This is a genomic window from Sulfitobacter sp. W027 (assembly GCF_025143985.1).
Classification (GTDB): domain Bacteria; phylum Pseudomonadota; class Alphaproteobacteria; order Rhodobacterales; family Rhodobacteraceae; genus Sulfitobacter.
The window spans coordinates 775,117-831,404 of sequence record NZ_CP083564.1 but is presented as its reverse complement, the minus strand read 5'-3'; the positions used below and the strand labels follow the sequence as shown (position 1 = coordinate 831,404).

Genomic DNA, 56,288 nt, shown 5'->3' with positions numbered 1-56,288 from the left:
CTCCGCCCCAAAAAGCCCGCTGCGGCGCGAAATCGCCAAGCTGGCAAGCTCCATCCACGATCTCAAGGGCGAGCAGGCCAAAGCGGCCTGAGCCCCCTAGCGAAAGAGCGTATCGATGTTTTCCAAGTATAAGAAACCAACCTCCGCGACCCCAAAAGCGGCTCCTGCCCCGACGGCCCGTCAGGCCAAGCCTGCCCCGGTCGTCGAGGCCGCTCCTGTAGTCGCCGCGCCTGCTGAGGCCGCCAAACCGGTTTCAATGCGCCGCGCCCTTAAGCCTGCCGCTGCCGCACCGGAAGACCGCGAGGTCAAACGCAAGCAGCGGATGAGCGAGATCAAGCTTGAGCTGCACCGCGCTCTGCTGGACAACCTCAACCTTGCCGCGCTGGAACATGCCTCTGAGGCCGAACTGCGCCAAGAGATCAACGATATCGCCGTCGAAGTCCTCTCGGAAAAGAGCATCGTGCTTAACCGCGAAGACCGCATGACCCTGAACTCAGAGCTTTATGACGAGGTAACCGGCCTTGGCCCGCTGGAGACGCTGCTGAAAGACGATACTGTCAACGATATTCTGGTGAACGGCCCGCAGCAGATCTTTGTGGAACGCGACGGCAAGCTGCAACTGACCGACGTCACCTTTAAGGACGAAAAGCACCTGTTGCGCATCATCGACAAGATCGTTTCGGCAGTGGGGCGTCGCGTGGATGAAAGCAATCCATACGTCGATGCGCGCTTGAAAGACGGTTCGCGTTTCAACGCCATGGTGCCGCCAGTGGCCGTGGATGGCTCGCTGGTTTCCATCCGTAAGTTCAAGAAAGACAAACTTGGCATCGATGATCTGGTGGCCTTTGGCGCCTTCAACGAAGAGATGGCCGCCTATTTGCAAGCCGCCGTGGCGACCCGTCTGAACATCATCGTCTCCGGCGGTACGGGTTCGGGTAAAACGACCACGCTGAACGCGCTGTCGTCGTTCATCGCCAATGACGAACGCATCCTGACCATCGAAGACACCGCCGAACTTCAGCTTCAGCAGACCCACGTAGGCCGGATGGAAAGCCGCCCGCCCAACGTCGAAGGCAAGGGCGAGGTGTCCCCCCGCGACTGTCTGAAAAACGCCCTGCGGATGCGCCCGGACCGGATCATCGTGGGTGAGACCCGCGGCGAGGAGGTCATCGACATGCTGCAGGCGATGAACACCGGCCACGACGGCTCCATGACCACGATCCACGCGAACTCTGCCCGCGATGGTGTGTCGCGTCTGGAGAACATGATCGCCATGGCCGGGATCGAAATGCCGCTCAAAGCCGTGCGCAGCCAGATTTCTTCAGCGGTGAACCTGATCGTGCAGGCCTCGCGTCTGCAAGATGGCTCACGCCGTATGACCTCCATCACTGAGATCACCGGCATGGAAGGTGAGGTAATCTCGATGCAAGAGATCTTCCGCTATCAGCGCGTGGGGCTGACGCCCGAGAACAAGATCATCGGCCATTTCACCGCGACCGGTGTGCGCAGCCACTTCTCTGAGCGGTTCCGCATGTGGGGCTATGACCTGCCCGCCTCCATCTACGAACCCGTGGCGGCTCAGTAAGGATTGATGCAATGAGTGCCGAACCAATCATCTATGGTCTGATCTTCATCGGCGTCTTGGTGCTGGTCGAAGGGCTGTACCTTGTCGCTTTCGGCAAATCGATCAGCCTCAATAGCCGGGTGAACCGCCGTCTTGAGATGCTGGAAAAAGGCGCCCGCCGCGAGGAAGTCTTGGACAAGCTGCGCAAGGAAATGCAGCAGCATATGAACGCCAAGTCGATCCCGCTTTATTCCCTGCTGTCAGAACGTGCGCAGAAGGCCGCGATTGCCTTCACGCCGCAGCAACTTTTAATGATTATGGCCGGTTTGGCCGTCTTGGCCTTTTTGGGGCTGACCATCGGCACTGATACATCGGTATCGGTACGTGCAATGATGTCCGTCGCCATGGGGGTTGGTGCCGTCTTCTTTTGGGTGTCGCACAAAGCGGGCAAACGCATGGCGATGATCGAAGAACAGCTTCCCGATGCTGTTGAACTGATGGTTCGCAGCCTGCGGGTCGGGCACCCCTTCTCCAACGCGATCTCAATCGTATCGAAGGAGATTCAAGACCCGCTCGCCTCGGAATTCGGGGTTATCGCGGATGAGGCCGCCTATGGCCGTGATCTGGGTGAAGCGCTGAAAGACATGGCCGAACGGCTCGACATGCAGGATCTGCGCTTTCTGGCCGTGGCCGTCACCATCCAGCAGCAATCGGGCGGCAACCTTGCCGAGATCCTTGCCGGTCTGGCGAAGGTGATCCGCGCGCGCTTCCGCTTGTTCCGCCGCGTCAAAGCGATCACCGCCGAGGCGAAATGGTCGGGCAAGTTTCTGTCAGGCTTCCCATTGGCCGCGCTGGTGGTGATCAACCTTGGCGATCCGCATTACTACGACGAGGTGCGCGATCACCCCTACTTTATCCCCGCCTGTTTCATCGTGGGCATCTTCCTTGTGCTGAACCTGTTTGTGATGCGCATCCTTACCAATATCAAAGTCTGAGAGGCCGATGGTGGAACTTTTCAATCAACTTAACGACCAGATCAGCGAACTTTTGGGGCCAATGGGCCTGATCATCATCATCGGCACTTTGGGTGTTACGCTGGTGGCAATCACCTTGGTGCTGATGCTGCGTCAGCCCGAAGACCCGTTGGCCAAGCTCAAACGCACCAGCTCTGCCCCTTCGGGGGATGGGTCGCGCGAGAAGTTGCGCCAGTCTGACCAGAATGCACAGTTGCAGAAATTCGCCAAGTTTCTTGAGCCGGAGGACGTGGCCGAACTTAGCGCAAAACAACTGATGCTGCGCCAAGCGGGCTACCGTTCGCGCGATGCGGTCCGGCTCTATTACTTCGCTCAGTTTGCCCTTGGGATGCTCGGGCTGATAGGCGGACTGGTCTATACCAACATCTTGGGCGGCGGCGAGGGGCTGACCACCCAGCAGACCATGATGTGGGCCATCGGCCCCGGCGCCATTGGGTATTACCTGCCCAAATACTGGGTCAAACGCCGGGTCGATTCGCGCAAAGAAGAGATCACCCGCGGCTTTCCCGACGCGCTTGATATGATGCTTGTCTGCGTCGAGGCCGGGCAATCGCTGGACCAATGTATCGTCCGGGTCGCCCGCGAATTGCGCGCCTCCTACCGCGCCCTTGCCGAAGAGTTCGAGATGGTCGCTTATGAGATGAAAGCCGGTAAAGACAAGATCAGCGTGCTAAACGACATGGGGGAGCGCTGCGGCGTTCAGGATGTCTCTTCCTTTGTGACCGTGCTGATTCAATCGGCGGCTTTTGGTACCTCCATCGCCGATGCGCTGCGTGTCTATGCCGGAGAGATGCGCGACAAGCGCGTGATGCGCGCCGAGGAAGCGGCAAACAAGTTGCCAACCAAGATGACCCTTGCCACTATGGGCCTTACCGTACCGCCGCTGTTGATCATTCTGATCGGCCCCTCGGCACATGGCATCTCGCAATTGGGTCAGGTAGGGAATTAATGACGGGCAAAAATCGGCGCAGCCTTCTCCGCGTCGTTTTCATCGGGCCGCTCTTGGGCCTTGCTCTGGCCGCCTGTTCAACAGGCGGCTTTTCCGCGTTGCGCGGGGATCGCCCCCCCGAGAGTGTCTATGCCCCCGGCGTAAATCAGCGGGCAGAGGCTGTCGACGGGATCGAAGTGGGCCACAGGCTCATCGCGGCGGGGCAGTATGAACTGGCCATCAAATCCTTCAACCGTGCCGCCCTCGATCACGGGCTGACAGGCGAAATCCTCTCGGCCTTGGGCAGTGCCAACCTTGGGTTGGGCCGGTTGGGCCAAGCCGAGACTCTGCTGCGCCGCGCGGTCGAAAAGGACGCCGCGGAGCCGGAAGTCTGGAACAACCTTGGCGTTGTACTGATGGAAAGCGGTCAAACCGCCGAGGCCGAGCAAATTTTCCGTAAAGCTTATGCGCTGGATAATGGCGAAAGTGACGCAATCCGGGACAATCTTCGCTTGGCGCTCGCAAAAACGGAAAAATCTGTTATAACAGAAGTCAATGAGGATAATTACAAATTGGTGCGGCGCGGCAGCGGGGATTACCTGATCCGTCCGACACCATGACCCGGCAGAGCAGTAAAAGGACGCAAAATGCGCCATCCAATCATTCTGGCCGTCTGCATGGCAGGCATCACCGCGGTTGCTGGCTGCGGTGAAAAAGATGCGAACGCCACCGTTGAACGGGCTTTCAAGGACGTCAATGTGGTGGATGAAACCAACCTGTCTGACGTGATGTTGACCGTGGCCGATCCCAATGAGGCGGTGAGTTACTTCGCGCGTTCGGTGAAAGAAAGCCCCGACCGCGTCGATCACCAGCGCGGTCTCGCCGCGTCACTCGTGCGCGCCAAACGCACCACCGAAGCTGTGGGCGCATGGGATAAAGTCATCAAGATGGAGGGCGCCACGCCCGAGGATAGCGTGCAATTGGCCGATGCGCTGATCCGCTCGGGCAACTGGGCGCGGGCCGAAACGGTCCTGAACGGCATCCCCCCCACCCATGAGACATTCGCCCGCTACCGGCTTGAGGCGATGGTCGCCGACAGCAAGGAACAGTGGAGCCGCGCCGACAGCTTTTATGAAATCGCCGTTGGCCTAACCACGACACCTGCGGCAGTAATGAACAACTGGGGCTATTCCAAGCTGACCCGGGGCGACTACGCCGAAGCCGAACGTCTGTTTGGCGAGGCGATCCGCCAAGACAACACGCTTTTCACCGCCAAGAACAACCTCATCATGGCCCGCGCCGCCCAGCGCGACTACACCCTGCCCGTGATGCCGATGGAGCAATCCGAGCGCGCGCAGCTTTTGCACACGATGGCGCTTTCTGCGATTAAACGCGGCGATGTGGAGACCGGCAAAAGCCTGCTGCGCGAAGCAATCGACACCCACCCCCAGCATTTCGAAGCCGCCGTCCGTTCCTTGCGCGCATTGGAAAACGGCTAACCCATGGCGATCTCTGCCACGGCGGCCCTGTGGTTCCTGCCCTTCGTTTTGCCGATCTGTCTTTATGTCGCCTTTACGGACATGAAGCAGATGCGCATCACCAATCAAGCGGTCTTGCTGCTTACTGCGACTTTCGTGGTGTTGGGCCTGTTCCTGCTACCCTTTGAAACCTATCTCTGGCGCTTGCTGAGCCTTGTCCTCGTCTTGGGTGTCGGCATCGTGCTAAACGCCGCCGGTGTCATGGGGGCCGGAGACGCCAAATTCGCTGCCGCTGCAGCGCCATTTATCGCGATGGGCGATCTGCGCCTGCTGATGATGCTCTTCATGGCAACCCTTCTTGCCGCCGCCGCCACCCATCGCGGCGTAAAATACACCCCCCTGCGCCGCCTCGCTCCCGATTGGCAAAGCTGGCAGGAAACCAAGAAATTCCCCATGGGCCTCGCCCTTGGTGCCACGCTGGGGCTTTATCTCATTCTGGGGGCGATTTACGGCGTCTGAGGTTGTTTCCTACCCGGCACAAACTTTGACGTGGCAATTAAATTGTCCACATTCACGCCATATTCAACATTTACCCTGCAGTCTGACCGACAAGCCGCACCGCCGTATGACTTTCCAAGGAAGCCATTGATGAACGCCCCGACCAGTACTGTGCTTGCCCCGCCGCCCCCCAAGCGGTTGGAGGAAATGAAGCTGCCCATCGTGATGATGCGCGACATCCTTCTGAAAACGATCTTCCGCAAGAACATCGAAATGGTCAGCGACCTGGCGCAGGCGCTGTGCTTGCCGATCCAAGTAACGCAGGAAATGGTCGACCAAGCCCGCGGCCAGCGCCTGCTCGAAGCAACAGGCACGCTCAGCGCCACCAGCGGCAATGAAATGGGTTATCAACTCACCGATGCTGGCAAGGCCCGGGCGCTGGACGCGCTTGCGCAGTCCGAATATTTCGGCGCCATGCCCGTCCCGCTTGAGGTCTACCGCGAGCAGGTCAAACGGCAATCCGTGCGCAACCTGCAAATCACCCGCGATCAACTGACCGGGGCCATGGGCCACCTGGTCCTACCCGACAGCTTGCTTGACCACCTTGGCCCCGCCGTTTCTGCCGGACGGTCGATCCTGATGTACGGCCCGCCGGGCAACGGAAAATCAAGCATTTCTAACGGCATACGCGACGCTTTGGGCGACAAAGTCTATGTGCCTCGCGCCATCGAATATGCAGGCCAAGTCATCACCGTCTATGACCCGATCGTGCATGCCGCCGCCGAGGCTGAGGTTCAAGATCCCACCTCCCTGCGCCGCGTCACCCGCTATGATGCCCGCTATGTCTGTTGCGAGCGCCCGACGGTTATCACCGGCGGTGAGTTGACGCTCGACATGCTCGATCTGGTTTACAACCCCACGGCACGGACCTATCAGGCCCCGCTGCAGCTCAAGGCCACAGGCGGCATTTTCATCGTCGACGACCTTGGCCGCCAGAAGGAACCACCGCAAAGCATCATCAACCGCTGGATCGTGCCGTTAGAAGAAAGCAAAGACATCCTCGCCCTGCAGTCGGGAGAGAAATTCGAGGTGCCCTTCGACACGCTGGTGATCTTCTCCACCAACTTCCACCCGAACGAGATTTTCGACCAAGCCGCCCTGCGGCGCATCTTCTTCAAAATCAAGATCGACGGACCGGACCAAGAGAACTTCCTCAAGATCTTTGCCATGGTTGCCCGCAAACGCGGCATGCCGCTGGACGAGGCGACGTTGATCCATCTGCTCAAGGTGAAATACCCAACGATCGACAACGTCTATGCGAATTATCAGCCAAACTTCCTTATCGACCAGATGATCGCCATCTGCGATTTCGAAGGCATCCCCTACCAGATGAACCCTGATCTAGTGGACCGCGCTTGGGCAAACATGTTCGTCCGCGATGAGGTGATCGTTAAATAGCCCCAGCCGCTGGCCCCACGGCCTGCCGATACTACATTGGGTGCATGCGCGCCCTACCCCCCAAATTCGCCGATTGGTTCGCCCAGAACGGCTGGTCCCTTCACCCGCACCAGCAAGAGATGCTGGACCGTGCCGATGCCCCCGCCCTGCTGCTTATCGCGCCGACAGGCGGCGGTAAAACACTGGCGGGCTTTCTGCCAACCCTTGTTGATCTGACCGAAGAGCCGCACGAAGGGATGCACACGCTTTATATCTCACCGCTCAAAGCGCTGGCGGCGGATATCAAACGCAACCTGACCCGCCCGGTTGAGGAAATGGGCCTGCCCATCCGCATCGAAGACCGCACCGGCGACACCTCGCAATCGCGCCGCCGCCGCCAACGGGCTGATCCGCCGCATATCCTACTGACCACACCAGAAAGCCTTGCTCTGCTGACGTCTTACGAGGACGCGGCCCGCACCTTTCGCGGGCTGAAACGCGTGGTGATCGACGAAATACACGCCCTCGCCGAAAGCAAGCGCGGCGATCAACTAATGCTGGCGCTGACCCGTCTCCAATCACTCTGCCCCGGCCTTAAACGGGTGGGCCTCTCGGCCACGGTCGAAGACCCCGCCGCCATCGCCCACCTCATGGCCCGCCACCCTGATCCCTGCGAAGTGCTGCTGGCCGACCCGGGCCCCGCCCCTGATATCCAGATGCTACACACCGAAGAGGCACCGCCTTGGGCCGGCGGCGGCGCGGCCTATTCCATCCCGGCGGTGCTGGAACAGGTGCGCCAACACAAAACCACGCTGATCTTCCACAACACCCGGGCGCAGGCCGAGATCTTCTTTCACAACCTCTGGCTCGCCAATGAAGACGCCCTGCCGATCGCGATCCACCACGGCAGCCTTGACCGCGCCCAACGCGAAAAGGTCGAAGCCGCCATGGTCCGCGGCGATCTGCGTGCCATCGTTTGCACCGGCACGCTGGATCTGGGCATTGACTGGGGCGATGTGGACCTGATCATTCAGATTGGTGCGCCCAAGAACGTCAAACGCCTCGTTCAACGCATCGGTCGCGCCAACCACCGCTACAACGCTCCCTCCAAAGCCCTTCTCGTGCCCGCGAACCGCTTTGAAGTGGTCGAATGCGTGGCCGCCCTAGAGGCTGTGCTTGAAGGCGCACTCGACGGTGATCCCCGCGGCCCCGGTCCACGCGACGTGCTTTGCCAACACATCCTCATCACCGCTTGCGCCGGCCCTTTCGACGCCGATGATCTCTTCGCCCAAGTTCGCTCGGCTGGCGCCTATGCCGCCCTGCCCCGCGCCGAGTTCGACGCCTGCCTCGACTTCTGCGCCACCGGCGGCTACGCGCTGCGCGCCTATGACCGCTGGCAGCGCCTGCTGCAGCGCCCCGACGGCCAATGGCAATTGCGTGATCCGCGCGCCGCCCAACGGATCCGTATGAACATCGGCACGATCCAAGATACCGATAAGCTGAAGGTCCGCATGAAACGCAACCGCGGCGGCAAACCCTTGGGGGAGATCGAAGAAGGCTTTGCCGCTACGCTGACCAAAGGCGACACCTTTCTGATCGGCGGTCAGATCGTCCGCTACGAAGGGCTGCGCGAAACCGTGGTCGAAGTCAGCCGCAACGCCGCCAAAAAGCCCAAAGTGGCGACCTTCGGCGGCACCAAATTCGCCACCTCCACACAGCTTTCCGCCCGCGTCCAACAGATGTTCACCCAAGACAGCTGGCCGGAACTGCCACGCCATACCGCCGAATGGCTCAGCCTGCAGCGCGAAGTCAGCCAATTGCCGCAGCCCGGCACCCTGCTGGTCGAAAGTTTCCCCCATGACATGGCCGAACAAACGGTTTTCTACGGCTTTGCCGGCCGCAACGGCCAGCAGACCTTGGGGCTTCTCCTAACTAAACGCATGGAAGACCTCGGCCTGCGCCCTTTAGGGTTTGTAGCCACCGACTATGCCACGCTCATCTGGGGTCTCTCGCCCGTTGACGACCCCGCACCGCTACTCGACCCCACCGTACTCCACGAGGGCCTCGACAGCTGGCTGGCGGGCAATGCCGTGATGAAACGCACCTTCCGCGCCGCTGCGACCATTGCCGGGCTGATCGAACGCAACACCCCGCAGGCCCGCAAATCCGGACGTCAAGCGACCTTCTCCAGCGACATCCTTTATGACACGCTGCACCGCTATGAACCGGACCATCTGATGCTCGACATCACCCGCGAAGAGGCGCTGAGCGGGCTGGTAGACTTCGGTCGGATCGAAGAAATGCTCTCCCGTATCGCCGGGCGCATCACGCATCGCAAACTGACTCGCGTAAGCCCGCTGGCGGCGCCGCTGTTCTTGGAAATGGGTCGCGTGCCCGTCGAAGGCGCTGGACAGGAACGCATGCTGGCGGAAGAGGCTCAGCGATTGATGGAAGCCTCCGGCCTCGCGCAACTTACCCCGCCGCCCTCGGATCAACCGCCCTGGCGAGATGGACGTTGAACTCTAACCTTCCGCGGGTGGAAAGGTTCTGGAAGGTATTTGAAAAAGGATGAAGATGATTAAGAGTTCTTTAACCAACGTCGCGCATCTTTTCGGGGCGGTACAGGCTGCGGAGCCGATGACCGCAAAGGATGAAGGCGCGTCTCCGGTCAGGTTGCCGCCCGATCGCGAGGCGCGCTTTCTGCATTTCATCTTTTCTTAAATACCGCTGCACTGTCCTTTCCACTCTTCTGACATGTGTGTTTGGCCCCTTGCCAAATCAGCCGCGATCTCAGATGAACAAAGGATGAACGGACTGAGTTTTTCCTTTTCGGGCGCGGGACTAACTGCGCTCGGCTCTGGCGCGCTTTGGTGGCGTGACCAGGAGTTGCTCTGTGTGAGCGATCTGCATCTGGGGAAGTCCGAGCGGATCGTCCGGCGTGGCGGATCGGCGCTGCCGCCTTATGAGACACGGGATACGCTGACCCGACTGGCGGCGGACCTGTCCTTAACGCAGGCGCGGCATGTGATCTGCCTTGGCGATAGTTTTGACGACCTCAGCGCGGCGCAGGCGTTGCCGGAGGAAGAGCGGCTTTGGATTCTGGGGCTGCAAGCCGGGCGGCGGTGGGATTGGATCGAAGGCAATCATGATCCCGGCCCCGTAGGTTTGGGTGGCACGCATCTTGCGGAACTTACCTTGGGGCCATTGACGTTCCGGCATAGCGCCGCGTCACAGGGGCGGGGCGAAGTGTCGGGGCACTATCACCCCAAGGCGTCGATCCGCGCACGGGGGCGCAGCATTTCGCGTCCGGCCTTTCTGTTTGACAGCAGGCGGCTGATCCTGCCTGCATATGGCACCTATACCGGCGGGCTGCGCAGCCAGTCGCGGGTGCTGTGTGAACTGATGGGTCCGGAAGCCTGCGCGGTGCTGACAGGGCCGCAACCGGTGGCGATCCCCATGCCCGGAAAGGCGCGATGATGGACCAGATTGAACGCCGTGTGCGGGAGAGCTTTGCGACGCAGACGATGATGCAAACCCTCGGGGCTGAAATCATCGAAGTGCAGCCCGGTCTGGTCAGGGTTTCAGCGCCGGTCCTGCCCGGCGCGATGCAGCAGCAGGGGTTTGGCCATGCGGGGCTGACCTTTTCCATCGGCGATTCGGCGGCGGGTTATGCGGCGCTAAGCGTGCTGCCGCCGGAGGTAGATGTCGTCACGTCTGAGATCAAGATCAACCTTTTGGCCCCGGCCCGCGGGGACCGACTGATTGCCACGGGCCGGGTGGTGAAACCGGGCCGGCGGCTTTGCGTGGTGACCGCGGAGGTTCATGCGGAAATGGATGGCGAGACCAAGCTCATCGCCATCTTGCAGGGCACCATCGTGCCTGTGCCTGCCTCTTAGGCGGTCAGCCCTTCGGGTTCTTCCAACCCATTGGCGCGGCAGCAGGCGGTGACCGTATTGGCCAGCAGGCAGGCGATGGTCATTGGCCCTACGCCGCCCGGCACGGGCGTGATGGCCCCGGCGCGTTGACTGGCGCTGTCGAAATCCACATCGCCGACCAGCTTGGTTTTCTCGCCAGTTTCGATCCGGTTGATGCCCACGTCGATCACGGTGGCCCCTTCTTTGATCCAATCGCCGGGCACCATTTCGGGGCGCCCCACGGCGGCGACAACGATATCGGCGCGGCGCACCACCTCCGGCAAATCGCGGGTTCGGCTGTGGGCCATCGTCACGGTGCAGCTATCCCCTAAAAGGAGCTGCGCCATCGGTTTGCCGACGATGTTGGAGCGGCCAATGACCACCGCGTTCATCCCCGACAGATCGCCATGGTGCTCACGCAGCATCATCAGGCAGCCCAGCGGCGTACAGGGCACCATGCTTTTTTGCCCTGTGCCCAGCAGTCCGACGTTGGAGATGTGAAACCCGTCCACATCCTTGGCCGGAGATACCGAGTTCACCACGCGCTTTTCATCCAGATGATCCGGCAGCGGAAGTTGCACGAGGATGCCGTGGATCTCGGAGTCGTTGTTCAACTGATCGATCAGCTTGAGCAACGCGTTTTGCTCCACGGTGGCGGGCAGCTTGTGCTCGACCGATGTCATGCCCACCTCGCGGGTCATCTTGCCCTTGGAACGCACATAGACTTGGCTGGCCGGGTCTTCGCCCACCAGCACCACGGCGAGGCCGGGCGTGATGCCGTGATCCGCCTTGAGCCGGTCGACATGGCTTGCCACTTTCTCACGCACCGTTGCCGCAAAGACTTTGCCGTCGATGATTGTCGCTGCCATATCCGTCTCACTTTCGCTCGCTGCACGTTGAACACGCCCTACATCACCGCGACGGCTGGGCAATGCAACCCGCCTTAGAACAATCCCTCGACATCACCGTCGGCGTTGAGCTTGATTGCCTCCGCAGAAGGCACCCTTGGCAGGCCCGGCATGGTCATGATCTCGCCACAGATGACGACGACAAACCCGGCCCCCGCCGAGAGCCGCACCTCGCGGATTGGCACGCTGAAGCCTGTGGGCGCACCGCGCAGATCGGGGTCGGTCGAGAAGCTGTATTGAGTCTTGGCCATACAGACCGGCAGATCGCCATAGCCCTGCGCTTCCCAGTCTTTCAGCTGGTTGCGCACCTTTTGGTCGGCCAATACCTCGTCCGCGCGGTAGATGCGTTTGGCGATGGTTTCGATCTTTTGGAACAGCGGCATGTCATCGGCATAGAGCGGTGCGAAATTGGCGCTGTCGCCATCGACGATCTCCGCCACGCGAGTGGCCAGATCGGCGGAGCCTTCGGAGCCCAATTCCCAGTGCCGCGACAGGATCGCCTCGGCCCCTTGGGCCGCGACATAGTCTTTGACCGCCGCCACTTCGGCGTCGGTATCGGTGACGAAATGGTTGATCGCCACCACCACAGGCACGCCAAAGGATTTCACGTTCTCGATATGGCGGCCAAGGTTGGCGCAGCCCTTTTGCACCGCCTCAACATTCTCGGCCCCAAGGTCCGCTTTCGCCACGCCGCCGTTCATCTTCATCGCGCGCACCGTGGCCACCACGACAACTACTGAGGGGGCCAGCCCGGCCTTGCGGCATTTGATGTTCATGAATTTCTCGGCACCGAGATCGGCCCCAAAGCCTGCTTCGGTCACCACGTAATCCGCCAATTTAAGCGCTGTGGTCGTGGCAATGACCGAGTTGCAGCCATGCGCGATATTGGCGAAAGGGCCGCCGTGCACGAAAGCCGGGTTGTTCTCCAACGTCTGCACAAGGTTGGGCTGCATCGCGTCTTTCAACAGTACGGTCATCGCACCATCGGCCTTAATGTCGCGCGCATAGACCGGGCTGCGGTCGCGGCGGTAGGCGACGATCATCGCGCCCAAACGCTCTTGCAGGTCGGTCAAATTGCGCGCGAGGCACAGGATCGCCATGACTTCGGACGCCACAGTGATGTCGAATCCGCTTTCGCGCGGGAAACCGTTCGGCACGCCGCCCAAGGAGGCCGTGATCTGGCGCAGCGCGCGGTCGTTCATATCGACCACGCGCCGCCAGACAACGCGGCGGGTATCGATCTCAAGCTCATTGCCCCAGTAAATGTGGTTGTCGATCATCGCGGCCAGCAGGTTGTGCGCGCTAGTAATGGCATGAAAATCTCCGGTGAAATGGAGGTTCATCTCTTCCATTGGCACGATCTGCGCATAGCCGCCGCCCGCAGCCCCGCCCTTCATCCCAAAGTTCGGCCCGAGCGAGGCTTCGCGGATGCAGACAGCCGCCTTCTTGCCGATACGGTTGAGCCCGTCGCCCAGCCCCACGGTGGTGGTGGTCTTCCCCTCCCCCGCTGGCGTGGGATTGATCGCTGTGACGAGGATCAGCTTGCCATCGGGGCGGTCTTGGACGCTGTCGATAAAACTTTGGCTTACCTTCGCCTTGTCATGGCCATAGGGCAGCAGGTCATCGCTGGAGATGCCCAGCTTCTCGCCAATTTCCTGAATAGGGCGTTTCGCCGCTTCGCGGGCGATTTGAATGTCGGTTTTAAAAGCCATGAGATTCCCCTGTTGCCGTTGGTGGCGATCTTTATACTCAAGCCATAGCGCGACAAGCCCCCGCAGGGGGGACGTGTTTCCGACACTCAAGCAGCGCGAAACGGCGCGCGGTTAGTCGAGGTGGGGCCAGATCGGCTGGTTCGGCACGAAAAGCCGCAATTCGTCCCCCAAGGCGAGCGGCCCTTCCCGCTCGACCCAAGCTGTGACCCCGCGCTTGCCCTGCGCTGCGGCCTTGAAGCCCTTGCCATGGCCGGAGGCCTCACTCTCAATCTCGCGCGCCGGCAAATTGCAGGGGCCGTTTTCGATATCCACCACCAATGTGGTGCCTTCGGCGTTCTGCAACCGCGATCCGGGCGGGACCAGGGTGAAGTCCGGGATGCCTTCAAGGATGATCGAAACGCCGAGCAGTGTGGGGTCAAGCTCCGGCAGGTCGATGCCCTTAGCAATCTGTGCCATTTCTTCGGCAGAGAGAATAGAAAGCTGGCGCGTATTGCGGATTTCGGTTCCCTTGAGATGAAGGTTGCGCACGCGCACGCAGGCGGGGCGGGTCAGACCGGCGTGAAAATCCCCTTCGAACCCTGCATAACTGGCATAGGCCTGCGCCATAGGAACCGAGCGGATGTTCTTGCGGTCTTGGGGGACCATGCCCAGCCAGGTGATCCGGGCGGTGTGGTCCGTCGTGCGAAGCTCGGGCATCTTATTGTCCTTAAATGCTTGGATCGGATGGGAAAACCTATGGCTATTGGCGGGTCAGATGCACCCTAAATCCGCCGCCACTTAGGGATGCTTTGGCAAGCCTGCCAGCGGTATAGACGAGGTCCATTCCGAAGGACTTGAGGTAAAAGGGAGAGACATAGCCCGGCCCCATGACTACGCGGTAAGACATATCGCAAAGCACCGAGGCACCGTTCTGACTGACGGCCTGAGTGGCAATCTGGACGACGCGGCGACCATCATAAAGGGACAGCGGAGATGGACAGCTTTCGGCATTCGCAAGCGCTGCAAAAAGCTCTGGTGGGAAGAGGACCCCGGCAGGCACCGCTTTGGCCTCTGACAGCTGCGTCATTTCCGACGACGGCGTGATTTCCACCGAGGTGACCTGCCCGGCCGTCCGTGCAATCACGATATCGCGCGTCTCGCTGCCCCGGTTTGATCCCAGATAGTTGACCTCACTGCCAGCCGACTGGGTTGCCGCGTTGAAGGTGCCGTTCTTGATGCCGAAAGGCGCGTTATTCAGCGACAGAAGAAACGCCGCATTCCGGCTTTGCCCGTTGAACTGCAAGGTACCCAGTTGCCGCCCGCCCAAGGCGACCGCGTAGTTTTGCGGTTCGGCCCAAGCGGCGCCGGTGATGAGGGCAGAGAAAGCGGCTAAGGCAAAAAGGGTGCGTCGCATAAGTCCCGCTAGGTAAAGACATTCGATCCTGTCTAACCCGCTGGCGGCTGCGAAGCGATAGCGAAATCCTGCCCTCCTAGTCAGATAGGCGGATCACAACGAAAAGACCCCGCCGAAGCGGGGTCATTCTACAGGTCTCGACAGGAAATTAGACCGAGGGTTCAGGCTCCATCCCGCCATCCTTTGGCGGGGTCTTTTTGCCCTTCGCCTTTGGGATCGCGGTGACGCTGGGCGCACTGCCCGCGTCGGAGTTGTCGTCGTCGGAATCTTCCGCAGGCGGCAGCCCCTCCATGACACGTTTGATTTCATCCCCGGTCAGGGTCTCATATTCCAGCAGACCTTGGGCCAGACGCTCAAACTCGACTTCTTTCTCGGTGATGATCTCCATCGCGCGGTCGTAGCCGTCTTGGATGAATTTCTGGACCTCTTTCTCAACCAATTCCTTGGTATTAGCCGAGACTGAGAAACCACCCGTATTGCCCTGATAGCCCTGTGCCGCTTCGGAATAGTCGATGTTGCCGACCTTATCCGACATGCCCCATTGCAGCACCATCGCACGGGCCAGAGCGCTGGCCTGCTGGATGTCGCCCGCCGGGCCGTTGGACACGGAATCGGGGCCATATTTGTGGATTTCAGCCGCCTTGCCCGCCATGGCCATGGCCAGACGCTGGTGGCATTCGTCCTTGAACATGTTGAGACGGTCGATCTCGGGCAGGCTCATCACCATGCCGAGCGCACCGCCGCGCGGGATGATCGTGGCCTTGTAGACCGGATCGCACTTGGGCAGTGTCATGCCCACGAGCGCGTGACCGGCTTCGTGATAGGCGGTCATCTCCTTCTGCTCGGCAGTCATCACCATCGAGCGGCGCTCGGGGCCCATCATGACCTTGTCCTTGGCCTGCTCGAAGTCAATCATGGTAACGAAACGGCGGCCCACACGGGCAGCCATGAGCGCGGCTTCGTTCACAAGGTTCGCCAGATCAGCACCCGAGAAGCCCGGCGTGCCGCGTGCGATGATACGCAGGTCAACGTCCGGCCCCAGCGGGGTCTTGCGGGCGTGAACCGAGAGGATTTTCTCGCGGCCTTTGATGTCGGGGTTCGGCACGGTGACCTGACGGTCGAAACGGCCCGGCCGCAGCAGCGCGGGGTCGAGCACGTCACGGCGGTTGGTCGCGGCGAGAATGATGACACCCTCGTTGCTCTCGAAACCGTCCATCTCGACCAGAAGCTGGTTCAAGGTCTGCTCACGCTCGTCGTTGCCGCCGCCATAACCGGCACCCCGGTGGCGACCCACGGCATCGATCTCGTCGATAAAGACGATACAAGGGGCATTTTTCTTGGCCTGTTCGAACATGTCGCGCACGCGGGACGCGCCGACGCCGACGAACATCTCGACAAAGTCGGAGCCGGAGATGGTGAAGAAGGGCACGCCCGCCTCGCCCGCAATCGCACGGGCCAGGAGCGTTTTACCGGTGCCCGGAGGGCCCACCAGAAGCGCGCCCTTGGGGATCTTGCCGCCAAGGCGCGAGAACTTCTGCGGGTTGCGCAGGAATTCGACGATTTCCTCAAGCTCTTCCTTGGCCTCATCGATGCCCGCCACGTCGTCAAAAGTCACGCGACCCTGCTTTTCGGTCAGCATCTTGGCCTTGGATTTGCCAAAGCCCATGGCCCCGCCTTTGCCGCCGCCCTGCATGCGGTTCATAAAGTAGATCCAGACACCGATCAGCAGCGCGATGGGCAAAAGCGACATCAGGAAGGTCTGGAAACCGGACTGTTGCTGCGGGCGCGCTTTGACCGGGATGTCGTTGGAGATCAAAAGCTGGGTCAACTCGGCATCGCCGGGTTTGATCGTCAGGTAGTCGGCGCCATCCGCCTTGCGGAACCGAACCTGCTCGCCATCCAGTGTCACATTACGGACATCACCATCCTGCACGGAAGTAACGAACTCTGAATAGCTGACCTCGTTGTTTTGCAGCGACCCGCTGGATCCGCTGAACAGGTTGAACAGCGCCAGTACCAGCAACATCAGGACAACCCAGAAGGCGAGGTTACGAACATTTCCCAAGGGAATTCTCCTAAATTCACATGGCCGCAGGCAAGTCCCGCGACCCAAGGGGCGCCCGTCCGGGCAACCACCACACTAAGATAGACATGATGCGCTCATGTTCAATGCGATAATGGCGCGGTTTCGTTCCATTCCGCGCCGCTTTCGCGCTGGACATGCCATTTCTCGACCAGCCCGGCAAGGGGCGCTGCAAGCAGGCACTCTCCCTGCCAGATCGCCGGGGTTGACAGCAGCATGGCACGGGGCCGCCCAAGGCTGCGCCAATCGGGGCATTGGGCGAGGCCCTCGGCCCCCAAGGCACGCAACTCGGTGCCTTCCGACAACCTGTCCGGCGGTGTCGCGCGCCAGCGCCCATCCCACAGCTGATCCGCAGGCACCCGCAGGTCACGCACCGCGTTATATTCCCGAAACACCCAGATTTCACCGCGCCGCAGGAGCGCCTGACATCCATCCAGCGTCGCTGCCTGCCCCGTCTCCAGCCCCGCAATCAGGGCCGCAACGGGGCTACGACGGGGCGGGTAGGCGCTGCCGCTGATCGACCCAAGCGCGCGGATCATCAGGCGGCGGCGGATCTCTTCGGGTTCGGCAAAGAAGGCTTCGGCCTGCATCACCACCGCCCCGCCTTCAATGCGCAGAATCTCGCCTGCGGCACGCTTGGTCTGACGTTCCAACGCTTCCCGGGCGGCAGCCATGTTGCGTGCCACCTCGGCCAGCGTCGCGACATCTATGCCCAAGGGGGCGAGTGCCGCAAGGCTCTGGCGGGTCTGGATACGTGCATAGCGGGGGTCATCGTTGCTGGGGTCTTCGACCCACTCAAGGTTCGCGCGCCGCAGATGCGCTCGCAATGCCTCACGCCGGGCAAAAAGCAAGGGGCGCAGCCATGTGATGCCGTGCCTATCGCTGCGGGGCGCCATGGCCGACAACCCATCCACCCCCGCGCGGCGGGCCAACCGCATCAGAACCGTCTCGGCCTGATCGTCCGCCGTATGGCCAAGGGCGATTGCGGGCAAATCGCGCCGCCCTGCCCAATCGGCCATAAGCCGATACCGCGCCTCACGCGCCGCGTTTTGGAGGTTGCCCTGCCCGTCCCAGCCGCGCCAGCGCAGCGTTTCATGGCGCAGGCCCAAAGTGCCCGCATAACGCGCCACGAACACCGCTTCTTCCGCCGCTTCGGGTCGCAGGCCATGATTAACGGTGACGGCTTCAAGATGTGTGCCCGCTGCCGCCGATAGCCTGTGCAACAGCGACAGCAGTGCCATGGAATCGCTCCCGCCTGAAACGGCAACGCCCAAGCGGGGAGGTAGCCTGCCGCCAAGCCCCGCCATCAGCCCGTCGATCAGCGTTGCGTCAGCCGAAGCGGCAGGTGCAGTCATCAGCGGTTAGGAGCAACCCAGCGTCTGGCGCTGCGCTTCGGCTTGGCTCACCTGCGGCGCGCCCGGGAACCGCACGGCGACTTCCGACAGGGTCACGCAGGCCTCCTGTGTCTGCTCCAACGTACCAAGCGCGCGGCCCAGTTCAAATAGCGACTGGGGGGCCACTGGCCCTTCGGGGTCGGTGCTGAAGGCCGCAAGAAAGGCACGGGCCGCTTCGCGGTTGTCGCCCAATCCGGTCAGGGCTTCGCCGCGGCGCATCTCGGCCTCAGCGGCTAGCGGACCACCGGGATAGGTCTGACTGAAGGTCGCAAAGAGATCGGCGGCGCTGCGAAAGTCACCGGAGGCGAGCGCCCCCTGCGCCCGCTCGAAATCGGTCTTTTCGCTGACCGCCAGCTCTGCCTCGTTGATGGGGGTGATGATGCCGCCGGCTGTCGCTGCGCCACCGCTGCCGGGGGTCGTTTCGACCACCTCGCGGTCCGCCTCTGGCGCAGGCGCGACGACGGTGGGTGCCGCCCCCCCGCCGAGAGTCGATGTCTCACCAAGCGCACCCAGATCGCCACCCTCAAGTTCGACCAAACGGTATTCAAGATCGCCGATCCGGTTGGTGCCGTCAGCGACCACCCGGTTGATGCGGTTCTCCATTTCTTCGGTTTTCGACGTCAGGCGCTGCAGTTCGCTTTCCATCGTGCCGACACGCTCCAACACGGAGTTGCCGCCCGTCTCGACCGAGCCGCCGCCCGTGGTTGAGAGTTCGCGGCGCAGCTTTTGCACCTCGACGCTCAGCACGGTCAGCTGCTGGCGGATGTCCGCCAGCGTTTGATCGTTGTCCTGCGCCATAAGCGCGGCGGGGGCAGTCATCAGTCCCATCACCGCCACGAAGATATATCGCTTCAGCACATCGGCCTCCTTGAATTGGTCATTGTGTTGGCTTTTGCCGCGATTAGCTGGTCAGCGCGCCACCGGCCAGAACGGTTACGGCGCGGCGGTTCTTGGCATAGCACGCCTCTTCCGAGCAGATCTCGATCGGGCGTTCTTTGCCGTAGCTGATGGTCTTAAGACGCGAAGCCGCGATCCCGCGCGAGATCATATATTCGCGCACAGCATTGGCGCGACGCCCGCCAAGCGCGATGTTGTATTCGCGCGTGCCCTGTTCATCCGCATGGCCTTCGATCACGGCTTGGTAGTCCGAGTTAGTCTGCAACCAAGCCACCTGACCGTCGAGCGTGGCGCGGCCTACATCCGTCAATGTGGATTGGTCCACAAGGAACAGCACCCGATCGCCAACAGCCTGTTGGAAATATGCGGTGGAGGTGGGGTCGTTCGCGCTGCCCGGAACCACGCCGGCGTTGACCCCTGCGCCTGCATTGACCCCGGCGCCGCCCATGCCATCGGCACCAAAACGGTCGGGGTTTGTACAGGCCGACACGGCCAATGCGGAAATCAAAAGCGTGCTGGTCAAAATACGTTTCATGGAGGTCTGCCTTCTCTGTGGTCGCGTTGTTGTTGCTGGTGTTAACACAGGCGCAGGATCATTGGAATTGCCCGCGCCCGTATGGGAGGTCTGGAAAACGTTACTGCTGCAGCGGTGACCAAGAGGGGTCAGAGCCGCCTTCGGGCGTGCGCACCGGCTTAAGGTTGCGCCCCGAAATATCGACTGAATAGAGCGAGGACGAGCCGCCTGCCCCTTGGGTTTCACGGGCAAACATGATCACCCGGCCATTGGGTGCCCAAGTCGGACCTTCATCAAGAAAAGAGGCGGTCAGCAGACGCTCTTCAGAGCCATCAAGGCGCATCACGCCAATGTGGAAGCGGCCCTTATTCTGCTTGGTGAAAGCCACCAAGTCTCCGCGCGGCGACCAAACAGGCGTGCCATAACGCCCTTCGCCAAAGGAAATCCGCGTCGCCTCTCCACCGGTGGCGGGCATGACGTAAAGCTGCGGACTGCCCGAGCGGTCGCTCTCAAAGACGATTTTGCTGCCATCGGGAGAGAAGCTGGGCGCGGTCTCAATCGCGGGGGTGTTGGTCAGGCGTACCGACTGGCCGCTGTTGATATCCATCGAAAAGATGTCGGTATTGCCGCCCTGGCTCAGCGAATAGACAACCGTCTGACCGCTGGGCGAGAAGCGCGGCGCGAAGGCCATGGAGCCCTCGGCGCTTTGCAGCGCGCGGCGTTGGACGGTGCCGATGTCCAGCACATAGATGCGCGGGAAACCGCTTTCGTAGCTGGTGTAGAGCACCCGGTCACCGCTGGGAGAGAATCGCGGGGCAAGCACGATGGAGCCGGAATCGGTCAGGTACTTCAGGTTGGCCCCGTCGTAATCCATTACCGCCAAACGCTTCTGGCGGTCGTCCTTCGGCCCGGTTTCGGAAACAAAGACCACACGGCTGTCGAAATAGCCGCCTTCGCCGGTGATCCGGCTGTAGACCGCATCGGCCACCTTATGCGCCATGCGGCGCCAGCCATCGACGGTGCCGCTGAATTGCAGACCGCCCTGCCCGCTGCTGTCGAGCAATTCCTCGCCCGAGAAGACATCGTAGACGCGGAATTTTACGTTGACGCTGTTGCCGCTAACATTGACCGCCCCGGTGATCAACGCCTGCGCGTTGATCGCTTTCCAGTCGGCATATTCCACCGGCGCGTTAAAGTCGCTGACGGTCGAGATATAGGCGCTGGCCGGGATTTCACGGAAAAGGCCCGTGCCGGTCAGGTCTTCTGAGACGACGCGCGCCAGATCGACGGCCAGTTGCCCGGCCTCACCGCTTTCGGGCTGAAAGCTGGGCACGGCAAAGGGCAAAGGCTCAATCGTTGGGTCGTCGATCACGATGCGCAGCGGTTGGGCCTGCGACGCATTGGGGGCCAACGTGAGCGTGGCCGCCGTGGCGCAGAGCGCCAGTAGTCCCAGAAGTCTAGTCAGCATGTTATCGGCTCCTCATTGGGTCGAATGTCATCTCGATGTCTTGCCATTGACTGTATTTTTCCTGCGGCAGCTTGTAACCACTGCTGCCGCAACGAATGACCGCGCGTTTTGCGGCCTCATAGGCTTGTCGCGCGGCAGTGTCGCTGCCACCGTTGGAACTCAGCAAGCGGATCGAACTGGCAACGGGCGTGCCGTCCGTGTTCATCTGCATGCCGACTACGACCGTGGTGCGTGCCGCCTCGGTCGACAGCGCGCCGATGTTCCAGCAGGCCGAGACCGCGACGCGCAGAGACTCGCGCTCACCCGAGGACAGCGGCGGACCGCTTGGCACGGGGGCCTCGGTCTCCGGCTGGCCTAGGACTTCGCTCAACGCATCGGCAATGGCGTCCTCGGTTGAGCTTGAGGTCGCTGGTTCCTCAGCAGGTTTCGGTTCTGGCTTCGGCTCGGGTTTGGGCTCCGGCTTTGGCGTCTCAGCAGGTTTCTCGACCGGTTTCTCAGCCACCTCGACGGGTGCCGGGGGGGGCGGTGTCGGACGGCGGCCGGGCGGACGGGCAGAGGCAGCCGGGGCTTTATCGGCTTCGGTGACGATCTCGGTTGTGCTGTCCTCGGGCGTCCGCGCTTCTTGCGGCTCTTCCACAACGGTTTCGGTCTCAGCCTCAGAGTCAGGCGCCACGGCGGGCTGCTCGTCCAGATCGGGGCGCAGTTCGGGGTCGGGCTGCTCAACCGGTTCTGGGGCCACACGCGGCGCTTCGCGCGGGCGGGCCTCTGGCGCGATCTCGGGCACCAGCACGGCGGTATCGCCCACCGGCTCGTTCATTTCGGGCGGCGTGTCATCCACTTGGGTCTGCGGTGGCAACTCCAACTCCGTCACCTCGGGGGGGAGGTCCTCGGGAGGGGTTTCGGTCTGAACCGGTTCGGGTTGCTCGATCTGAGTGTCCGGCTCTGCCGTTACCTCGGGGGTTTGCTCGCTCACTTCTGGCGGGGCTGGCTGCGCAACCTCGGTGGCCGAGGATGGTGGCTGTTGCGCGGCCACCAGCGCGTCATATTCAGCAGCTGAAATCACCGAGACCTCGGTCATCTCAACGGGCTCAGGCTCGGGCGTGAAGATCCCGCCAAACAACAGCCAGCCGATAAGACCCAGATGCCCGGCACCTGATATGTAATGCCCGGTATGCACGGCTCAGCCACCCGACGTGTCGCTGCCGTCCAACGCCGGGCCACCGATGTCGGTCACCAGACCGATGTTGGAAAAGCCGCCTGCGTTGAGCGCGCCCATGACTTCCATCACCTGCGCATAAGACACTTTGCCATCCGCGCGCAAGAACACCCGGTCGCTGGCCCGTTCAGAGGCAATCGCCCGCAGTTTGGTGATCAGTTGGTCGCGGGGCGTCTCGGTGGTTTGGATTTGCACGGCCCCCTCGGCGGTGAGTGTTACGGTCAGCGGCTCTTCCTGCTCGGATGGCAGGGCCGTGGCGGCGGTCTTGGGCAATTCCACCGGCACACCAACGGTCAAGAGCGGGGCCGCGACCATGAAGATGATCAGCAGCACCAGCATAACGTCAACAAAGGGCGTGACGTTGATCTCGGCCATCGGCTGCGCGCGGCCGCGACGCCGCCCCTTGCCGCCTGGTTTTTTCATGACACCTGCGCCCATGGCTTAGCTGTCCAACTGGCGGCTGAGGATGGTGGCGAATTCGTCCGAGAAGGCTTCGTAGTTGCCCAAGATGCGGTCGCTGTCGGCACTGAGCTTGTTATAGAACACAACCGCCGGGATCGCAGCCAATAGGCCGATGCCCGTTGCCAAAAGCGCCTCGGCAATACCGGGGGCGACGACGGCGAGATTGGTGTTCTGCTGGGCCGCAATCTCGATGAACGAGTTCATGATGCCGAAGACCGTTCCGAACAGACCGACGAAAGGCGCGGTGGAGCCCACGGTCGCCAGCACCGGCAGACCCTTTTGCAGACGCTCAGCCTCTTTGGAAATTGCCACATCCATGGAGCGGTCAATCCGTGCGGTGGCGCCGGGAATCAGCGCGCCATCTTCGCGGTGCGAGCGGCGCCATTCGGACATGCCAGAGGCAAAGATCTTCTCCGACGGCCCATCCGGGTCTGCGCCAATGTTATCAAACAACCCGTCCAGCGGTTCGCCCGACCAGAACGCCTGATCAAACTGCGCCGCCTCAGCGCGGGCTTTGCGGTACTGGATGGTCTTTTGAACGATGATCGACCAAGACCAAAAAGAGGCCCCGATCAGCATGATCATTACAAGTTTAACCGTGACTGTCGCCTTCGCGAACAGACCCCACAGGGAAAAATCCATCCCCTGTGCCAATGCCAGCGTCTCTGCTTCCATTTAACTATGCTCTTTTACTGCCGCCCCTTTGGGGCATTCTGCCTCTGGGCCCTATTTTCCGGCCTCTATTTGGAGCAAAGCTAACGAACTGCAACAGAGATTGCCAGAATTATGGTATCACGCTGCTGGATCGCCGTCTGACAGGCGGAGTTTCGCTGGCAAACGGGTGGGTTTTCCGGCGGTGGTCATGCAAACGGCGGTGACTTTGGCGCGAAAGATGACCTTGCCGTCGCGCAGCACGTCTTGATCGAACACCCACCGCACCGGCCCTTCGGCCTGATGGGTGGTATGCACCTCCAACCGATCCCCGAACCGCGCAGCGCCGATGTAGTCTGCCTCTACCCGCGTCACGACAAAGACCAGCCCCTTGTCGCGCATAGCGCGTTGATCGAGACCGATCTGTTCGACGATATCCGACCGCGCCCGTTCGATATAGCGCAGGTAGTTGGCGTAATAGACGACGCCCGCCATGTCGGTGTCTTCATAGAAAATGCGGACCGGGAAGGTATGGCTCATGACGCGACCTGTACCCGTGCCGCAAGGCGCAGCGCGTGGCTGGGGTCATGGGCGGCGGGCGGCATGATCGGGTCATAGGCGGCGCGGATTACATCCGCGATCTCGGGCCGCAGCACCAGTGCTTCATCTGCCAGTGCCAGCGGAGATTGCTCTTGAAAGGCGCCCTCGGACCAGAGCAGGATGACCTGCACCGCTTGGCTCAGCGCCAAGACTTGCGCGGACATCTCTTGCAGGCTCTCGTCCATGCGCAGGAACACGAAAGCCGCCTTGATCGCGCCGTTCTCCTCAAAGCGGAAGAAGCGGTATTGGTTCGCCCCCGCCGCCTGCAAGCGCTCGACCTGCCCTGCGAGATCCGGCACTAGCCCGTCCATGCCCGGCACGTCTAGCAACTCCGCCCAATCCGCGAAGAAGAACATCATCAGGTTGCTGCCCAACTCGGTGTCGGTCTCGGCCATTTCATGGCCTGCGAGCTTCACCACGGCCTCCAACGCGCCCTTCACCACCGGCAGCGCGTCTTCCTCGATCCCAAAGGCCACCGGCGCGATGGGGCGGCCCCAGCGGGCAAAGGCAAACTGCCCATCGCGGCGGGTGAAAAGGGTTTCGATCTGCTCTGCGGTCATCGTCATCTGTCTTACCTTCGCTCCGGGGCGTCAGCCAAAAAGGTCGTTCTGCCCCTTGGGCGCGGCCATGCCGAGGTGGGTCCAGGCCTTGGCCGCTAACATTCTGCCGCGCGGGGTACGCTGGATCAGCCCTTGCTGCAACAGGAACGGCTCGATCACCTCCTCCAGTGCGTCACGGCTTTCCGACAGCGCGGCGGAGAGGGTTTCGATCCCCACCGGACCGCCCTGATAGTTCTCCGCGATCAGCTTGAGGTAACGGCGGTCAGCGCCATCAAGGCCCAGATGATCGACCCCAAGCCGGGTCAGGGCCATGTCAGCCAAATCACGGGTCACGCGGCCATCGCCTTCGACCACCGCAAAATCCACCACGCGCCGCAGCAGGCGGCCCGCGATGCGTGGTGTGCCGCGTGCACGTTTGGCGATCTCGCGCGCACCGCCCTCATCAGCGGGCGCACCCAGTTTGCGGGCGTTGCGGTCAACGATGATGTAGAGCTCATCCTCGGTATAGAATTGCAGCCGCGTCGGGATGCCGAAACGGTCACGCAGCGGGGTGGTCAGCAGGCCCATGCGGGTGGTGGCCCCCACGAGCGTGAAGGGCTGCAACTCGATCCGTACGGTTCGCGCGGCGGGGCCTTCACCGATCACCAGATCAAGCTCGAAATCCTCCAATGCAGGGTAAAGCACCTCCTCCACCGCCGGATTCAGACGGTGAATCTCGTCGATAAACAGCACGTCGCGGGCTTCGAGATTGGTCAGGATCGCCGCCAGATCGCCCGCCTTGGCCAGCACCGGACCAGATGTCATGCGAAAGCCCACACCCAACTCCCGCGCCATGATCTGCGCCAGTGTGGTTTTGCCTAGACCCGGAGGCCCGTGAAACAGCGTGTGATCCATCGCTTCACCGCGCTGGCGGGCGGATTGGATGAAGACGGCAAGGTTCGCGCGCGCCTCGGCCTGCCCGACAAATTCTGCCAACATCTGAGGCCGCAAAGCGCGGTCAAAGTCTTCGGGCATCGGCTCGGGCCGAACGGTGGGGTCAATGTCGGTCATAGGGTCTCGTTATGCCGCAGGGCGGTGGGTTCTGCCAGAGGGGGGCTCAATCCTTGGGCGCCAACAGCTTGAGCGCCGCGCGGATCAGCGTCGGCGTGTCCGCCTCTGGCATCTCGCCCGCCGCCTGCGCCACGGCGCCCGCCGCATCACCGGGGCCGTAGCCAAGGTTGCCAAGCGCCGAAAGCGCCTCGGACTGGGCCGAAGCATTGGGCGCGGCGGCTTTTGGCGCGGGGCGTGGGGTCGCGGCTTCGATTACGGTCTCATCGGCGGCGGCCTGCGCTTCGCCCAGAGCGTCGGCCACGGTGCCGGTCATCGCCATGACGCCGGGGGCCTTGTCCTTGAGATCAAGCACCACACGCTGCGCGATTTTGGGGCCGATGCCCTTAGCGGCCTTGACCGCATTCCAGTCACCCAATGCAATCGCACGGCTCACGCCATCTGGCCCGAGCGTGCCAAGGATCGCCAGAGACGCCTTGGCTCCGACCCCCTGAACCGAGGTCAGCAAACGGTGCCATTCCTTCTCCACCAGCGTCTGAAAACCAAACAGTTGCATCAGGTCTTCGCGCACCACCAAATCGGTATAAAGCGCCACAACCTCACCCACGCCCGGCAGCGCGGCCATGGTGCGGTCAGAGACATAAACGAGGTATCCAACGCCGCGTACGTCGATCAAAATATGATCGGCAGCACGGTAATCGATACGGCCGGAAAGCTTACCAATCATGCCTGTGCCCTCGCCACGGCCTGCGCCAGCGTGCTGGCCCCGCCGTGATGCGCGTGGCAAATGGCGATGGCAAGCGCGTCCGCCGCATCCGGCCCCGCAATCTCGATCCCCGGCATCTGCATCCGCACCATATGCGCCACCTGTCCTTTGTCCGCGTGGCCAACACCGACGACGGTTTTCTTGACCTTGTTGGGCGCATATTCACCCACCGCGAGGCCAAATTGCGCAGGCACCAACATCGCAATGCCCCGCGCCTGCCCCAGTTTCAGTGTGCCAGCCCCGTCTTTGTTTACAAAGGTCTGCTCAACCGCTGCAGCACCGGGGCGGTAGGTGGCCAGCACCCGCGTTAACTGCCCGTGCAAGGAAAGCAGCCGCGCCGCAAGGTCGTCACCTTCGGAGTGGCAGATGCCATTGGCGACATGCGCGATTCGGCTGCCAGAGACGTCGATGACCCCCCAACCCAAATTGCGCAGCCCCGGATCTATGCCGATCACCCGTATCATCTCTGCCCTCGATAAAATTGTTGCTTTTTTGGTGCACTAGCACGAAACGCGAACATCGCAAAGCCCTGATGCAAGACTGTCGCTTTGCGACACGGAGCCTGTCGCTTTTAAACTGCGGTGTCGAATTGCGTCTCTCCACATTTCGAAACCGACAAGGTGCAGGTACAGTTTTTCCCGTATTGATAGTAGGTTAGCCCTATTTGCGACCTATGCATAAATTGCAGAGCTCACTGTCGTTTTTATGGGATTGCGCGGCGCGATATTCAGGCATAATTGCCGAAAATCCCGTTTTGGAAATGGCGCTTCACTCGCGCCGGGCAGGACGCAACCGACGATCAAACAAAGGACGGCACCATGGCAGCTTTCGATACCACCCGCACCGCTTACGGCTCAACATCGGCCGTCTCTCGTATTTTCAGCTTTTTCGGCGCGTTCTTTGCGGCGGTCGAAGCGTGGCAAGACAGCCGCGCCACCCGCAAGGCGCTGTCGGACCTGACCGACCTTGAATTGCAAGACATCGGCCTGATCCGGGGCGATATCGACCTTGTCGCGCAGAACCACTTCGTTCGCTGACTGCCGCGCGCGCCGCTAAGGCGCCGCGCTTGCCCGAATACAAAAGCCGTAGCTGGTTCGCCCGCTACGGCTTTTTCATTTTCGCATTTAGATAATTTAACTCAGCGCATGACTGGCCTCGTCAGCCCGGCCAAAGCATCAGTCACCGGATCAATGGCCATCATCTTTGCGCCAATCTGCTCAAAGCTTGATCCATTGTTCAACCGCGACAGCCGCTCGTTATAGGTCACCGGGCCGATCGCGGCGAGAGTGAAGGCTTTGAAGCCAAAAAATACCAGAACGATTAGGTAGAGCCCGGTCATCGAGAAGCCCCGCCGGGCGCGTTTGGGCAAAATGCTGATCAATCCGTCGCGACCGTCACGGGTGACATAACCGTGCTTCAACTTCCGATGCTTGCGCCCCAGAAGTTCGATCCGTTTCGCGAATTGGGCGCGTCCTTCAGCCATCACAGCCTCCGTAGCAATTCGGCCCCCACCGTTTGCTGCCAATTTGAGTAAAGACAAATTGTGGCAACAAAGGGGCAAAAGGGCCAAATGCAACGAAAATGAGGCGTGAATTATGCGTTAGTTTGCAGCGTTAATGTCGTCCAGTCACCAATGCTCTCACGATGCACCAGATTGATGCCGGATCGTGCATAAACGTCGATCACCTCGTCAGCCTGCTCATTCAGGATACCGGAGAGAATCGCATAGCCCGCAGGCTGCAACGCTTCGGCCATATCAGGTGCCAAGGCGACCAGCGGCCCTTTGAGGATATTGGCAAAGACCAGATCAAAGGGCGCAGCCTCGGCCAATTGCGGGTGGTCAAAGCCTGCGGCCTCGACGCAGGTCACGCGGCCCGACAGGTTGTTGGCATCGACATTGGCCTGCGCCACTTCGACCGCGACTTCGTCGATGTCGCTGGCCAGCACCGGCTCTGGCCAGATGCGCGCGGCGGCCATGGCCAGCACCGCGGTGCCGCAGCCGATGTCGGCCACTTTCCTGCCATGGAACCCCTCGCCCGCCAGACGGTCCAAGGCACGCAGGCAGCCCAGCGTTGTGCCGTGGTGGCCGGTGCCGAAGGCCATGGCCGCTTCGATCAGTAGCGGTTCGCAATCATCGGGCACCTTGTCAGCGTCATGGCTGCCGTAGACGAAAAAGCGCCCCGCTTCGACCGGGGCCAATTCACGGCGCACATGGGCGACCCAATCTGTTTCGGGCAGTTCGGAGACGCTGAAATCTTTCGCGCCCATCGCCTTGGCCAGCACCGCCAGCGCGGCGGCGTCAGGCTTCTCCTCGAAATAGCCGCCGACTTCCCACAGACCCGAGCCATCTTCCATTTCAAAAACGCCAACGCCGGTGGGTTCAGGCGTCAGCCGTTCCATTGCCTCGCCCAAGGCATAGGCGGGGTCGCGGCCTGTGAGAGTCGTCAGGGCGGTGAAAGTCGGCATGGCGCGGTCCTTTGCTACGGTGCGGTTGCGCTTCGCCTAGGGCCGCGGGCGCGCCGGGTCAAGCCATGCTGGTTTTCGCGCGCTACTCGGCGGCTTGGGGCACGGCACGTTGAAAGATCGTCTCATTCCCCGGTGCCGGGTGCCGCGGGATCAGCAGCGACAGCATCAGCGAGACCGCTGCCATCCCCGCGGCAAGGAAGAACACTGCTGCAGGCGAGATGAGCCATAGCAGGCCCAGCCCGACCGGCAGGAACACCGCCGCGATGTGATTGATGGTGAAGGCGACCGCCGCCGTGGGTGCGATATCTGCGGGGTCGGCTATCTTTTGAAAATAGGTTTTCAGCGCTAATGCGAGTGCAAAGAACATGTGATCCAACACATAGAGCGTCGCCGCGATCACCACGCCCCAGCCGAGGTAATAGACACCGCCGTAAGCGAGAAAGACAAGGATCAGCCCGACATATTCGACCGTGAGCGTCCGGCGTTCGCCAAAATGGCCGACCGCGCGACCCATCAGTGGGGCAAAGATCATATTGGCCACGAGGTTGATGAGATAGAGCATGGTGATCTCATGCACTTCAAAACCGAAGCGTTCGACCATCATAAAGCCCGCGAAGACCACGAAAATCTGCCGCCGTGCACCGGACATGAATTGCAGCGCGTAATAGAGCCAGTAGCGTTTGCGCAGGATCATCTTTTTGTTCTGCACCGTGGGGGCTTCGAACTGCGGATAGGCCAGCATGGCGATGATTGCGATGGCAACGGTAACGCCGCCGCCGATCATGTAGACGATGCTATAGCTCAGGTTCAGCGTTTCCCACAGCGCCATGATCGCCAGATAGGCTACCAGCGTCGCCAGCGATCCGGCCGCCATGAGCCAGCCTATCATGCGCGGGGCATCCTCGATTTTCAGCCATTGAAGTTGCAGCGATTGGTTCACCGTCTCGTAGTAGTGAAACCCGATCGAGCTGAGCATGGTGATCGTCAGGATGCCGCCCATGGAGGGGAAATAGGCGGTGATCGCCGTGGCTGCCCCCAGAAGGGTCAGCGACACCAATCCCAGCACTTGTTCACGCACGAACAGTAAAATGGCGATCACGCCGATCGCCAGAAAGCCGGGGATTTCGCGAACCGTGTGCAGCAGGCCAATGTCGGACCCGTCGAAGTCTGCCACTTCGATGACGAAGTTGTTTAGCAGCGCCGACCATGTGTTGAAGGCGATGGGCATGGCCAGCGCCATGAGGAACAGCAGAGCCACGGGGCGGCGCCAGAACGGCAGGCCTTTGGCTTCTTCGAGGGTGATATAGCGGGTCATGCGGATTTATTACGCCCGGCATGCGGGAATGGCGAGAGAAAAGGCAAACGATGAGCCGGGCAGTGCCAGACCGGGGGCTGGCGCATATGATCTCTCAGCTGGGCAGTTTATTGCAGCAGCTCATGTGGCACATACGCAAGCCGCCACTCCGATTGCAAAAGCGCCAGGCCAGGGGCCGGTCTGGCGCTGCCCGGCGGCCTTCGGCCTTGATTCCGGGCTGTTGTGTTACCGGCAGACGTCGTGCCAGCCAGCCTCAGTGAAAACTCTGCGGATCAATATCCACAGCCAGCCGCAAATCGCCCTTCAGCCGCACCGAACCGATCCAGCGGCTCAGCGCCTCCTGCAAGGCCACACTCTTATCCGCCTTCACCAAGAGCCGCACCCGATGCCGCCCGCGCACCCGCGCAATCGGCGCAGGTGCCGGGCCAAAGACCTGCGCCCCCACGGCCCGCAAAGGCCCGTCATGCCGCGCAAGATGGTTACCCAGATCAAACACCGCCGCCGCATCGCTACCGCTCAGAATGATCCCCGCCATCCGTCCATAAGGCGGCACCCCGGCCTGCCGCCGCTCGCCAGCCTCGGCGGCCCAGAACTTCTCTTCCTCGCCAGCCAAGATCGCCCGGATCACCGGATGCTCGGGCTGATAGGTCTGCAACAGCGCTGCGCCGGGCGCCTCGGCCCGCCCCGCACGCCCCGCCACCTGCCGCATCAGTTGAAACGTCCGCTCCGCCGCGCGCAGGTCCGACCCGGTCAGCCCCAAATCCGCATCGATAACCCCCACCAAGGTCAGCTTGGGAAAATTATGCCCCTTGGCGACCAGTTGCGTGCCGATGATGATATCCGCCGCCCCCTCGGCAATCCCCGCAATCTCGGCCTTCAACGCCCGCGCCGAGCCGTACATGTCAGAACTCAAGGTCGCGATCCGCGCCTCGGGCCAGAGCGCAGCCGCCTCCTCTCCCAGCCGCTCCACGCCGGGACCGATGGGGGCGAGCTTGCCTTCGACCTGACAAGACGGACAGACCTCGGGCATCGGCTTGGTCTCGCCACATTGGTGGCAAACGAGCCGCTTGAGAAACCGATGTTCCACCATCCGCGCGTCACATTGATCACAGCCAATCTGCTCGCCACAGGCGCGACAAAGCGTGATCGGCGCATAGCCGCGCCGGTTGATAAACAGCATCGCCTGCTCGCCCCGCTCCAGCCGCGCATCGACCTCGCGTTTCATCTCGGCCGAGATCCACTTGTCGCCGGGCAGCCCCGCCTGCCGCATGTCGATCGCCCCCATCTGCGGCATCACCGCCGGGCCAAAGCGCGAGGTCAATTCCAGCCGCCGATACTTGCCCGCCTCGGCATTGGCCCAGGTCTCAAGGCTTGGGGTGGCACTGGCCAGCACCACCTGCGCGCCGCAGATTGACGCGCGCAGCACCGCCATGTCGCGGGCGTTATACAGAACTCCGTCTTCCTGCTTGTAGGACGTATCGTGCTCCTCATCGACAACGATCAGCCCAAGGCTCTGAAACGGCAGGAATAGCGCCGACCGCGCGCCGATGACCAATTGCGCATTGCCCTCGCCCACCATGCGCCAGATGCGGCGGCGCTCGGTCATGGTGACGCCGGAATGCCACTCGGCGGGCTTCGCGCCAAAGCGCTCCTCGACCCGGTCCAAGAACTGTTCGGTCAGGGCGATCTCAGGCAGCAGCACCAATGCCTGCCGCCCGGACTCAATCGCCGCCGCCACGGCTTCGAGATAAACCTCGGTCTTGCCCGATCCGGTGACGCCACGCAGAAGGGTCGTGCCATAGGCCTCTGCCTTGATACCTTCGCGCAAAACCGCCGCCGCTGTCGCCTGATCTTCGGTCAGCGCCTTGCCGGGCAACGATGGATCCAGCCGCCGGAACGGCAGATCGCGGGGGCTTTCCTCTTCGCGCACGGCACCTTGATCGACCAAGCCTTTGACCACCGAAGAGGTCACGCCGGCCATCTCCGATAGCTCCTTCAGCGTGAAGGCCAGATCGCCGTATTCCTCCAACACCGCCATCACCCGCTGGCGCGCGTCGGTCATGCGGGCGGGCACACCATCCCCTGCCCGGTAGATCTTGCGCATCGACGGCGGATCGCCCAAGCCCGGCGCACGGGTCGCCAGCCGCAGCATCGCGGGCAGCGGGGTCAGCGTATAGGCGGCCGAGCGCAGCAAAAACTCGCGCATCTCGTCGCGCATCGGCGGGGCGTCCAGCGCCCGGATGACATGGCGCACTTTATTGATGTCGTAATCCCCGGCCCCCGGCCCCCAGACCACGCCCATCACCTTGCGCGGGCCCAATGGCACCTCGACGAACGCCCCCGCATGGCAGCCACCTTCGGGCGCGCGATAGTCCAGCGCGCGGCCCAAAGGCTGGGTGGTCATCACCGACAACAACTCGCCATGATGGTAGAATTCAGCCATGTCTGCCGCATGCTCCGTGTCGCTTGGGGGAATTGAGGCTTTAAGCATCGCAGATCATGCGGTAAAGCCAAGGCAAGCAATAGACCTGTTAGCGATCACATTCCAACCCGGAAGGAAAGCCCATGAAATTCTTCGTAGATACAGCCGAGATCGACGCCATTGCCGAACTCAATGACCTTGGCATGGTCGACGGCGTGACCACCAACCCCTCCCTGATCCTGAAATCGGGCCGCAACATTCTCGAAGTGACCAAGGAAATCTGTGACCTCGTCGACGGTCCCGTCTCTGCCGAAGTTGTGGCGCTGGAAGCCGACGCGATGATCGCCGAAGGCCGCAAGCTCGCGGAGATCGCCGACAACATCACCATCAAGCTGCCGCTGACATGGGACGGGCTGAAAGCCTGTAAGGTTCTTTCGGGCGAAGGTCACATGATCAACGTGACGCTCTGCTTCTCGGCCAACCAAGCGCTGATTGCGGCCAAAGCTGGGGCGACCTTCATCTCGCCCTTCATTGGTCGTCTGGACGACATCAACCTTGATGGCATGGACCTGATCCAAGACATTCGCACCGTCTATGACAACTACGGGTTCGAGACGCAGATCCTCGCGGCCTCCATCCGCAGCGTGAACCACGTCCTCGACGCCGCGCGCATCGGTGCCGACGTGATGACCGCGCCGCCAGAAGTGATCAAGAAGCTGGCCGCGCACCCGCTGACCGACAAAGGCCTGGAGCAGTTCATGGCCGATTGGAAAAAGACCGGTCAGAACATCCTCTGATCCGGCCTACACGGCAAAACAATAAACCCCTTCCGCCCTTGGCGGAGGGGGTTTTTCTTTGCCCTATGCGGCGTTGCCTTCGACGGTCAGGTGATCGCCCGACCACAGGCCGGGGCGCACCTCGGCCTCGGCCGCGCCTGCCCGGATGCGACGGCACTGCCCCACGGGAATCGCCGGAGCCTGCAACACCAGGTCCATGCCATGCGCTGCCGTCTGCGGCAGCAATGCCGCGTGCATCCCGTCCAAGGCCACCGACACATCGCAGGGCAGATAGACGCTCGCCCCGCCCACGCCGGTATCCTCTTGCCACGGGGTCAACGGCGCGCCGACCGCGCCGACACAGCACACGGCGGTCTGCAATTCAATCGCCCGCGCCCGCGCACAGCTAAAGACGCGGTTATAGCCGGTGATCATATCGGTCTTGGCGGGGATGATGACCAGATCGAGGTTTAGCTCCCCCAGCTTCGACCAAAGCGCGGTGTATTCCGCATCAAGGCAGATCGCGATCACGCAGCGCAGCCCGTTCCACTCAAACAGGTTGATCCCCGTGCCCGCGATGGTCACGCCACTGGCGCCATTCGCCTCCAGCGGGGTCAGGCTCAATTTATTTTGCACCTGCATGCCGCCGCCCGGCGTCAGGAACCACGCTTGGTTCAGGTAGCCTTCGGGCGCATCGACAGAGGGGAAAGCCACTGGGAAGGTGCCGGGCAACAGTGCCACGCCGGTCTCCTCAACCATGCGGCGCATTGAATCGAGTGCAATCACGGCGGTTTGCGCCAACCAACCCAATTGTTGATCTGCGGGCAGGTCCACCGGGGCGAAACTCAGCCATTGCGCGCAGCAGAATTCCGGCATCACCAACAATTGCGCCTCGCGCGCGGCAGATTGTTGCAGACGCAGCTCGACACTGGCGAGCCAGCTTGGCAGGGAATCCGGCGCAACCTGAAGATTGGCCGCCCAAAGATCGACAGAGACATGTTCCATGTGAGATTTCCTCTCCCGGGAATGGCCATCTCACCACATCCGGGGATATGCGGCAGGCTTAGATCACGCGCGCGGCTTTGCGGCTGAAATCCGCGCGTTGACCGAAGCAAACACCCCCGGGCCGCTTTTGTTCCCGAGGGCTTCGTTCTACATCAGCGGCCTGACGCAGAGCGGCAACAAAGACCGCAGGCGGCAGGACCGTGACCAATTTGGGGCAGACCTTGGTGCCCCACCATGTTATGACACCGCAAATAAAAAAGAGACGCCCATGAGCAGCAGCCCCAAAATCGACGACGCCCTGCGCGAGGCGATCATCTCAGCGCCCGACGTCATCCTTGACGACAGCGACGTGATGCAGGCGCTGATTGCGGCCAATGAAAAGGCCATGGGCGGCAACATCGTCGATCTGCGCGGCATTGCGATGGAGCGTTTGGAAACCCGCCTTGATCGGCTGGAAGATACCCACCGCAGCGTCATCGCGGCGGCCTATGAGAACCTCGCCGGGACCAATCAGATCCACCGCGCGATCCTGCAAATGCTGGACCCGGTGGAGTTTGAAACCTTTCTGCGCAATCTGGGTGGCGAAGTGGCCGACATCCTGCGCGTTGATGCGGTGAAACTGGTGCTCGAGTCGGTCCAGAACGACAATGATCCGGCTGTACAACGTTTGGGCGATGTACTGACCGTGGCCGAGCCGGGCTTTATCGACGACTATCTGTCTCAAGGGCGCGGCGGCATGGTGCGTCAGGTGACCCTGCGCGCACTTCAAGACGGTTCTGAGGCGCTGTATGGCACCAAGGCGGGCTGGATCCGTTCTGAGGCCTGCCTAAAACTCGATTTCGGCACAGGCCGCCTGCCCGGCCTTCTGGTCATGGGGGCCGAAGACCCGCATATGTTCGGCCCGCAGCAAGGGACCGATTTGCTCACCTTCTTTACCGGCGTGCTGGAACGCACCATGCGCCGCTGGCTGTCTTGAGCGAGAAGGCAAATCCGCTGCTGATCAGCCCCGCCGCGCGGGATGCGCTGCAAACGTGGCTGGCGCATCAAAGCGCGTTGAAGGACGCAGCAGAGAATACCATCACCGCTTATCGTGGTGATGTGACCGAGTTTCTCACCTTCATGACGCTGCACAAAGGCGATACCCAAGGTTTGGGGGCGCTGGCAAAAATCACCATCAGCGACATGCGCGCTTGGATGGCCAGCACGCGCAGCGGCGGTGTAGGCTCGCGCTCTGTCGCGCGCAAACTCTCGGCGGTAAAAGCCTTCTACCGCTGGCTGGCCGAGCGGGAGGGGTTCGAGCCCACTGCCGTTCTGCTCGCGCGCTCACCCAAGTTCCAAAAGAAGCTGCCCCGCCCGCTGGCCGAAGACGCCGCCCGCGCGCTGATCGATTGCGTCGAAACCCAAGCCCGCGCCCCATGGGTCGCGGCGCGCGATGTGGCTGTGCTGACGATGCTGTGGGGCTGCGGCTTGCGGATTTCCGAGGCGCTCGCCCTTAAAGGCGGCGATGCGCCCCTGCCAAATAGTCTGCGCATCATCGGCAAAGGCGGTAAGGAACGGGTCGTACCGGTGCTGCCCGCCGCCCGTGCTGCCGTCGAAGATTACCTCGCCCTCTGCCCCTACCCGCAAGAGCCTCATGCGCCGCTGTTCCGTGCCATTCGCGGCGGAGCTTTGGGTGCCCGCGCCGTAGCGCAGGTCATGGCCGATGCACGAATGCAACTGGGGCTGCCCGCCACCGCCACGCCCCATGCCATGCGCCACAGCTTTGCCACCCATCTGCTCGACGCAGGCGGCGATCTGCGCGCGATTCAGGAACTGCTGGGCCATGCGTCGCTCTCGACCACGCAGGCCTATACCGCCGTCGACACCGCGCGACTGATGGAAGTCTATAACAACGCCCACCCCAAAGCGGGTCGCTGACCCTCTTGCGCCCTGCGCTCCGATCGCCATATTGGGGCCAAGCGAGGACGACCTCCCCCATATGGGTACACACTCGGGACGACCCGACCAATACCGGGACCGCCCCCATGCGCAGTACTGCAGACCGCATCCGCCACGCCATCAGCTTTGAAATTCTCGCCCTTTTGATCGTCACGCCCATGGGCGCATGGCTTTTTGATAAGCCATTGCATGAGATCGGCGTTGTCACCATCGTCAGCGCCAGCATCGCAACGGGATGGAACTACCTTTACAACCTCGGGTTCGACCACGCCCTGCGCCGCCTGCGCGGCACGGTGCGCAAGACGGTGCCGATCCGCGTGCTCCATGCCGTGACCTTCGAGATCGGCCTGCTGTTTGTGCTGATGCCCTTCATCGCGTGGTACCTGAGCATCTCGCTGATGGAGGCCTTCCTCATCGACGTGAGCTTCGCGCTGTTCTACCTGATCTACGCCTTCGTCTTTAACTGGGTCTACGACGTGATCTCCCCGGTGCCTGAGCCTGCCCGCCCATCTTAATCAGCGCGCAGGCGGCTGACGAACTCAGCCGCCGCCTCTGCCGGATCGCGCGCGCCCTCGGCCACGGCATCACTGAGCCGTGCCAGATCGTCCTTCGCCTGCGGTGTCTCCAACTGCGCCAAAAGCCTCTGTTTCACGTCTTGCTCGAACCAATAGCGCGCCTGCGCGGCCCGTGTTCGGTCCCAAAACCCATTTGCGCGCCGCCATTCGATTAGCTCCTGCAGCGCGGCCCAAGTCTCGTCCAGCCCGTCTTCCTCAAGCGCCGACACAGCGGTGGCGCGGGGGTAACCTTCGGGGTCTTGCGGGCGTTTGCGCAGCAGACGCAGTGCCCCGGCATAGTCGGCGCGGGTGCGGGCAGCGGTAGATTTCAGATCACCATCCGCCTTGTTGATCACAATCAGATCGGCAATCTCCATGATGCCGCGTTTGACGCCCTGCAACTCGTCGCCGCCCGCTGGCGCCAGCAGCAGCACAAAAGCGTCCGACATCTCGGCCACCACGGTTTCAGACTGGCCGACGCCCACAGTCTCAATCAGCACCACGTCGAAACCCGCCGCCTCACAGAGCCGCACCGCCTCCCGCGAGCGGCGCGCGACACCGCCGAGGTGGGTCTGGCTGGGAGAGGGCCGGATGAAGGCATTAGGGTCGCGGCTGAGCCGGTCCATCCGCGTCTTGTCGCCCAAGATCGACCCGCCCGAACGCGCCGAACTGGGGTCCACCGCCAGCACCGCCACGCGCATGCCCTGCGCGGTCAGCATCATGCCAAAGCTTTCGATGAAGGTGGACTTCCCCACCCCCGGCGTGCCCGAGAGCCCGATGCGCAGCGCCTGTCGGTCGGTCGGCAGCTTTGCCAGCAATTCTGCAGCCGCCGCACGGTGATCCGCACGGCCCGATTCCACCAGCGTAATCGCTCGCGCCAGTGCGCGACGCTCGCCTGCTATGATGCCCTTGGCCAGATCGTCGATATTCATGCGCCAACTTTTGCGGGGGCGGCGCGGAATTGTCCATCCCCACCCTTGGCGCGGCGGCGGCTTTGCCCGATAACCGCGCCATGTCCAACGCTGATTTCGCCCTGCCCATCGACGCCGTCCTGCCTGAGGTCATCTCTGCCCTGCGCGACACGGGCCGCGTCGTGCTGCAAGCGCCCCCCGGTGCGGGCAAGACGACGCGCGTGCCGCTGGCAATGCTCGACGCTCGCCTGACCAAGGATCGCATCCTGATGCTGGAGCCGCGCCGCCTTGCGGCCCGCGCCGCGGCCGCGCGCATGGCCGAAAGCCTTGGCGAAGAGACCGGCCAGACGGTGGGTTTTCGGGTGCGCGGCGCTTCGGCGGTGTCGAAAAACACCCGCATTGAGGTCGTCACCGAGGGGATCCTGACCCGCATGTTGCAAGACAACCCTGATCTGCCGGGCGTCGGCGCGGTGATCTTTGACGAATTTCACGAACGCTCGCTCAACGCCGATCTTGGCCTCGCGCTTTGCCTCGAAGTCGCGGGTGCCTTGCGGGACGATCTGCTTCTCGTCGCCATGTCCGCCACACTCGATGCCGCCCCGGTGGCAGAGTTGATGGAAGCCCCCATCGTCACCTCCGAAGGCCGCAGTTTTGAGGTGCAGCCGCGCTGGCTCGACAAGCCCATGGGCAAGCAACGGCTGGAGAATGCAGTGGCCGACCTGACGCTCAAGGCGCTTGCGGAGGCCCCCGGTTCGGCACTGGTCTTCCTTCCCGGTGAGGGCGAGATCAGGCGGGTGGAAGCGCTTTTGCGCTCTACTCTGCCAAGCGACTGCACCTTGGCCCCGCTCTTCGGTGCGCTGGACTTCAAGACGCAGCAGGCCGCCATTGCGCCCGTGCGGTCGGGGCGGAAGGTCGTGCTGGCGACTTCCATTGCCGAAACCTCGCTCACCATCGAAGGCATCCGCATCGTCGTCGACGCTGGCCGCTCGCGCCGGGCGCTGTTCGACCCCGCATCAGGCATGTCGCGGCTGGTGACCGAACGTGTGACCCGCGCCGAGGCCACGCAACGCGCGGGCCGGGCCGGGCGGGTTGAGGCGGGCGTGGCCTACAAACTCTGGACGCGCGGCGAAGAAGGCGCGCTGGCCGCCTTCCCCCCGGCGGAGATTGAGGCGGGAGACCTCACCGGCTTTGCGCTGGAACTGGCGCTATGGGGCGCGCAGGCCGAAGAATTAAGCTTTGTCACCCCGCCCCATGCGGGCCGTTTGGCCGAAGCGCAGGCGGTCTTGCGCATGCTCGGTGCGTTGGACGACACGGGCCGCATCACCGACCATGGCCGCAAATTGGCCAAGCTGCCCCTGCACCCGCGTCTGGCGCATATGGTCGCGCGCGGCGGTCCGCGTGCGCCGCTGCTCGCCGCCCTTTTAGCCGAGCGTGACCCGATGCGCGGCGCGCCGGTGGACCTGTCGCTGCGGATGGATGCGCTGGCCGGGAAACGCACCGTCGCCGCGCCCCATGCCCCGACGCTGGCGCGGATCAAGGCCGAGGCCAAACGGCTAAGTCGGATGACGAAAGCCGATGGGCCGGACGCTTTGGGCGTTCTCGCCGCCCTTGCCTATCCGGACCGCCTTGGCCTGCGCCGCAAAGGCGATGCGCCGCGCTATGTTCTGTCGGGTGGTAAAGGCGCAGTTCTGCCTGAGGCTGACCCAATGGCGGGCGCACGGCTGCTGGTGGCGACCGATCTGGACGGCGACCCACGCGAGGCCCGGATCCGGCAGGCGGCGCTGATCACGGATGCCGAATTACGCGCCACGTTCGCCGATCAAATCCAATGGCAGGACGTCTGCCTCTGGTCCCGCCGCGAGGGGCGTGTGCTGACCCGGCAACAAGAGGTCTTTGGCGCATTGGTTCTGGAAGACCGCACATGGCCAGATGCCCCTGCCGAGGCCGTGGCCGTGGCGATGCTCGACGGTGTGCGACAGTTGGGGTTGAAACCCGGCAAGGCCGCAACGCTGTTTCTGGCCCGTGCGCGGCTGATGTCCGCGCCTTTCCCCGATTTCAGCGAAGCGCATCTGATGGAAACGCTTGATGACTGGCTGCTACCGCATCTCGCAGGTGTACGCAGCACCGGCGATTGGAAGGGGTTTGACATCACCCCGGCGCTGAAAGCGCCGCTGACATGGGAACAGCAGCAAGAGTTGGACCGCGCCGCGCCTGCGCATTTCGAAACCCCGCTGGGGCGGCGCGTGGCCATTGACTACAGCGGTGAGACCCCCGGCATCTCGCTGCGCCTGCAAGAGATGTTCGGCGTGACCCGGCATCCTACCGTGGGCGGGCAGCCGCTACAGGTCACCCTGCTCTCCCCCGCTCAGCGCCCCGTGCAGGTCACGATGGACATTCCGGGGTTCTGGGCCAGCTCCTATGCCGATGTGCGCAAAGACATGCGGGGTCGCTACCCCCGCCACCCTTGGCCCGAAGACCCCACGGTGGCAGACCCTACCCTGCGCGCCAAACCGCGCGGCACCTAAACTGGCAACGCGCGCCGAAAAAGGCGCGCGGTCAGGTCGGTTATGCCGTGGTGATTAGGCCGCGACGAACTTCAGCGAGACTCCATTGAGGCAATGCCGCTTGCCCGTCGGCTCAGGCCCGTCGTCGAAAATATGACCTAAGTGGCTGCCGCAGCGGTCGCAGTGCACCTCAGTCCGGCGCATGAAGAAACTGTTGTCCGGCATCGTCTCGACCGCATCTTCAAGCGGCTGGTAAAAGCTCGGCCAGCCGGTACCGCTTTTGAACTTGGTCGCAGCGTCATAAAGCGGCTGGTCACAGCCCTTGCAAATAAAGGTGCCGGGACGCGTCTCATCGTTGAGCGGGCTGGTAAAGGCACGTTCCGTATCGCCTTCGCGCATCACGGCATATTCGGTATCGCTCAGCATGGCGCGCCATTCGGCCTCGCTGCGCGTAATCTCAAAATCGCCCTCGACATAGGCTGCCAATGCACCGCGTGTGCCCAGCCCGATGGCGGTGGCGCCCAGAAAGGTCGATGTCAGAAAATGACGTCTGTTCATGGTGTTACTCCTCGCGGTGGGGTGAGATAGCGCCGGACCAGCATGGAGGTACTGGCCCGGCTACATCGTACGGGACGCCCTTTATTTGGGGACCAGCACGCTGTTGACAACGTGGATCACGCCGTTTGACTGGTTCACATCTGCGATAGTTACGCGCGAGGCATTGCCGTTTTCGTCAAGGATATAGACGTTCTTGCCCTTTACCTGTGCCGACAAAGCGTCGCCCGATACCGCTTCGAAATGGTAGAACCCATCGCTGGAGGCGCGTGCCTTGGCGGCGATATCAGCGGCAGACCATTTGCCCGCGACAACATGCGCGGTCAGCACTTTGGTCAGCATCTCTTTGTTTTCGGGCTTCAGCAGCGTCTCGACGGTGCCAGCGGGCAGCGCGTCAAAGGCGGAGTTAACGGGGGCGAAAACGGTGAACGGGCCTTCGGAAGCCAGCGTGTCGACCAGACCGGCAGCTTTCACAGCGGCGACCAGCGTGGTGTGATCGGCGGAGTTCACAGCGTTCTCGACAATGTTTTTTTCCTCGAACATGGGTGCACCGCCCACTTCAGGATTGGCGGCGATCGCACCGGTGGCCAGCAGAGTGGCAGCTGCGGTCGCGGCGGCGAGTGTTTTGAAATTGATCATTGGTTTTCCTCCTCAGAAGCCTCCCGTTTTGGGGGGCGATGCTGAACCCACGGGCCGGGATGGGGAGGAGTTTCAAAAAGGTCCAAAAAACTTTCAGAAGGGTGAGATCGTTGTTTTAAATGGATAAAGTCACAAAGCCCAGCTTGGGGCAAGCTGGGCGTTCTGGCTTTTATAGTTCGGCAACGGCCCCGACGGCCATGATGGACCCCGTAGGGGCACCCTCCGGCGCGCCGCCCGGCGGCTCGTCGGTGATGGCCAGTGTGATCTGCGCCGCTTCGGGTGCCAGATCGGCAGGCAAGGCCACGCGGTTTACATCGCCTTCAGGCAGAACGCCCAAGGAGATCGGAGCGCGGTCGGGCAGGATCGCCCAAAGCTCCAGCACGCGGCCCTCGGGGGCGGTGCCAGACACCCGACGCAGCGCGATATCGCCGCGCGACATGTCCATAACGGCCAGCATTTCCAGCGCACTGTCTTCAGCGGCCATACGGGCGGCATAGACGTCGCCCGGGGTTTGTACCGGCGTTTCGCGCAGCATCGGCAAGGCAAGGAAGGCGACGGTGGCGAGTGCTGCAACCGAAATACCCTGCCAGAGCCAGAGGCGCTGTAACAATGGCACATGGCGCGTGGGGAAAAGCCGCGACATCAGCGATTTGCGCAGTCTCGCGGGCGGGGCGACAGGTGCGATATCATCAGTCAGCGCGACGAAACGCTCCTGCCAATCGGCCACGTCACGGGCAAATGCGCGGTCATCCAGAAGGCGCGCGCGTGCGGCCACGCGTTCTTCGCCTTCGAGCAGACTAAGGGCCACCTCGGCGGCCAGCAGATCGTCGTCTTCGGGTGGGATGATGGGGGTGTCACTCATGCGCTCATACACTCCCGCAGGCTCATCAGCCCGCGTCGCAGCCATGTGCGCATTGTATTAAGGGGAACGTTAAACCGCGCAGCAAGATCGGCATAGCTATCGCCGTCAAGGTAGGCCCCGCGCACCGCAGCGCCGCGATCCGCATCGAGATCATCCAGACAACTGGTCAGGCGTTTCGCCTCTGACGCGGCAACGGCGGATTGCTCCGGGTTCGGTCCGGGCGCGGCCAGCTCCAACCCCGGCGTGTCGATATCCTGATGGCCCTTTCGGATCGCACGCAGTCGGTCAATCGAAGTATTGCGCGCAATGGTAATCAGCCACGTCATCGGCGACAGACCATTGGCCTGATAGCGGTCGGAATTGTTCCAGATTTTGACGAAACTGTCCTGCATGGCGTCCTCTGCTGCGGCCCGTGTATCCAACACACGCAGGCAGACCCCGAATAGTTTCGCAGACACCCGATCATAAAGCGCCTCAAAGGCGGCACGATCCCCCAATGCAACCTGTGCAATCAGACGTTCAATCTCTTCACGGTCGCTGTCCAATGGCCACTCCTTTGGGCGTTGATGTCTTTTTCGGCACAGCAATCATGGTGCGACAGCCGCTACAAAAGTCAACGATGCAATAGAACCGCATCTTTCAAATGCCACCCTGCCCCATCCTTGGGCCGTCGCGCAACCCGTCGCGGGAAAACGAAAAATCGCCCTGCCGTTCACAAAGATTGCAGGCTCTGGATGCTTAGGCTACCCACAATTCAGAGGGGAATGCGCAAAGGGAGACTGTGCATGCAAAACGCGCTTGAGACGTCTTATGACGTGGTGATCGTGGGCGGGGCCATCTATGGCTCGGCCTTGGCTTGGTGGTTGACCAACACGCCGGGGTTTGACGGCGAAGTGCTGGTGGTGGAGCGTGACCCCACCTATGAGTTTGCCTCAACCAGCCACACAAATTCCTGCATCCGCCAGCAGTTCACCGCGCCGGTAAACATCCAGATTTCGCAGTTCGGGGCCGAGTTTATTAAGAACTTCCGCCACTTCATGCATGACGATCCCGAGGTGCCGGACCTGGCGCTGCAAAGCTTTGGCTACCTCTACCTTGCCGACACGCCGGAGTTTGCCCAGACCCTGCGCGAGGCGCAGAGCATTCAGGCCTCCATGGGGGCGCATACCCAGCATATGACCAAGGACGAGATTGCCGCGCGCTATCCGTTCTACATGCTCGACGATGTGATCGCGGGCAACCACAACACAGTGAACGAAGGCTACTTCGACGGCGGCACTATGTTTGACTGGTTCAAGCGTATGGCCAAGCGTCGGGGCGTGACCTTTATCCATGACGAGGTGACGGGCATGACGCTGAACGCGGCTGGCAGCGCCGTGGATGCGGTGACGTTGAAATCGGGCGCACAGGTCTCCTGCGGCACGGTTGTAAATGCCTCCGGGCCCCGCGCGGCGGCGACGGCCCAGATGGCGGGGATCACCCTGCCCGTGGTGCCGCGCAAACGCTACACCTTCATCTTTGACGCTGCCGAGCCGCTTGAGATGGACCTGCCGCTGACCATCGACCCCAGCGGCGTGCATATGCGCCAAGAGGGCAAATACTATATGGCCGGTTGCCCGCCCGAAGATGACTATGACGCGGCCTATGATGACTTTGCCTTTGACCATTCGATTTGGGAGGAGAAGGTCTGGCCCATCATCGCCACCCGCGTTCCGGCCTTTGAACGGGTCAAGGTGATCAATGAATGGGTCGGCCACTACGCCTTTAACACTGTAGATCAGAACGCAATTGTCGGGCGGCACGACAAGGTTGAGAACTTCGTCTTCATGAACGGCTTTTCCGGCCATGGGTTGCAGCAGGCCCCCGCCATCGGGCGCGGCACGGCTGAGTTGATCACCCATGGAGCCTATCGTTCGCTTGACCTGACCCCGCTGGATTACGCGCGGATCGTCCGCGCAGAGAAATTTGTTGAAAAGGCCGTAATATGAAACAGCGCGAAAACACATTCCTCACGGCCATTCGCGCCGGGAAAAAGCAGTTGGGGCTTTGGGTCTCCCTCTCGGATGGCTATGCCGCCGAGGTGGTGGCCCATGCCGGCTATGACTGGGTGATGCTGGATATGGAGCATGCGCCGAGCGATATGAAGTCCGTGCTTGGGCAGCTTCAGGCGTTCTCGGGCAGTGACACCACGGCGATGGTGCGGCCCGATTGGAACGACGCGGTCAAGGTCAAACGCCTGATGGACCTCGGCGCACCGGGGCTGCTGTTTCCGATGGTGCAATCGCCTGACGAGGCCCGCGCTGCCGTCGCCGCCTGCCGCTACCCGCCGCGCGGTATCCGGGGCGTGGCCGGGCTGAACCGCGCCAACCAGTTTGGCCGGGTCGAGGATTACAACACCGAGGTTGAAAACCAGACCGCCATCCTGATCCAGCTTGAAACCCGCGCCGCCGTCGAAAACGCCGCCGCCTTTGCTGAGGTTGAGGGGATCGACGGCATCTTCTTTGGCCCCGCCGACATCGCCGCAGACTTGGGCCATCTCGGCCAGACCCTGCACCCCGAGGTGTGGGAGGTGATCCGCCCGGCTGCGAAGCTGTTGATGGACAAGGGCATTCCCGTCGGCACGCTGGTTACCGACCCCGATTTCGCCGCCCAATTGCTGAACGAAGGCTTCACCTTTGTCGCCTGCGGCACCGACGTGGGCCTTTTGGCCAAAGGGGCCGATGCCCTGCGCGCCCAAGTGCGCGGCAAGATTTCTGAGACGTGAAAGGAAGATATTATGAAATTTAAGAAACTGGTCCTGACAGGTGCTGCCGGTCGGCTTGGCTCCTACCTGCGCGAGCCGCTGGCCGCGATGTGCGAAGAACTGGTCAGCTCTGACATCGCCGAGGACATTGGCAAACTTTACGACGGCGAGCGCTTTCAGAAGGCCGATCTGGCGGAATACGATGAGGTTGCAGCCCTGATGGAAGGCGCCGACATGGTGGTGCATTTCGGTGCCATCGTGGACGAGAAGCCTTTCATGGAACTGCTCGGCCCGAACTTCGTCGGCTCCTACAACGTTTGGGAATCGGCCTATCAGGCCGGGGTGCGGCGTGTGGTCTATGCCTCCTCGATCCACGCCGTGGGCATGCACAAGAAATCCGACTTCATCGGCATCGACGCCCCGCACAAGCCTGACACGTTCTACGGCCTCGCCAAATGCTTCACCGAAGACCTCGGCTCCATGTATTGGGACAAGCGCCAGTTGGAATCCGTGCACCTACGCATCCTCAGCGCCGCGCAGGTCAACAACTCCCGCGCGCTCGGCTCGTGGCTGTCCTATGACGACCTGATCCAACTGGTGACCCGCGCCGTCGACACGCCTTCGGTCGGTTTCTCGGTCATCTACGGCGTGTCGAACAACGACCGGGCGCCGGTGGACAACGCCAAGGCATCATTCTTAGGCTACCGCCCGAAAGACAACGCCGAGCAATTCGCCGAAAAAGTGCTGGCCGAGGAAGGCCCCGTCGACATCACCGACCCCGGTCAGATGTGCCACGGCGGCCCCTTCGCCAAGGTCGATCTGGGCGAGAGCGGGTTGGCGCAGATGACCATCGTCAACGACAAGAAAGAAACCTGATCAGGCTCCGAGGAGGGACCGTCATGAAACTGCAAGACCTTGAAGTGATCGTGACGGCCCCGCCTGCCCCCGGCTGGGGCGGTCGCTACTGGATATTGGTCAAAGTGACGACCGACACCGGCGTGATCGGCTGGGGCGAATGCTATGCCGCCAGCGTCGGGCCTGAGGCGATGCGCGCGATTATCGAAGACGTTTTTGTCCGGCATATGCAGGGCGAGAGCCCCGAGAATATCGAGTTGATGTTCCGCCGCGCCTATTCGTCGGGCTTCACCCAGCGGCCAGACCTGACCGTCATGGGCGCGTTTTCCGGCCTTGAGATCGCCTGCTGGGATATTCTCGGCAAAGACCGCGACCGCCCGGTGCATGCGTTGATCGGTGGGCGCACCAATGATCGGGTGCGCGCTTATACCTACCTCTACCCGCTGCCGCATCACGATGTGGCGGCGTTTTGGACCTCGCCCGAGATGGCGGCGGAATCGGCGGCAGACTGCGTGGCGCGGGGCTATACGGCGGTGAAGTTCGACCCCGCTGGCCCCTACACGCTGCGCGGCGGGCATATGCCTGCGAGGTCCGACATCACCACCTCCGTAGCCTTTTGCAGAGCCATCCGCGAGGCGGTGGGCGATAAGGCCGATTTGCTGTTCGGCACCCATGGGCAGTTTACAACTGCGGGCGCGATCCGTTTGGGCAAGGCTTTGGAGCCTTACGATCCGCTTTGGTTTGAGGAGCCGATCCCGCCCGACGCGCCCGAGCAGATGGCCAAGGTCGCGCGCGGGGTGCGCATTCCGGTCGCAACCGGCGAACGACTTACCACCAAGGCCGAGTTCGCGCCGCTGCTGCGCTCCGGGGCTGCGGAAATCCTGCAACCGGCGCTTGGCCGTGTGGGGGGCATTAACGAGGCCAAGAAGATCGCCGCCATGGCCGAGGTTTACAACGCGCAGATCGCCCCGCATCTCTACGCCGGACCGGTGGAATGGGCGGCAAATGTGCAGCTGGCCACAGCGATCCCGAATATTCTGATGTGCGAGTGCATTGAGACACCGTTTCATGATCAGTTGATTAAGGGGGCGATCCGGGTCGAGGAGGGGTTTATCGCAGCCCCCGACGCGCCCGGTCTGGGGATTGAGGTGGATGAAAATCTCGCCCGAGCGCATCCCTATACGGAAGACGGGCTGCATCTGGAAATGCAAGAAGCGCCCTGTGACTATGCGAACGGTAACAACTTCCAAGGCGGCGCGCCAAGCAAAAACGACTAGGGCCAGCGCCTGCCCGCGGGTCGGCGATCCCGACGGTGACCCTTGCCACTTTATGGTTCAACCAAGGTGTGCCTTCGCAGAGTTGCACCCAGCCTCACCCAATCGCCTACCCGGGGGGCGGGCAGGCGATAGCCCGGCGCCTGCGGCTTGCTTCCGGGCCTGCGCTCCTTTTACCCAAGCAAATCCCGCGCCGCCGCCACGATCCCCTCCCGCGAGGGCAGCGTCGCCGCATAGGCCGGACCCGTCGCGATAAAGCTGTCCTCCGCCGTCAGCCGCGCAAAGCGCTCAACGCCCTGCTCCGCCATCAGCGCCATCAGCCCCTCGGCCTGCCCACCTGTGCGGCGACATTCATCAACGATCAACACAGGCCGATCCCCAATTGCCTCCATCAACGCTGCTTCCGGCAACGGCGCTAACCAGCGCAGATCAATCACCCGCGCATCCACGCCCGCCTCCGCCAGATCCCGCGCCGCCTGCTGGCTGAGGTAATGCCCGTTGCCATAGCTTACGATCGCCAAATCCGCGCCCTTGCCCGAGACACCAACCTCGCCCAGGCCAATCCGCCGATCCGGCGCCGGGTAGTGCCGCATCCAGCCGCCATCTCCGGCATCCACCAGATCGCGCATCGGATAAAGTGCAATCGGCTCGATAAAGACCACCACCCGCTGTTCCTCACGCGCCAAACGGTGCGCTTCGCGCAACATCATCGCCGCATCATCCCCCGCCGAGGGGCAAGCAATGATGATCCCCGGAATGTCACGCAACACGGCCAGCGAATTGTCATTGTGAAAATGCCCGCCAAAGCCCTTCTGATAGCCCAGCCCTGCGATGCGCAGCACCATCGGATTGGTCCATTGCCCGTCCGAGAAGAAGGGCAACGACGCCGCTTCGCCGCGCAACTGGTCTTCGGCGTTGTGCAGATAGGCGAGGAACTGGATCTCAGGCATCGGCACGAAACCGTTATGCGCCATACCGATGGCGAGACCCAGGATGCTCTGTTCATCCAACAGCGTGTCGATCACACGCCCCGGCCCGAACCGGCCCTGCAACTTCTGTGTAACGCCATAGACCCCGCCCTTGCGGCCCACATCCTCGCCCATCAGCATGGTCTCAGGATGCGCCAGCATCAGGTCGTGCAGCGCCCAGTTGATCAGCCGCGACATCGGCTGTGGGTTGTCCATCTGCGCCATATCGCTGCCGAATGTCTCGGCACGGACCTCGGCACTCGGCCCGTTGCTGGACGCGCAATTACGCTTGGGCGGCACAAGGCTTGCCATTACGTCCGACGCTGTCTTGAGCCGAGGCCGTTTCACCACTTCCTCCGCAGCCTTGGCCACCGCGTCCTGCGTATCGCGGTAAATCGCCAGCGCCTCATCGGCGTTCATTCCAGCCTCCACCAACAGCCGCGCGGAATGCAGCAGCGGATCATTCGCCTCATCAGCCTCAACCTCTGCACGCGGCAGATAGGACGTCGCCACATCCGCCCCCGCATGACCATAGAGCCGCACGGTGCGCAGATGCAGGAAGGCGGGCTTACGGTGGACCCGAACATAATCCGCCGCCTCTTTTGCTGCCGAGAAAGCCGCATGAAGGTCCAGCCCGTCGCCCTCGAAATACTTCAAGCCCGGTCGGGCAGACATGGAGGCCTTGATCCATCCCGTCGGTGTCTTGGTCGAAATTCCGATGCCATTGTCCTCACAGACGAAAAGCAGCGGCAGCGGCACGCCCTGCACCGCGGTCCAGCAAGCCGCATTGATCGCGCCTTGGGCAGTGGAGTGGTTGGCCGAGGCATCGCCAAAACTGCACATGGCAATCGCATCGCGCGGCAAGATCGCATGCTCAGGCCGGTTGCGCCGCGCCATGCCGATGGAATGCGCGGCCCCCACGGCCTTGGGTAGGTGGCTGGCGATGGTTGAGGTTTGCGGCGGGATCATCAGCGGGCGCGAGCCCAGCACTTTGTGCCGCCCGCCGCTGATCGGATCGTCGGCAGAGCAAGCGAAACTCAGGAGCATATCGCGCAGCATGTCCTGCCCTTCGGCCTGATCGGCCCGGGCGATCTGGAACGCCGCATCGCGGTAGTGCAAAAACGCGATGTCATCGACGCGCAGCGCTGCCGCCACTGCCGCCATGCCTTCATGGCCCGACGAGCCGATGGTATAAAACCCCTGCCCTTCTTTCTGCATGACACGGCTTTGCAAATCGAGTGCGCGGCTCAGCACTTGTGCGCGGTACAGCTGCTCTAACTCGGCACGATCAAGCGCCTTTTCATCAGAGGTGGAAACGGGAAAATCCCCCGCCGCAACGCGACGGAGGAAGTTCTCATGAACGATTGCAACGCGGTCCATGGGGCCTCTTGGTATTTGAAATTTTGCCTCAAGGGAGGCGCGTTGGGGGGAGGTGATCCCCCCAAACCGTTTCTTAAAAGAACGCCTGCAGGCCGGTCTGGGCACGGCCCAGGATCAGCGCGTGGACGTCATGGGTGCCTTCATAGGTATTCACCGTCTCAAGGTTCATCATGTGGCGGATCACTTGGAATTCACCGGAAATACCGTTGCCGCCATGCATGTCCCGCGACATGCGCGCCACGTCCAGCGCCTTGCCGCAGTTGTTACGCTTGACGATCGAGATCATCTCAGGCGCGGCATTGGCGGCATCCATCAGACGACCTACTTGCAGCGAGCCTTGCAGGCCCAGCGAGATTTCGGTCATCATGTCGGCCAGTTTCTTCTGGAACAATTGAGTCTGCGCCAGCGGCTTGTTGAACTGCTTGCGGTCCAAACCGTATTGGCGCGAGGCGTGCCAGCAGAATTCGGCGGCGCCCATCGCACCCCAAGAGATACCGTAGCGCGCACGGTTCAGACAGCCGAACGGCCCTTTCAGACCCTGCACATTTGGCAGCAACGCGTCTTCACCGACTTCGACACCGTCCATGACGATTTCACCGGTGATGGAGGCCCGCAAAGACAGCTTGTTGCCGATCTTCGGCGCGCTCAGACCCTTCATGCCTTTTTCCAGCACGAAGCCACGGATCTTGCCGTCATGCGCTTCGGACTTGGCCCAGACTACGAAAACATCGGCGATGGGGGAGTTCGAGATCCACATCTTGGAGCCGGTCAGCTTATAGCCGTTCTCGGTCTTCACTGCGCGGGTTTTCATGCCGGCAGGGTCAGAACCCGCATCAGGCTCGGTCAGGCCAAAGCAGCCAATCCATTCGCCCGAGCAAAGTTTCGGCAGGTACTTCTGACGCTGCTCTTCGGAGCCGTAGGCATAGATCGGATACATGACGAGGCTCGCCTGTACCGACATCATCGAACGGTAGCCACTGTCGACCCGCTCCACTTCACGCGCAACCAGTCCGTAGGAGACATAGTTGCCGCCCAAGCCGCCGTATTCCTCGGGGATGGTGACGCCCAGAAGGCCCATATCGCCCATCTCGCGGAAGATGCCTGCGTCGGTTTCTTCATTGGCGAAGGCGTCGATGACGCGGGGCTGTAGTTTTTCTTGCGCATAGGCGTGGGCAGAATCGCGGATCATGCGTTCGTCTTCGGTCAGCTGGCTGTCGAGGCGGAAGGGGTCGGTCCAGTCAAAGGTTCCAAGATCGGGTTTGTCTTTGGCGCGCAGCTTGGGGGCTTCGGCAGTCATGAGGCATCCTTTCGGGTGATGTGATTTGGCGCAGTATTGCAAATTGCGCCGGGGAACTCTATCGCTGCTTTGTCCTGTGTTCATGAGAAAAACTCATATGATTGCGCCGCGTCGTTTCTTGCCCTCGATCTCAGCCTTGCTGTCGTTTGAGGCGGTCACAAGGCTTGGCACCGCCACGGCGGCGGCGCAGGAATTGAACCTGACGCAGAGCGCGGTAAGCCGCCAGATCAAGACGCTCGAAGAGCAACTGGGCGTGTCGCTGATGATCCGGCAAGGGCGACGGCTGACCCCGACCCAAGCGGGTTTGGACTATGTGACGCAGGTGCGCGATATCCTGAACCGTTTGGCCCAGGCCTCGGTCTCGGCCCGGACCAACCCTACCGGCGGCACGCTAGATCTGGCGATCCTCCCCGCTTTCGGAATGCATTGGCTCGCGCCTCGGCTGCGCGATTTCGCGCGCGCGCATCCTGAGGTGACGGTGAACCTTTCGACCCGGCTGCACCCCTTTGCCTTTGCGGGCAGCCGCTTTGACGCCGCCATTCATTTTGGTCATGAAGACTGGCCCGGCGTGCGCTACCTGCCGCTGCTGCCTGAAACGGTCGTGGCGGTCTGTGCGCCTGACCTGCTGGCCGAACCGTTGGAAGACGCGCGCGATGTGCGGCACCTGCCGCTGCTGCATCTGGAGACCCGCCCGCGCGGATGGGCGCGGTGGCTGTCGTCGCTAAGCGTGACCGAAGAGCCGCCGGGCGGCATGATGTTCGACCAATTCTCGACCATGGCGCAGGCGGCGATCCACGGGTTGGGCGTGGCATTGCTGCCGACCTTTTTCGCCCGCCCCTATCTGCGCGATGGGCAATTAGTGCTGGCGGCCTCACAGACCACCCAAAGCATCGGCAATTACTACCTCGTCTGGCCAGAAGACCGGGACGAAACCGCAGCGCTCGCGTCCTTTCGCGGCTGGCTCGCGCAGCAGGCGGAGCCGGTGGCGACCGATTGAACCAGTCCATAGCGGCCAAAGTTATGCCGCATTCACCCTGTACAACACCAGCCAATCCGCCCGCATCGGGGCAATCTAAAGGAGCAGATGATGCTAACTTCATACCGCAAAAGCGCTGGCGCTCTGGCCCTTGCCATGAGCGTTTTCGCGGTCTCCGGCGCGCTCGCCGAAACCCGCAATGTGCTGATCGTTGACGGCGCCTATTTCCCTTCGCAGTCGCATGTGCAGCCGGGCGATCAGGTGATCTTTACCAATAATGCCACCGGCAGCCATACGGTCACCGGCGAGGGGGAGGCTTGGACCAGCGGCGCGATCCCCGTGAACGGCAGCTATACGCTCGACATCACCGCAGAGACCCCCACGAGCTTCAGCGGGCAAACCATGGAAGAGCCCGTTTTTGAAGGCTTTATCAGTTTCGACGTGCCTGTCACGCAGTAACGCATAGGCCTTAGACACCCTAAAGCCCTGCACTCTACTGCGGGGCTTTAGGGTTTTAAGATGCGGCCCTATTGGGCAAAGACGCGCTCCATATCGGCAAAGCCCTTGACCTCAATCGGGTTGCCCGAGGGATCGCGGAAAAACATCGTTGCCTGCTCGCCGGGCTCTCCCTCGAAACGCAGCGAAGGCTCGATCACGAAATCGACCTCTGAGCCCTTCAGCCGTTCGGCAAGCGCCTTCCAATCGTCCATCTGCAAGACCACGCCCAGATGCGGCATCGGCACCATATGCTCGCCCACTTTTCCGGTTGCCTGTGTGGCAAAAGGCTCCCCCAGATGCATCGAGATTTGGTGGCCGAAAAAGGAATAATCGACCCAAGTCTCGGTCGAGCGGCCCTCGGTGCAGCCCAGCACATCGCCATAAAAGGCACGGGTCTCATCAAGGTCGCGGACGTTATAGGCAAGGTGAAAGGGGGTGAGCATGGGTCGTCTCCTATCTATCTGCTGCCCTGTGTAGCCTGCCCGGTGTAAGGTGCAAGGGTGCTACGTTCCTCTCGGATCACCAAAACAAAAGGGCGCGCCCCTTGCAGGACGCGCCCTTTCCGATCAGGTCGTAACCTATCGTTACTTCATGGTGATACGACCGTCGGTATAGGGCTTATAGGTGCCATCCTTGGCCAGATACTCAGCCGTGACATCCGCCAGATCGGGGCCATAGTCATAGGCATTAGCGGCATCTTTGAACATCGCGTAGCCATCGCCGCCGTTGCGAACGTAGTTGTTTGAGACGGCGCCATAAGTCTTTTCAAGGTCAATCGGCTCACCTGCCACCATCACATCGCTGATCCGGCTGCCGGCTTCGGCCTTGGGGTCAAAGGCAAAGGACATGCCCGCCACTTGCGGGAAACGGCCGGCCCCCTCTTCATGCTGGCTCACGCCGTTCTCCAACGCCTCGATCAGTTGCGCCCCTGTGACCTGGAAGGTCGATAGCGTGTTTTGGAACGGCAGCACGGTGAGGACTTCGCCCATGGTCACCTCACCCGCGTCGATGGAGGCACGCAGCCCGCCCGAATTGGCAATCGCCACGTCGATGCCCTGATCCTTCACCCGGTCGAGCATCGCATCAGCCACAAGGTTGCCCATTGAGCATTCCTGTGCGCGGCAGTTGCCGCGTTCACCATCAATCGCCTCGGCGGTTTCAGCGACGACGCGATTGCGAATTTCCTCAAGCGGTTTGGCGGCTTCGGCGATACGGTCAACGGTGGGCTGATCCTCGGTCACGGCTGCGTCCATGATCAGCGGCTCGCCCTCGGCCTTGGTGATATTACCCTCATCATCGAAGGTCACATTCAGCTCACCCAAGAATTTGCCGTAGGCATAGGCCTGCACGATCGCGGTCTCACCCACCATCGTCGGATAGGGGCCCTCCGCGCGCTCATCCGTGTTGCTGAGCAGTGTGTTGGTATGGCCGCCCACGATCACATCGACGCCCGTTGTTTCTGCCGCAACCTTTTGGTCGACGCCATAGCCCGAGTGGCTGAGCACGATGATCTTATTGACACCTTCGGCGGTCAGTTTATCGACCTCCCCCTGCACCGCTGCGACCGGATCAGAAAAGGTGATCTTGTCGCCGGGGCTGGCGAGTTCGTGAGTATCTTCCGGGGTCAGGCCAATCAGGCCGATTTTCTCGCCCCCCTTCTCGATCACGGTGGATTTGGCCAGCTTATCGGCCAGAAGCGGTTCGCCCGAGACATCGGCGTTGGACATAAGCACCGGAAATTCCACTGCATCCATAAAGCCGCGCAGCACTTCGGGGCCATCGTCGAATTCATGGTTGCCCACGGTCATCGCGTCATAGCCCATCTGGTTCATCATCTCAGCGGCGAGTGTACCCTTGTACTGGGTGTAAAACAGCGTGCCCTGAAACTGGTCACCGCCATCCACAAGGATGCTGTTGCCCGCCCGTTCGCGCGCCTCGGCGATCGCCGTCATCAGACGGGCAGAACCGCCGAAACATTCGCCAGCGGTATTGTCTTCGGCACCGCAAGGACCGTCATATTTGCTGATCGGCTCAAACCGAGCGTGGAAATCATTGGTGTGCAAAATGGTGAGGTTATACTCAGCCGCCGCCATGCCACTGGTCAAAGCCAGCGCTGCGGTCGCGGTCAGGAATCGTTTCATGATAGTTCCCCTGTTGGTTATTATGCCGGTATCGTGGCGTGGGGTTCGGCCCGTGTCAAAGGCCATGTCGCCTGCCCTATGGTCACCTGTGGGTCTTGACCCCGCCCCGCCCGGCGGGCATCAGAAGTTATGCTGATTTTCAAGATATTCCGCGCCGACGAATGGGCGGCGCTGCGCAAGAACGGAGCCACTGATGGGGCACCGATTGATGTGACCGATGGCTATGTGCATTTCTCCACCGCCGAACAGGCCCAAGAGACTGCCGCCAAACATTTCGCCGGGGTCGAGGGGCTGTTCCTGCTCGCCGTCGAGGCCGAAACGCTGGGCGATGCGCTGAAATGGGAACCCTCGCGCGGGGGTGCACTGTTTCCGCATCTCTATCGCCAGCTGAAACTCGAAGACGTGGTCTGGGCGCAGCCCCTGCCCTTGGTGGATGGCACGCATGAGTTTCCTGCCGGTCTGGGCGAAGCAAGCGCATGATGGCGCTGCTTGAAAAATTGGGCCTCAGCGCGCTGCACCGGATTGATCCCGAAGCGGCGCATGGTCTGGCAATCCGCGCCTTGCGGGCGGGTCTGGCCCCGGCCCCCGGTCCGCAAACCTCGCCCCGTCTGCATACGACGCTCGCGGGGCTGGACCTGCCGAACCCCGTCGGGCTCGCGGCGGGATTTGACAAGAACGCGACCGCTGTGGCTCCGCTGAGCCGGGCTGGATTTGGCTTTATCGAAGTGGGCGCCGCCACGCCCTTGCCCCAACCCGGCAATCCGCGCCCGCGCCTGTTTCGCCTGACCGAGGATCGCGCGGCGATCAACCGCTTTGGATTTAACAACGATGGGATGGAGGCGATCTGCGCCCGCCTGTCACAGCGCGGCACTGGCGTTCCGGTGGGGCTGAACCTCGGCGCGAACAAGACCAGCCCCGACCGCGCTGCCGACTTCGCCCGGGTGATGACCGCCGCGCGCAATCACGTCGATTTCGCCACGGTGAATGTCTCTTCTCCCAATACCGAAAAGCTGCGCGATCTTCAGGGCAAAGCGGCACTCTCGGCCTTGCTCGAAGGGGTGATGGAAGTGCGCGGTGCCACGCCCGTGTTCCTGAAAATCGCCCCCGATCTCAGCCCCGCCGAAATTGAGGACGTGGCCGAGGTCGCCCAAAATTCGGGCGTCGCTGCCATTATCGCGACCAATACCACGCTCGACCGAACCGGCCTCGCCAGCGCACATGCGGGCGAGGCGGGTGGCCTTTCCGGGGCGCCATTGTTTGAGCGCTCGACCCGCGTTCTGGCGCGGCTCGCCGGGCTGACTGACATTCCGCTGATCGGTGTTGGTGGCGTGTCGGACGCCGAAACCGCTTACGCCAAGATCTGCGCAGGTGCCTCGGCGGTGCAACTCTATACGGCTCTGGTGTTCGGTGGCCTTGGGCTGGTGCGCGAGATCACCGGCGGGTTGGAGACACTTTTGGCCCGCGATGGTTTTGCCACTGTGGCCGACGCGGTGGGCAGCAAGCGCGAGGATTGGCTGTGATTACCCTTTGGCATAATCCTCGCTGCTCAAAGTCCCGCAAGATCTTGGCTTTGATCGAAGAGGCTGGCGTGACGGTGAGCCTCCGTCGCTACCTCGAAGACGGGCCGACGCGGGAGGAAATCATTGCCGCCCGCGATGCGCTTGGCCTGACGGCGATTGAAATGA

Annotated in this window: 58 protein-coding genes (2 of these 58 only partly in view); 27 read left to right on the top strand and 31 right to left on the bottom strand. The window is 62.0% G+C overall.

Annotated elements, in window-relative coordinates; translation table 11 throughout:
* The 12 genes from K3759_RS04145 to K3759_RS04090 all read left to right on the top strand — a co-directional run.
* On the top strand, positions 1–91 hold the 3' end of the coding sequence (locus tag K3759_RS04145) for an AAA family ATPase (RefSeq protein WP_259984451.1). It extends 1,154 nt beyond the left edge of the window; the window shows 91 of its 1,245 coding nt (coding positions 1,155–1,245); its start codon lies beyond the left edge, outside the window; the stop codon is at positions 89–91.
* 24 nt (positions 92–115) lie between these two features.
* A complete protein-coding gene (locus K3759_RS04140; protein WP_259984450.1) occupies positions 116–1,585 on the top strand; it encodes a CpaF family protein in 1,470 nt (489 codons plus the stop codon).
* An 11-nt stretch (positions 1,586–1,596) separates the two neighbouring features.
* On the top strand, positions 1,597–2,559 hold the full coding sequence (locus K3759_RS04135; RefSeq protein ID WP_259984449.1) for a type II secretion system F family protein: 963 nt from the start codon (positions 1,597–1,599) through the stop codon (positions 2,557–2,559).
* A gap of 10 nt (positions 2,560–2,569) precedes the next feature.
* Entirely contained in the window at positions 2,570–3,547 is a 978-nt protein-coding gene (locus K3759_RS04130; RefSeq protein WP_409202510.1) for a type II secretion system F family protein, read from the top strand.
* On the top strand, positions 3,547–4,146 hold the full coding sequence (locus K3759_RS04125) for a tetratricopeptide repeat protein (RefSeq protein WP_259984447.1): 600 nt from the start codon (positions 3,547–3,549) through the stop codon (positions 4,144–4,146). Before K3759_RS04130 ends, K3759_RS04125 begins: the two co-directional genes overlap by 1 nt.
* A gap of 27 nt (positions 4,147–4,173) precedes the next feature.
* A complete protein-coding gene (locus tag K3759_RS04120; protein WP_259984446.1) occupies positions 4,174–5,025 on the top strand; it encodes a lipopolysaccharide assembly protein LapB in 852 nt (283 codons plus the stop codon).
* Between the two features lie 3 nt (positions 5,026–5,028).
* Positions 5,029–5,523, top strand: a complete 495-nt coding sequence (locus K3759_RS04115) for a prepilin peptidase (protein WP_259984445.1) — start codon at positions 5,029–5,031, stop codon at positions 5,521–5,523.
* Between the two features lie 129 nt (positions 5,524–5,652).
* Positions 5,653–6,960: an ATPase gene (locus tag K3759_RS04110; RefSeq protein WP_259984444.1), complete on the top strand. Its 1,308-nt coding sequence runs from the start codon at positions 5,653–5,655 to the stop codon at positions 6,958–6,960.
* A 44-nt stretch (positions 6,961–7,004) separates the two neighbouring features.
* Entirely contained in the window at positions 7,005–9,458 is a 2,454-nt protein-coding gene (locus K3759_RS04105) for a ligase-associated DNA damage response DEXH box helicase (protein WP_259984443.1), read from the top strand.
* A 49-nt stretch (positions 9,459–9,507) separates the two neighbouring features.
* The gene (locus K3759_RS04100; protein WP_259984442.1) at positions 9,508–9,660 is read left to right on the top strand and encodes a hypothetical protein; all 153 of its coding nucleotides are present in this window, start codon (positions 9,508–9,510) and stop codon (positions 9,658–9,660) included.
* A gap of 84 nt (positions 9,661–9,744) precedes the next feature.
* On the top strand, positions 9,745–10,416 hold the full coding sequence (gene pdeM / locus K3759_RS04095) for a ligase-associated DNA damage response endonuclease PdeM (RefSeq protein ID WP_259984441.1): 672 nt from the start codon (positions 9,745–9,747) through the stop codon (positions 10,414–10,416).
* Positions 10,413–10,835: a PaaI family thioesterase gene (locus K3759_RS04090; RefSeq protein ID WP_259984440.1), complete on the top strand. Its 423-nt coding sequence runs from the start codon at positions 10,413–10,415 to the stop codon at positions 10,833–10,835. Before pdeM ends, K3759_RS04090 begins: the two co-directional genes overlap by 4 nt.
* Here the strand turns inward: K3759_RS04090 and folD are convergent.
* From folD to ruvC, 17 genes are all read right to left on the bottom strand, one after another.
* Positions 10,832–11,722: a bifunctional methylenetetrahydrofolate dehydrogenase/methenyltetrahydrofolate cyclohydrolase FolD gene (folD, locus tag K3759_RS04085; protein WP_259984439.1), complete on the bottom strand. Its 891-nt coding sequence runs from the start codon at positions 11,720–11,722 to the stop codon at positions 10,832–10,834. The two genes, K3759_RS04090 and folD, sit on opposite strands and share 4 nt — an antisense overlap.
* Positions 11,723–11,796: 74 nt before the next feature.
* Positions 11,797–13,473 (bottom strand): formate--tetrahydrofolate ligase, encoded by a 1,677-nt coding sequence (locus tag K3759_RS04080; RefSeq protein WP_259984438.1) that lies wholly within the window; start codon positions 13,471–13,473, stop codon positions 11,797–11,799.
* A 111-nt stretch (positions 13,474–13,584) separates the two neighbouring features.
* On the bottom strand, positions 13,585–14,169 hold the full coding sequence (locus tag K3759_RS04075; RefSeq protein ID WP_259984437.1) for an MOSC domain-containing protein: 585 nt from the start codon (positions 14,167–14,169) through the stop codon (positions 13,585–13,587).
* 43 nt (positions 14,170–14,212) lie between these two features.
* Positions 14,213–14,866 (bottom strand): hypothetical protein, encoded by a 654-nt coding sequence (locus K3759_RS04070; protein WP_259984436.1) that lies wholly within the window; start codon positions 14,864–14,866, stop codon positions 14,213–14,215.
* Positions 14,867–15,014: 148 nt separating this feature from the next.
* Positions 15,015–16,931 (bottom strand): ATP-dependent zinc metalloprotease FtsH, encoded by a 1,917-nt coding sequence (ftsH, locus tag K3759_RS04065; RefSeq protein ID WP_259984435.1) that lies wholly within the window; start codon positions 16,929–16,931, stop codon positions 15,015–15,017.
* Between the two features lie 101 nt (positions 16,932–17,032).
* Positions 17,033–18,304 (bottom strand): tRNA lysidine(34) synthetase TilS, encoded by a 1,272-nt coding sequence (gene tilS / locus K3759_RS04060; protein ID WP_259984434.1) that lies wholly within the window; start codon positions 18,302–18,304, stop codon positions 17,033–17,035.
* Between the two features lie 6 nt (positions 18,305–18,310).
* Entirely contained in the window at positions 18,311–19,171 is an 861-nt protein-coding gene (ybgF, locus tag K3759_RS04055) for a tol-pal system protein YbgF (protein ID WP_259985559.1), read from the bottom strand.
* A 73-nt stretch (positions 19,172–19,244) separates the two neighbouring features.
* Positions 19,245–19,775: a peptidoglycan-associated lipoprotein Pal gene (pal, locus tag K3759_RS04050; RefSeq protein ID WP_259984433.1), complete on the bottom strand. Its 531-nt coding sequence runs from the start codon at positions 19,773–19,775 to the stop codon at positions 19,245–19,247.
* Between the two features lie 100 nt (positions 19,776–19,875).
* Positions 19,876–21,222: a Tol-Pal system beta propeller repeat protein TolB gene (gene tolB / locus K3759_RS04045; protein WP_259984432.1), complete on the bottom strand. Its 1,347-nt coding sequence runs from the start codon at positions 21,220–21,222 to the stop codon at positions 19,876–19,878.
* Position 21,223: 1 nt separating this feature from the next.
* Positions 21,224–22,399, bottom strand: coding sequence for an energy transducer TonB (locus K3759_RS04040; RefSeq protein WP_259984431.1), 1,176 nt, complete (start codon positions 22,397–22,399; stop codon positions 21,224–21,226).
* Between the two features lie 3 nt (positions 22,400–22,402).
* Positions 22,403–22,876 carry a protein TolR gene (gene tolR / locus K3759_RS04035; protein ID WP_259984430.1) on the bottom strand — a complete coding sequence of 158 codons (474 nt, stop codon included), beginning with the start codon at positions 22,874–22,876 and terminating at the stop codon, positions 22,403–22,405.
* Between the two features lie 3 nt (positions 22,877–22,879).
* Positions 22,880–23,575 (bottom strand): protein TolQ, encoded by a 696-nt coding sequence (tolQ, locus tag K3759_RS04030; protein ID WP_259984429.1) that lies wholly within the window; start codon positions 23,573–23,575, stop codon positions 22,880–22,882.
* 117 nt (positions 23,576–23,692) lie between these two features.
* Positions 23,693–24,091, bottom strand: coding sequence for an acyl-CoA thioesterase (locus K3759_RS04025; RefSeq protein WP_259984428.1), 399 nt, complete (start codon positions 24,089–24,091; stop codon positions 23,693–23,695).
* The gene (locus K3759_RS04020; protein WP_243263127.1) at positions 24,088–24,711 is read right to left on the bottom strand and encodes a hypothetical protein; all 624 of its coding nucleotides are present in this window, start codon (positions 24,709–24,711) and stop codon (positions 24,088–24,090) included. Before K3759_RS04020 ends, K3759_RS04025 begins: the two co-directional genes overlap by 4 nt.
* Before the next feature lie 30 nt (positions 24,712–24,741).
* Entirely contained in the window at positions 24,742–25,761 is a 1,020-nt protein-coding gene (gene ruvB / locus K3759_RS04015) for a Holliday junction branch migration DNA helicase RuvB (RefSeq protein ID WP_243262441.1), read from the bottom strand.
* Between the two features lie 46 nt (positions 25,762–25,807).
* Positions 25,808–26,485 (bottom strand): Holliday junction branch migration protein RuvA, encoded by a 678-nt coding sequence (gene ruvA, locus K3759_RS04010; protein WP_259984427.1) that lies wholly within the window; start codon positions 26,483–26,485, stop codon positions 25,808–25,810.
* Positions 26,482–26,988, bottom strand: coding sequence for a crossover junction endodeoxyribonuclease RuvC (gene ruvC, locus K3759_RS04005; RefSeq protein ID WP_093926918.1), 507 nt, complete (start codon positions 26,986–26,988; stop codon positions 26,482–26,484). Before ruvC ends, ruvA begins: the two co-directional genes overlap by 4 nt.
* A 354-nt stretch (positions 26,989–27,342) precedes the next feature.
* Here ruvC and K3759_RS04000 point away from each other — a divergent pair, with 354 nt between their 5' ends.
* Positions 27,343–27,561, top strand: coding sequence for a DUF1127 domain-containing protein (locus K3759_RS04000; RefSeq protein WP_243262439.1), 219 nt, complete (start codon positions 27,343–27,345; stop codon positions 27,559–27,561).
* A gap of 101 nt (positions 27,562–27,662) precedes the next feature.
* Here the strand turns inward: K3759_RS04000 and K3759_RS03995 are convergent, their stop codons facing one another.
* The 4 genes from K3759_RS03995 to K3759_RS03980 form a co-directional block, all read right to left on the bottom strand.
* Positions 27,663–28,007, bottom strand: coding sequence for a hypothetical protein (locus K3759_RS03995; protein WP_259984426.1), 345 nt, complete (start codon positions 28,005–28,007; stop codon positions 27,663–27,665).
* A 110-nt stretch (positions 28,008–28,117) separates the two neighbouring features.
* Positions 28,118–28,990 carry a 50S ribosomal protein L11 methyltransferase gene (locus K3759_RS03990; protein WP_259984425.1) on the bottom strand — a complete coding sequence of 291 codons (873 nt, stop codon included), beginning with the start codon at positions 28,988–28,990 and terminating at the stop codon, positions 28,118–28,120.
* A gap of 82 nt (positions 28,991–29,072) precedes the next feature.
* Entirely contained in the window at positions 29,073–30,305 is a 1,233-nt protein-coding gene (locus K3759_RS03985; protein ID WP_259984424.1) for an MFS transporter, read from the bottom strand.
* Positions 30,306–30,558: 253 nt separating this feature from the next.
* Positions 30,559–32,748, bottom strand: a complete 2,190-nt coding sequence (locus K3759_RS03980; RefSeq protein ID WP_259984423.1) for a primosomal protein N' — start codon at positions 32,746–32,748, stop codon at positions 30,559–30,561.
* Between the two features lie 122 nt (positions 32,749–32,870).
* Between K3759_RS03980 and fsa the strand changes: the two genes are divergently transcribed.
* On the top strand, positions 32,871–33,524 hold the full coding sequence (gene fsa / locus K3759_RS03975; RefSeq protein WP_259984422.1) for a fructose-6-phosphate aldolase: 654 nt from the start codon (positions 32,871–32,873) through the stop codon (positions 33,522–33,524).
* Positions 33,525–33,587: 63 nt separating this feature from the next.
* Here the strand turns inward: fsa and K3759_RS03970 are convergent, their stop codons facing one another.
* Complete coding sequence (locus K3759_RS03970) at positions 33,588–34,508, bottom strand: nitrilase-related carbon-nitrogen hydrolase (RefSeq protein WP_259984421.1); 921 nt, start codon at positions 34,506–34,508, stop codon at positions 33,588–33,590.
* 268 nt (positions 34,509–34,776) lie between these two features.
* Here K3759_RS03970 and K3759_RS03965 point away from each other — a divergent pair, with 268 nt between their 5' ends.
* From K3759_RS03965 to K3759_RS03955, 3 genes are all read left to right on the top strand, one after another.
* Entirely contained in the window at positions 34,777–35,484 is a 708-nt protein-coding gene (locus K3759_RS03965; protein WP_243262433.1) for a DUF484 family protein, read from the top strand.
* On the top strand, positions 35,481–36,425 hold the full coding sequence (locus K3759_RS03960; protein WP_259984420.1) for a tyrosine recombinase XerC: 945 nt from the start codon (positions 35,481–35,483) through the stop codon (positions 36,423–36,425). Before K3759_RS03965 ends, K3759_RS03960 begins: the two co-directional genes overlap by 4 nt.
* A gap of 107 nt (positions 36,426–36,532) precedes the next feature.
* Complete coding sequence (locus K3759_RS03955; protein WP_259984419.1) at positions 36,533–36,961, top strand: PACE efflux transporter; 429 nt, start codon at positions 36,533–36,535, stop codon at positions 36,959–36,961.
* Here the strand turns inward: K3759_RS03955 and meaB are convergent.
* Complete coding sequence (gene meaB / locus K3759_RS03950; RefSeq protein WP_259984418.1) at positions 36,958–37,932, bottom strand: methylmalonyl Co-A mutase-associated GTPase MeaB; 975 nt, start codon at positions 37,930–37,932, stop codon at positions 36,958–36,960. The two genes, K3759_RS03955 and meaB, sit on opposite strands and share 4 nt — an antisense overlap.
* 80 nt (positions 37,933–38,012) lie before the next feature.
* Here meaB and hrpB point away from each other — a divergent pair, with 80 nt between their 5' ends.
* The gene (gene hrpB / locus K3759_RS03945) at positions 38,013–40,436 is read left to right on the top strand and encodes an ATP-dependent helicase HrpB (protein WP_259985558.1); all 2,424 of its coding nucleotides are present in this window, start codon (positions 38,013–38,015) and stop codon (positions 40,434–40,436) included.
* Positions 40,437–40,490: 54 nt separating this feature from the next.
* Here hrpB and msrB read toward each other — a convergent pair whose 3' ends face one another.
* The 4 genes from msrB to K3759_RS03925 all read right to left on the bottom strand — a co-directional run bounded on the left by msrB (position 40,491) and on the right by K3759_RS03925 (position 43,016).
* Complete coding sequence (gene msrB, locus K3759_RS03940) at positions 40,491–40,973, bottom strand: peptide-methionine (R)-S-oxide reductase MsrB (RefSeq protein WP_259984417.1); 483 nt, start codon at positions 40,971–40,973, stop codon at positions 40,491–40,493.
* A gap of 81 nt (positions 40,974–41,054) precedes the next feature.
* Complete coding sequence (locus tag K3759_RS03935) at positions 41,055–41,609, bottom strand: fasciclin domain-containing protein (protein WP_259984416.1); 555 nt, start codon at positions 41,607–41,609, stop codon at positions 41,055–41,057.
* A gap of 169 nt (positions 41,610–41,778) precedes the next feature.
* The gene (locus K3759_RS03930) at positions 41,779–42,471 is read right to left on the bottom strand and encodes an anti-sigma factor domain-containing protein (RefSeq protein WP_259984415.1); all 693 of its coding nucleotides are present in this window, start codon (positions 42,469–42,471) and stop codon (positions 41,779–41,781) included.
* Positions 42,468–43,016: a sigma-70 family RNA polymerase sigma factor gene (locus K3759_RS03925; RefSeq protein WP_259984414.1), complete on the bottom strand. Its 549-nt coding sequence runs from the start codon at positions 43,014–43,016 to the stop codon at positions 42,468–42,470. The genes K3759_RS03930 and K3759_RS03925 overlap by 4 nt, the downstream gene beginning before the upstream one ends.
* A 240-nt stretch (positions 43,017–43,256) precedes the next feature.
* Here K3759_RS03925 and K3759_RS03920 point away from each other — a divergent pair, with 240 nt between their 5' ends.
* The 4 genes from K3759_RS03920 to K3759_RS03905 are packed head-to-tail and all read left to right on the top strand — an operon-like array spanning position 43,257 to position 47,346.
* Complete coding sequence (locus K3759_RS03920; protein WP_259984413.1) at positions 43,257–44,459, top strand: FAD-binding oxidoreductase; 1,203 nt, start codon at positions 43,257–43,259, stop codon at positions 44,457–44,459.
* Complete coding sequence (locus tag K3759_RS03915) at positions 44,456–45,235, top strand: HpcH/HpaI aldolase/citrate lyase family protein (RefSeq protein ID WP_259984412.1); 780 nt, start codon at positions 44,456–44,458, stop codon at positions 45,233–45,235. Before K3759_RS03920 ends, K3759_RS03915 begins: the two co-directional genes overlap by 4 nt.
* Before the next feature lie 12 nt (positions 45,236–45,247).
* The gene (locus K3759_RS03910; protein ID WP_259984411.1) at positions 45,248–46,090 is read left to right on the top strand and encodes an NAD(P)-dependent oxidoreductase; all 843 of its coding nucleotides are present in this window, start codon (positions 45,248–45,250) and stop codon (positions 46,088–46,090) included.
* 23 nt (positions 46,091–46,113) lie between these two features.
* On the top strand, positions 46,114–47,346 hold the full coding sequence (locus tag K3759_RS03905) for a mandelate racemase/muconate lactonizing enzyme family protein (RefSeq protein ID WP_259984410.1): 1,233 nt from the start codon (positions 46,114–46,116) through the stop codon (positions 47,344–47,346).
* A 170-nt stretch (positions 47,347–47,516) separates the two neighbouring features.
* On the opposite strand, the gene K3759_RS03900 is transcribed toward K3759_RS03905, so the two are convergent.
* Together K3759_RS03900 and K3759_RS03895 are read right to left on the bottom strand one after the other, a co-directional pair.
* Positions 47,517–49,691: a thiamine pyrophosphate-dependent enzyme gene (locus K3759_RS03900; RefSeq protein ID WP_259984409.1), complete on the bottom strand. Its 2,175-nt coding sequence runs from the start codon at positions 49,689–49,691 to the stop codon at positions 47,517–47,519.
* A 73-nt stretch (positions 49,692–49,764) separates the two neighbouring features.
* A complete protein-coding gene (locus tag K3759_RS03895; RefSeq protein WP_093926936.1) occupies positions 49,765–50,988 on the bottom strand; it encodes an acyl-CoA dehydrogenase in 1,224 nt (407 codons plus the stop codon).
* A gap of 97 nt (positions 50,989–51,085) precedes the next feature.
* Here K3759_RS03895 and K3759_RS03890 point away from each other — a divergent pair, with 97 nt between their 5' ends.
* Complete coding sequence (locus tag K3759_RS03890) at positions 51,086–51,985, top strand: LysR substrate-binding domain-containing protein (protein ID WP_259984408.1); 900 nt, start codon at positions 51,086–51,088, stop codon at positions 51,983–51,985.
* Positions 51,986–52,075: 90 nt separating this feature from the next.
* Complete coding sequence (locus K3759_RS03885) at positions 52,076–52,423, top strand: hypothetical protein (protein WP_259984407.1); 348 nt, start codon at positions 52,076–52,078, stop codon at positions 52,421–52,423.
* A gap of 68 nt (positions 52,424–52,491) precedes the next feature.
* Here K3759_RS03885 and K3759_RS03880 read toward each other — a convergent pair whose 3' ends face one another.
* Together K3759_RS03880 and K3759_RS03875 are read right to left on the bottom strand one after the other, a co-directional pair.
* Positions 52,492–52,905, bottom strand: coding sequence for a VOC family protein (locus tag K3759_RS03880; protein WP_259984406.1), 414 nt, complete (start codon positions 52,903–52,905; stop codon positions 52,492–52,494).
* A 141-nt stretch (positions 52,906–53,046) separates the two neighbouring features.
* Positions 53,047–54,603 (bottom strand): bifunctional UDP-sugar hydrolase/5'-nucleotidase, encoded by a 1,557-nt coding sequence (locus K3759_RS03875; RefSeq protein ID WP_259984405.1) that lies wholly within the window; start codon positions 54,601–54,603, stop codon positions 53,047–53,049.
* 129 nt (positions 54,604–54,732) lie between these two features.
* Here K3759_RS03875 and K3759_RS03870 point away from each other — a divergent pair, with 129 nt between their 5' ends.
* The 3 genes in view from K3759_RS03870 to arsC are tightly spaced (each overlapping or abutting the next) and all read left to right on the top strand, a layout consistent with a single transcriptional unit that may run on beyond the window.
* Positions 54,733–55,083, top strand: coding sequence for a DUF952 domain-containing protein (locus K3759_RS03870; RefSeq protein WP_259984404.1), 351 nt, complete (start codon positions 54,733–54,735; stop codon positions 55,081–55,083).
* Positions 55,083–56,123, top strand: coding sequence for a quinone-dependent dihydroorotate dehydrogenase (locus tag K3759_RS03865; RefSeq protein WP_259985557.1), 1,041 nt, complete (start codon positions 55,083–55,085; stop codon positions 56,121–56,123). Before K3759_RS03870 ends, K3759_RS03865 begins: the two co-directional genes overlap by 1 nt.
* A protein-coding gene (arsC, locus tag K3759_RS03860) for an arsenate reductase (glutaredoxin) (RefSeq protein ID WP_259984403.1) crosses the window boundary here: on the top strand, positions 56,120–56,288 show its 5' end (the start). It continues 173 nt past the right edge of the window; the window shows 169 of its 342 coding nt (coding positions 1–169); the start codon lies at positions 56,120–56,122; its stop codon lies off the right edge, out of view. The genes K3759_RS03865 and arsC overlap by 4 nt, the downstream gene beginning before the upstream one ends.

Coding starts and splice junctions, on each gene's coding strand:
- K3759_RS04140 (WP_259984450.1), top strand. CDS start 116: ATGTTTTCCAAGTATAAGAAACCAACCTCCGCGACCCCAAAAGCGGCT.
- K3759_RS04135 (WP_259984449.1), top strand. CDS start 1,597: ATGAGTGCCGAACCAATCATCTATGGTCTGATCTTCATCGGCGTCTTG.
- K3759_RS04125 (WP_259984447.1), top strand. CDS start 3,547: ATGACGGGCAAAAATCGGCGCAGCCTTCTCCGCGTCGTTTTCATCGGG.
- K3759_RS04120 (WP_259984446.1), top strand. CDS start 4,174: ATGCGCCATCCAATCATTCTGGCCGTCTGCATGGCAGGCATCACCGCG.
- K3759_RS04115 (WP_259984445.1), top strand. CDS start 5,029: ATGGCGATCTCTGCCACGGCGGCCCTGTGGTTCCTGCCCTTCGTTTTG.
- K3759_RS04110 (WP_259984444.1), top strand. CDS start 5,653: ATGAACGCCCCGACCAGTACTGTGCTTGCCCCGCCGCCCCCCAAGCGG.
- K3759_RS04105 (WP_259984443.1), top strand. CDS start 7,005: ATGCGCGCCCTACCCCCCAAATTCGCCGATTGGTTCGCCCAGAACGGC.
- K3759_RS04100 (WP_259984442.1), top strand. CDS start 9,508: ATGAAGATGATTAAGAGTTCTTTAACCAACGTCGCGCATCTTTTCGGG.
- pdeM (WP_259984441.1), top strand. CDS start 9,745: ATGAACGGACTGAGTTTTTCCTTTTCGGGCGCGGGACTAACTGCGCTC.
- K3759_RS04090 (WP_259984440.1), top strand. CDS start 10,413: ATGATGGACCAGATTGAACGCCGTGTGCGGGAGAGCTTTGCGACGCAG.
- folD (WP_259984439.1), bottom strand. CDS start 11,722: ATGGCAGCGACAATCATCGACGGCAAAGTCTTTGCGGCAACGGTGCGT.
- K3759_RS04080 (WP_259984438.1), bottom strand. CDS start 13,473: ATGGCTTTTAAAACCGACATTCAAATCGCCCGCGAAGCGGCGAAACGC.
- K3759_RS04075 (WP_259984437.1), bottom strand. CDS start 14,169: ATGCCCGAGCTTCGCACGACGGACCACACCGCCCGGATCACCTGGCTG.
- K3759_RS04070 (WP_259984436.1), bottom strand. CDS start 14,866: ATGCGACGCACCCTTTTTGCCTTAGCCGCTTTCTCTGCCCTCATCACC.
- tilS (WP_259984434.1), bottom strand. CDS start 18,304: ATGACTGCACCTGCCGCTTCGGCTGACGCAACGCTGATCGACGGGCTG.
- ybgF (WP_259985559.1), bottom strand. CDS start 19,171: ATGGGACTGATGACTGCCCCCGCCGCGCTTATGGCGCAGGACAACGAT.
- pal (WP_259984433.1), bottom strand. CDS start 19,775: ATGAAACGTATTTTGACCAGCACGCTTTTGATTTCCGCATTGGCCGTG.
- tolB (WP_259984432.1), bottom strand. CDS start 21,222: ATGCTGACTAGACTTCTGGGACTACTGGCGCTCTGCGCCACGGCGGCC.
- tolR (WP_259984430.1), bottom strand. CDS start 22,876: ATGGGCGCAGGTGTCATGAAAAAACCAGGCGGCAAGGGGCGGCGTCGC.
- tolQ (WP_259984429.1), bottom strand. CDS start 23,575: ATGGAAGCAGAGACGCTGGCATTGGCACAGGGGATGGATTTTTCCCTG.
- K3759_RS04025 (WP_259984428.1), bottom strand. CDS start 24,091: ATGAGCCATACCTTCCCGGTCCGCATTTTCTATGAAGACACCGACATG.
- K3759_RS04020 (WP_243263127.1), bottom strand. CDS start 24,711: ATGACCGCAGAGCAGATCGAAACCCTTTTCACCCGCCGCGATGGGCAG.
- ruvB (WP_243262441.1), bottom strand. CDS start 25,761: ATGACCGACATTGACCCCACCGTTCGGCCCGAGCCGATGCCCGAAGAC.
- ruvA (WP_259984427.1), bottom strand. CDS start 26,485: ATGATTGGTAAGCTTTCCGGCCGTATCGATTACCGTGCTGCCGATCAT.
- ruvC (WP_093926918.1), bottom strand. CDS start 26,988: ATGATACGGGTGATCGGCATAGATCCGGGGCTGCGCAATTTGGGTTGG.
- K3759_RS04000 (WP_243262439.1), top strand. CDS start 27,343: ATGGCAGCTTTCGATACCACCCGCACCGCTTACGGCTCAACATCGGCC.
- K3759_RS03995 (WP_259984426.1), bottom strand. CDS start 28,007: ATGGCTGAAGGACGCGCCCAATTCGCGAAACGGATCGAACTTCTGGGG.
- K3759_RS03990 (WP_259984425.1), bottom strand. CDS start 28,990: ATGCCGACTTTCACCGCCCTGACGACTCTCACAGGCCGCGACCCCGCC.
- K3759_RS03985 (WP_259984424.1), bottom strand. CDS start 30,305: ATGACCCGCTATATCACCCTCGAAGAAGCCAAAGGCCTGCCGTTCTGG.
- K3759_RS03980 (WP_259984423.1), bottom strand. CDS start 32,748: ATGGCTGAATTCTACCATCATGGCGAGTTGTTGTCGGTGATGACCACC.
- fsa (WP_259984422.1), top strand. CDS start 32,871: ATGAAATTCTTCGTAGATACAGCCGAGATCGACGCCATTGCCGAACTC.
- K3759_RS03970 (WP_259984421.1), bottom strand. CDS start 34,508: ATGGAACATGTCTCTGTCGATCTTTGGGCGGCCAATCTTCAGGTTGCG.
- K3759_RS03965 (WP_243262433.1), top strand. CDS start 34,777: ATGAGCAGCAGCCCCAAAATCGACGACGCCCTGCGCGAGGCGATCATC.
- K3759_RS03955 (WP_259984419.1), top strand. CDS start 36,533: ATGCGCAGTACTGCAGACCGCATCCGCCACGCCATCAGCTTTGAAATT.
- meaB (WP_259984418.1), bottom strand. CDS start 37,932: ATGAATATCGACGATCTGGCCAAGGGCATCATAGCAGGCGAGCGTCGC.
- hrpB (WP_259985558.1), top strand. CDS start 38,013: ATGTCCAACGCTGATTTCGCCCTGCCCATCGACGCCGTCCTGCCTGAG.
- msrB (WP_259984417.1), bottom strand. CDS start 40,973: ATGAACAGACGTCATTTTCTGACATCGACCTTTCTGGGCGCCACCGCC.
- K3759_RS03935 (WP_259984416.1), bottom strand. CDS start 41,609: ATGATCAATTTCAAAACACTCGCCGCCGCGACCGCAGCTGCCACTCTG.
- K3759_RS03930 (WP_259984415.1), bottom strand. CDS start 42,471: ATGAGTGACACCCCCATCATCCCACCCGAAGACGACGATCTGCTGGCC.
- K3759_RS03920 (WP_259984413.1), top strand. CDS start 43,257: ATGCAAAACGCGCTTGAGACGTCTTATGACGTGGTGATCGTGGGCGGG.
- K3759_RS03915 (WP_259984412.1), top strand. CDS start 44,456: ATGAAACAGCGCGAAAACACATTCCTCACGGCCATTCGCGCCGGGAAA.
- K3759_RS03910 (WP_259984411.1), top strand. CDS start 45,248: ATGAAATTTAAGAAACTGGTCCTGACAGGTGCTGCCGGTCGGCTTGGC.
- K3759_RS03905 (WP_259984410.1), top strand. CDS start 46,114: ATGAAACTGCAAGACCTTGAAGTGATCGTGACGGCCCCGCCTGCCCCC.
- K3759_RS03900 (WP_259984409.1), bottom strand. CDS start 49,691: ATGGACCGCGTTGCAATCGTTCATGAGAACTTCCTCCGTCGCGTTGCG.
- K3759_RS03895 (WP_093926936.1), bottom strand. CDS start 50,988: ATGACTGCCGAAGCCCCCAAGCTGCGCGCCAAAGACAAACCCGATCTT.
- K3759_RS03890 (WP_259984408.1), top strand. CDS start 51,086: ATGATTGCGCCGCGTCGTTTCTTGCCCTCGATCTCAGCCTTGCTGTCG.
- K3759_RS03885 (WP_259984407.1), top strand. CDS start 52,076: ATGCTAACTTCATACCGCAAAAGCGCTGGCGCTCTGGCCCTTGCCATG.
- K3759_RS03880 (WP_259984406.1), bottom strand. CDS start 52,905: ATGCTCACCCCCTTTCACCTTGCCTATAACGTCCGCGACCTTGATGAG.
- K3759_RS03875 (WP_259984405.1), bottom strand. CDS start 54,603: ATGAAACGATTCCTGACCGCGACCGCAGCGCTGGCTTTGACCAGTGGC.
- K3759_RS03870 (WP_259984404.1), top strand. CDS start 54,733: ATGCTGATTTTCAAGATATTCCGCGCCGACGAATGGGCGGCGCTGCGC.
- K3759_RS03865 (WP_259985557.1), top strand. CDS start 55,083: ATGGCGCTGCTTGAAAAATTGGGCCTCAGCGCGCTGCACCGGATTGAT.